Origin of the sequence: Pseudonocardia sp. McavD-2-B, assembly GCF_024124365.1 — a bacterium.
GTDB classification, from domain to species: Bacteria; Actinomycetota; Actinomycetes; order Mycobacteriales; family Pseudonocardiaceae; genus Pseudonocardia; species Pseudonocardia alni.
Genome location: NZ_JAMXSG010000003.1, coordinates 1 through 57,671 on the forward strand (window position 1 = coordinate 1; position 57,671 = coordinate 57,671).

At 69.4% G+C, this 57,671-nt stretch carries 52 protein-coding genes, 1 pseudogene and 1 other annotated feature (1 of these 54 running past the window's edge); of the genes and pseudogenes, 21 read left to right on the forward strand and 32 right to left on the reverse strand.

What is annotated here, in order from left to right:
• Positions 1 to 380: 380 nt before the first annotated feature.
• Entirely contained in the window at positions 381 to 788 is a 408-nt protein-coding gene (locus NH602_RS01050) for a GNAT family N-acetyltransferase (protein ID WP_253066741.1), read from the forward strand.
• A 980-nt stretch (positions 789 to 1,768) separates the two neighbouring features.
• On the opposite strand, the gene NH602_RS01055 is transcribed toward NH602_RS01050, so the two are convergent.
• Entirely contained in the window at positions 1,769 to 2,716 is a 948-nt protein-coding gene (locus tag NH602_RS01055) for a hypothetical protein (RefSeq protein ID WP_253066742.1), read from the reverse strand.
• Between the two features lies 1 nt (position 2,717).
• Entirely contained in the window at positions 2,718 to 3,758 is a 1,041-nt protein-coding gene (locus NH602_RS01060) for a hypothetical protein (RefSeq protein ID WP_253066743.1), read from the reverse strand.
• Between the two features lie 213 nt (positions 3,759 to 3,971).
• Here NH602_RS01060 and NH602_RS01065 point away from each other — a divergent pair, with 213 nt between their 5' ends.
• Positions 3,972 to 4,238 carry a hypothetical protein gene (locus NH602_RS01065; protein WP_253066744.1) on the forward strand — a complete coding sequence of 89 codons (267 nt, stop codon included), beginning with the start codon at positions 3,972 to 3,974 and terminating at the stop codon, positions 4,236 to 4,238.
• 319 nt (positions 4,239 to 4,557) lie between these two features.
• Here the strand turns inward: NH602_RS01065 and NH602_RS32100 are convergent, their stop codons facing one another.
• From NH602_RS32100 to NH602_RS01085, 6 genes are all read right to left on the reverse strand, one after another.
• Positions 4,558 to 4,860, reverse strand: coding sequence for an isoprenylcysteine carboxylmethyltransferase family protein (locus tag NH602_RS32100; RefSeq protein WP_374210111.1), 303 nt, complete (start codon positions 4,858 to 4,860; stop codon positions 4,558 to 4,560).
• A 304-nt stretch (positions 4,861 to 5,164) separates the two neighbouring features.
• Positions 5,165 to 5,287: a methyltransferase gene (locus NH602_RS32105; protein WP_179763282.1), complete on the reverse strand. Its 123-nt coding sequence runs from the start codon at positions 5,285 to 5,287 to the stop codon at positions 5,165 to 5,167.
• A 24-nt stretch (positions 5,288 to 5,311) separates the two neighbouring features.
• Complete coding sequence (locus NH602_RS01070) at positions 5,312 to 5,572, reverse strand: hypothetical protein (RefSeq protein ID WP_179763224.1); 261 nt, start codon at positions 5,570 to 5,572, stop codon at positions 5,312 to 5,314.
• A complete protein-coding gene (locus NH602_RS01075; protein WP_253066770.1) occupies positions 5,569 to 7,692 on the reverse strand; it encodes a heavy metal translocating P-type ATPase in 2,124 nt (707 codons plus the stop codon). Before NH602_RS01075 ends, NH602_RS01070 begins: the two co-directional genes overlap by 4 nt.
• Before the next feature lie 64 nt (positions 7,693 to 7,756).
• Positions 7,757 to 8,167, reverse strand: coding sequence for a metalloregulator ArsR/SmtB family transcription factor (locus NH602_RS01080; RefSeq protein ID WP_179763226.1), 411 nt, complete (start codon positions 8,165 to 8,167; stop codon positions 7,757 to 7,759).
• 659 nt (positions 8,168 to 8,826) lie between these two features.
• The gene (locus tag NH602_RS01085; protein ID WP_253066745.1) at positions 8,827 to 9,192 is read right to left on the reverse strand and encodes a metalloregulator ArsR/SmtB family transcription factor; all 366 of its coding nucleotides are present in this window, start codon (positions 9,190 to 9,192) and stop codon (positions 8,827 to 8,829) included.
• Positions 9,193 to 9,391: 199 nt separating this feature from the next.
• On the opposite strand from NH602_RS01085, the gene merA reads away from it, so the two are divergent.
• Together merA and merB are read left to right on the forward strand one after the other, a co-directional pair.
• On the forward strand, positions 9,392 to 10,792 hold the full coding sequence (gene merA / locus NH602_RS01090) for a mercury(II) reductase (RefSeq protein WP_308292795.1): 1,401 nt from the start codon (positions 9,392 to 9,394) through the stop codon (positions 10,790 to 10,792).
• 50 nt (positions 10,793 to 10,842) lie between these two features.
• The gene (gene merB, locus NH602_RS01095; RefSeq protein ID WP_179763229.1) at positions 10,843 to 11,370 is read left to right on the forward strand and encodes an organomercurial lyase; all 528 of its coding nucleotides are present in this window, start codon (positions 10,843 to 10,845) and stop codon (positions 11,368 to 11,370) included.
• 278 nt (positions 11,371 to 11,648) lie between these two features.
• Here the strand turns inward: merB and NH602_RS01100 are convergent, their stop codons facing one another.
• From NH602_RS01100 to NH602_RS01145, 11 genes are all read right to left on the reverse strand, one after another.
• On the reverse strand, positions 11,649 to 12,323 hold the full coding sequence (locus NH602_RS01100) for a hypothetical protein (RefSeq protein WP_179763230.1): 675 nt from the start codon (positions 12,321 to 12,323) through the stop codon (positions 11,649 to 11,651).
• Between the two features lie 453 nt (positions 12,324 to 12,776).
• Positions 12,777 to 13,304 carry a hypothetical protein gene (locus NH602_RS01105; protein ID WP_179763231.1) on the reverse strand — a complete coding sequence of 176 codons (528 nt, stop codon included), beginning with the start codon at positions 13,302 to 13,304 and terminating at the stop codon, positions 12,777 to 12,779.
• 351 nt (positions 13,305 to 13,655) lie between these two features.
• Entirely contained in the window at positions 13,656 to 14,294 is a 639-nt protein-coding gene (locus NH602_RS01110) for a DUF305 domain-containing protein (RefSeq protein WP_253066746.1), read from the reverse strand.
• 69 nt (positions 14,295 to 14,363) lie between these two features.
• Positions 14,364 to 14,798: a DUF6153 family protein gene (locus NH602_RS32110; protein ID WP_374210109.1), complete on the reverse strand. Its 435-nt coding sequence runs from the start codon at positions 14,796 to 14,798 to the stop codon at positions 14,364 to 14,366.
• A gap of 34 nt (positions 14,799 to 14,832) precedes the next feature.
• On the reverse strand, positions 14,833 to 16,236 hold the full coding sequence (locus NH602_RS01115) for an NADH-quinone oxidoreductase subunit N (RefSeq protein ID WP_253066747.1): 1,404 nt from the start codon (positions 16,234 to 16,236) through the stop codon (positions 14,833 to 14,835).
• Between the two features lie 7 nt (positions 16,237 to 16,243).
• Positions 16,244 to 17,749, reverse strand: a complete 1,506-nt coding sequence (locus tag NH602_RS01120) for a NuoM family protein (protein WP_253066748.1) — start codon at positions 17,747 to 17,749, stop codon at positions 16,244 to 16,246.
• Positions 17,750 to 17,756: 7 nt separating this feature from the next.
• Positions 17,757 to 19,559 carry a proton-conducting transporter membrane subunit gene (locus tag NH602_RS01125; protein ID WP_253066749.1) on the reverse strand — a complete coding sequence of 601 codons (1,803 nt, stop codon included), beginning with the start codon at positions 19,557 to 19,559 and terminating at the stop codon, positions 17,757 to 17,759.
• Between the two features lie 3 nt (positions 19,560 to 19,562).
• Positions 19,563 to 19,865, reverse strand: coding sequence for an NADH-quinone oxidoreductase subunit K (locus NH602_RS01130; RefSeq protein ID WP_253066750.1), 303 nt, complete (start codon positions 19,863 to 19,865; stop codon positions 19,563 to 19,565).
• The gene (locus NH602_RS01135; protein WP_179763237.1) at positions 19,862 to 20,422 is read right to left on the reverse strand and encodes an NADH-quinone oxidoreductase subunit J; all 561 of its coding nucleotides are present in this window, start codon (positions 20,420 to 20,422) and stop codon (positions 19,862 to 19,864) included. Before NH602_RS01135 ends, NH602_RS01130 begins: the two co-directional genes overlap by 4 nt.
• Positions 20,423 to 21,349: a complex I subunit 1 family protein gene (locus NH602_RS01140; RefSeq protein ID WP_253066751.1), complete on the reverse strand. Its 927-nt coding sequence runs from the start codon at positions 21,347 to 21,349 to the stop codon at positions 20,423 to 20,425.
• On the reverse strand, positions 21,346 to 21,984 hold the full coding sequence (locus tag NH602_RS01145; protein ID WP_179763168.1) for a hypothetical protein: 639 nt from the start codon (positions 21,982 to 21,984) through the stop codon (positions 21,346 to 21,348). The genes NH602_RS01140 and NH602_RS01145 overlap by 4 nt, the downstream gene beginning before the upstream one ends.
• Before the next feature lie 24 nt (positions 21,985 to 22,008).
• On the opposite strand from NH602_RS01145, the gene NH602_RS31085 reads away from it, so the two are divergent.
• Complete coding sequence (locus NH602_RS31085; RefSeq protein WP_256493484.1) at positions 22,009 to 22,140, forward strand: hypothetical protein; 132 nt, start codon at positions 22,009 to 22,011, stop codon at positions 22,138 to 22,140.
• Between the two features lie 482 nt (positions 22,141 to 22,622).
• Here NH602_RS31085 and NH602_RS01150 read toward each other — a convergent pair whose 3' ends face one another.
• On the reverse strand, positions 22,623 to 22,904 hold the full coding sequence (locus NH602_RS01150) for an NADH-quinone oxidoreductase subunit A (RefSeq protein ID WP_179763283.1): 282 nt from the start codon (positions 22,902 to 22,904) through the stop codon (positions 22,623 to 22,625).
• A gap of 321 nt (positions 22,905 to 23,225) precedes the next feature.
• On the opposite strand from NH602_RS01150, the gene NH602_RS01155 reads away from it, so the two are divergent.
• From NH602_RS01155 to NH602_RS01165, 3 genes are all read left to right on the forward strand, one after another.
• Positions 23,226 to 23,510: a metal-sensitive transcriptional regulator gene (locus tag NH602_RS01155; RefSeq protein ID WP_093357462.1), complete on the forward strand. Its 285-nt coding sequence runs from the start codon at positions 23,226 to 23,228 to the stop codon at positions 23,508 to 23,510.
• A 103-nt stretch (positions 23,511 to 23,613) separates the two neighbouring features.
• On the forward strand, positions 23,614 to 23,826 hold the full coding sequence (locus NH602_RS01160; protein WP_179763239.1) for a heavy-metal-associated domain-containing protein: 213 nt from the start codon (positions 23,614 to 23,616) through the stop codon (positions 23,824 to 23,826).
• A 370-nt stretch (positions 23,827 to 24,196) separates the two neighbouring features.
• On the forward strand, positions 24,197 to 26,428 hold the full coding sequence (locus tag NH602_RS01165) for a heavy metal translocating P-type ATPase (RefSeq protein WP_374210112.1): 2,232 nt from the start codon (positions 24,197 to 24,199) through the stop codon (positions 26,426 to 26,428).
• 620 nt (positions 26,429 to 27,048) lie between these two features.
• Here NH602_RS01165 and NH602_RS01170 read toward each other — a convergent pair.
• The gene (locus NH602_RS01170; protein WP_218913774.1) at positions 27,049 to 27,573 is read right to left on the reverse strand and encodes a TetR/AcrR family transcriptional regulator; all 525 of its coding nucleotides are present in this window, start codon (positions 27,571 to 27,573) and stop codon (positions 27,049 to 27,051) included.
• Positions 27,574 to 27,707: 134 nt separating this feature from the next.
• Here NH602_RS01170 and NH602_RS01175 point away from each other — a divergent pair, with 134 nt between their 5' ends.
• Positions 27,708 to 29,147, forward strand: a complete 1,440-nt coding sequence (locus NH602_RS01175; RefSeq protein WP_253066753.1) for an MFS transporter — start codon at positions 27,708 to 27,710, stop codon at positions 29,145 to 29,147.
• Between the two features lie 149 nt (positions 29,148 to 29,296).
• Entirely contained in the window at positions 29,297 to 29,689 is a 393-nt protein-coding gene (locus NH602_RS01180) for a BlaI/MecI/CopY family transcriptional regulator (RefSeq protein ID WP_232021794.1), read from the forward strand.
• Positions 29,690 to 29,722: 33 nt separating this feature from the next.
• On the opposite strand, the gene NH602_RS01185 is transcribed toward NH602_RS01180, so the two are convergent.
• A complete protein-coding gene (locus NH602_RS01185) occupies positions 29,723 to 30,670 on the reverse strand; it encodes a M56 family metallopeptidase (RefSeq protein WP_179763242.1) in 948 nt (315 codons plus the stop codon).
• Positions 30,671 to 30,867: 197 nt separating this feature from the next.
• Between NH602_RS01185 and NH602_RS01190 the strand changes: the two genes are divergently transcribed.
• On the forward strand, positions 30,868 to 31,944 hold the full coding sequence (locus NH602_RS01190) for a HoxN/HupN/NixA family nickel/cobalt transporter (protein ID WP_253066754.1): 1,077 nt from the start codon (positions 30,868 to 30,870) through the stop codon (positions 31,942 to 31,944).
• A 347-nt stretch (positions 31,945 to 32,291) separates the two neighbouring features.
• On the opposite strand, the gene NH602_RS01195 is transcribed toward NH602_RS01190, so the two are convergent.
• Positions 32,292 to 32,873, reverse strand: coding sequence for a L,D-transpeptidase (locus NH602_RS01195; protein ID WP_246354005.1), 582 nt, complete (start codon positions 32,871 to 32,873; stop codon positions 32,292 to 32,294).
• A gap of 164 nt (positions 32,874 to 33,037) precedes the next feature.
• Entirely contained in the window at positions 33,038 to 34,588 is a 1,551-nt protein-coding gene (locus tag NH602_RS01200) for a multicopper oxidase family protein (RefSeq protein WP_253066755.1), read from the reverse strand.
• A 539-nt stretch (positions 34,589 to 35,127) separates the two neighbouring features.
• Here NH602_RS01200 and NH602_RS01205 point away from each other — a divergent pair.
• Both NH602_RS01205 and NH602_RS01210 read left to right on the forward strand, forming a co-directional pair.
• Positions 35,128 to 36,273: a prolipoprotein diacylglyceryl transferase family protein gene (locus NH602_RS01205; RefSeq protein ID WP_253066756.1), complete on the forward strand. Its 1,146-nt coding sequence runs from the start codon at positions 35,128 to 35,130 to the stop codon at positions 36,271 to 36,273.
• A 297-nt stretch (positions 36,274 to 36,570) separates the two neighbouring features.
• Positions 36,571 to 36,972, forward strand: a complete 402-nt coding sequence (locus NH602_RS01210; protein WP_143105614.1) for a hypothetical protein — start codon at positions 36,571 to 36,573, stop codon at positions 36,970 to 36,972.
• 34 nt (positions 36,973 to 37,006) lie between these two features.
• Here NH602_RS01210 and NH602_RS01215 read toward each other — a convergent pair.
• A protein-coding gene (locus NH602_RS01215; RefSeq protein WP_253066757.1) for an IS3 family transposase occupies positions 37,007 to 38,265 on the reverse strand; the annotation gives its coding sequence in 2 pieces (ribosomal slippage) (positions 37,007 to 37,968 and positions 37,968 to 38,265; 1,260 coding nt in all).
• Positions 37,850 to 37,981: a sequence feature (AL1L pseudoknot), on the reverse strand. It overlaps the preceding gene by 132 nt.
• 126 nt (positions 38,266 to 38,391) lie before the next feature.
• Between NH602_RS01215 and NH602_RS01220 the strand changes: the two genes are divergently transcribed.
• Positions 38,392 to 39,189, forward strand: a complete 798-nt coding sequence (locus NH602_RS01220; protein WP_161152599.1) for a transposase family protein — start codon at positions 38,392 to 38,394, stop codon at positions 39,187 to 39,189.
• A 16-nt stretch (positions 39,190 to 39,205) separates the two neighbouring features.
• Here NH602_RS01220 and NH602_RS32115 read toward each other — a convergent pair whose 3' ends face one another.
• The 6 genes from NH602_RS32115 to NH602_RS01245 form a co-directional block, all read right to left on the reverse strand.
• Positions 39,206 to 39,553, reverse strand: coding sequence for a multicopper oxidase domain-containing protein (locus NH602_RS32115; RefSeq protein WP_357440709.1), 348 nt, complete (start codon positions 39,551 to 39,553; stop codon positions 39,206 to 39,208).
• Positions 39,554 to 39,577: 24 nt separating this feature from the next.
• Positions 39,578 to 39,817: an SHOCT domain-containing protein gene (locus NH602_RS01225; protein ID WP_246354034.1), complete on the reverse strand. Its 240-nt coding sequence runs from the start codon at positions 39,815 to 39,817 to the stop codon at positions 39,578 to 39,580.
• 372 nt (positions 39,818 to 40,189) lie between these two features.
• Positions 40,190 to 41,179, reverse strand: a complete 990-nt coding sequence (gene ccsB / locus NH602_RS01230) for a c-type cytochrome biogenesis protein CcsB (RefSeq protein WP_179763250.1) — start codon at positions 41,177 to 41,179, stop codon at positions 40,190 to 40,192.
• A 1-nt stretch (position 41,180) separates the two neighbouring features.
• Positions 41,181 to 42,827, reverse strand: a complete 1,647-nt coding sequence (locus NH602_RS01235; RefSeq protein WP_179763251.1) for a cytochrome c biogenesis protein ResB — start codon at positions 42,825 to 42,827, stop codon at positions 41,181 to 41,183.
• A 2-nt stretch (positions 42,828 to 42,829) separates the two neighbouring features.
• Positions 42,830 to 43,741, reverse strand: coding sequence for a cytochrome c biogenesis CcdA family protein (locus NH602_RS01240; RefSeq protein ID WP_246354006.1), 912 nt, complete (start codon positions 43,739 to 43,741; stop codon positions 42,830 to 42,832).
• Positions 43,742 to 43,780: 39 nt separating this feature from the next.
• Positions 43,781 to 44,353 carry a TlpA disulfide reductase family protein gene (locus NH602_RS01245; protein WP_179763288.1) on the reverse strand — a complete coding sequence of 191 codons (573 nt, stop codon included), beginning with the start codon at positions 44,351 to 44,353 and terminating at the stop codon, positions 43,781 to 43,783.
• 491 nt (positions 44,354 to 44,844) lie between these two features.
• Between NH602_RS01245 and NH602_RS01250 the strand changes: the two are divergent.
• The 4 genes and pseudogenes from NH602_RS01250 to NH602_RS01265 form a co-directional block, all read left to right on the forward strand.
• Positions 44,845 to 45,078 (forward strand): annotated as a pseudogene (locus NH602_RS01250) (heavy metal translocating P-type ATPase); the annotation flags it as partial.
• A 922-nt stretch (positions 45,079 to 46,000) separates the two neighbouring features.
• The gene (locus NH602_RS01255; protein ID WP_253066758.1) at positions 46,001 to 50,512 is read left to right on the forward strand and encodes a Pls/PosA family non-ribosomal peptide synthetase; all 4,512 of its coding nucleotides are present in this window, start codon (positions 46,001 to 46,003) and stop codon (positions 50,510 to 50,512) included.
• Positions 50,513 to 50,541: 29 nt separating this feature from the next.
• The gene (locus NH602_RS01260; RefSeq protein WP_179763290.1) at positions 50,542 to 51,522 is read left to right on the forward strand and encodes a TauD/TfdA family dioxygenase; all 981 of its coding nucleotides are present in this window, start codon (positions 50,542 to 50,544) and stop codon (positions 51,520 to 51,522) included.
• A gap of 145 nt (positions 51,523 to 51,667) precedes the next feature.
• Complete coding sequence (locus NH602_RS01265) at positions 51,668 to 53,068, forward strand: sensor histidine kinase KdpD (protein WP_253066759.1); 1,401 nt, start codon at positions 51,668 to 51,670, stop codon at positions 53,066 to 53,068.
• A gap of 10 nt (positions 53,069 to 53,078) precedes the next feature.
• On the opposite strand, the gene NH602_RS01270 is transcribed toward NH602_RS01265, so the two are convergent.
• Positions 53,079 to 54,491 (reverse strand): MFS transporter, encoded by a 1,413-nt coding sequence (locus NH602_RS01270; RefSeq protein WP_253066760.1) that lies wholly within the window; start codon positions 54,489 to 54,491, stop codon positions 53,079 to 53,081.
• A 97-nt stretch (positions 54,492 to 54,588) separates the two neighbouring features.
• Here NH602_RS01270 and NH602_RS01275 point away from each other — a divergent pair, with 97 nt between their 5' ends.
• The 3 genes from NH602_RS01275 to lnt form a co-directional block, all read left to right on the forward strand.
• On the forward strand, positions 54,589 to 55,173 hold the full coding sequence (locus tag NH602_RS01275; protein ID WP_256493494.1) for a TetR/AcrR family transcriptional regulator: 585 nt from the start codon (positions 54,589 to 54,591) through the stop codon (positions 55,171 to 55,173).
• A gap of 765 nt (positions 55,174 to 55,938) precedes the next feature.
• The gene (locus NH602_RS01280; RefSeq protein WP_179763254.1) at positions 55,939 to 56,409 is read left to right on the forward strand and encodes a rhodanese-like domain-containing protein; all 471 of its coding nucleotides are present in this window, start codon (positions 55,939 to 55,941) and stop codon (positions 56,407 to 56,409) included.
• Positions 56,406 to 57,671, forward strand: the 5' portion of a protein-coding gene (lnt, locus tag NH602_RS01285; protein WP_253066762.1) for an apolipoprotein N-acyltransferase. The gene runs 342 nt beyond the window's last position; the window shows 1,266 of its 1,608 coding nt (coding positions 1-1,266); it begins with the start codon at positions 56,406 to 56,408; its stop codon lies beyond the right edge, outside the window. Before NH602_RS01280 ends, lnt begins: the two co-directional genes overlap by 4 nt.

A 57,671-nucleotide genomic window follows, 5' to 3' on the forward strand; every position in this document is an offset into this window, starting at 1 on the left:
ACTCGACCTCGGCGACCATGCGCACCGCCCGCTCACGCAACTCCGGCGGATACGGCGGCTGGGAACGACGTGTCATGACTCCATCTCCTCAGAAGATCAAGTCTCCCGACACGCCGGGGCGGTTCAGCCCTGCCAGGTCTGGGTGCTGGTCCTGCAGCAGCTCGCGGACCAGGCCCTCGGTGATCTCCGGCTCGGTCTGGGACACACCTCAGACCGTAGCGGGGGGCGCCGACGGCGAACCCGGGTCAGCCGGTGCCGACACAGGAGATGGTCGCCCGGTGATCGTTACGCTCGAGGTCGTGACGACCCGGCGTGTCCGTAGGGCGAGGGCACACGACGTTGAGGCCGTTGTACGGCTTCGTGTCGAGATGTTCCGGGCGATGGGGGTCCCGCAGCATGGCTCCGCCGATTGGCAGGCCGCGGCGACGGAGTGGTTCACGCGGCGGCTGGAGGACCCACGCTTCTGCATCGTGGTCGTCGAGGTGGATGGCGCGGTCGTCGCGACCGCCTTGGGCACACTCCGAGAAGCGCCCCCATCACCGCACTCGACCGAGGGCGATGTGCTGATCAGCAACGTATGCACTGATCCTGGGGCTCGGGGTCGGGGTCACGGCCGCGCAGCCTTCGACGCCGTGCTCGCTTGGAGTCACACCGTTGATGCGGGCCGCGCGGAGTTGCTCGCCACCGATGACGGTCGTCGAATGTACGAGGAATCCGGTTTCAGCGTTTCACGCACACCGGTGATGCGCGCGCCCCTGCATCCGCGGCGCGGACGCCTCATCAGGTAGCCGCTCACCGCGGCCGATTGGGCCGGTGCCGGGTCGTGGTGCGCCTGGATGCGCACACCGAGACCCTGCACCTATGGGACGTCGCGGCCGGCGGCCTGATCGCGACCCAGGCAGGTGCTATGCGCACGCTCGGGGTCACCGCTGGCACTGGGTACGTCCCTACGACTATCGCCGGTGCTCAACGGTATGAGGTAGTCCCGTGGACCGGTGGAGATCAGGCTGTGTGGGGATGAGGGCGTGCTACCTGTTGGGGTTCTTTACTCTGCGGGAGACGGCGTCATCAAACTCTCGTCGCAGGATTGAACGTGAATCTGCGGACCCCCAAACCCGGCGACCGAGGTATCGCCACTCGGCTTTTTCGTCCTGGTTTGAATCATCTGTCTCGGTCATGTACTGCTGAAACCCCACATCGAATGCGCGTTGTCCCTTTTCGGTTCCGTCGTGCGTGAGGCCCGCTCTAGCCAACGGGAAATCCGTATCTGGAAGTAGCACTATTAGTGCGGCAGTTTCAAGTGGGTCAGCTTTTGGGTGTAGGCGACTCCCGATCTGACGCAAGATTTCTAACTCGTGAAGGTTGGTGCGTTCGCGGGTTAGATCTAGGTTCGACTTATACAGAGCGTAGAGTGCGACGATGAGGGCGACTAGGCTTAGTGCAGCTCCGACAACCTGGGACAAGTCGACAACAAAAGACCACATGAGCAGACCTTAGTGTCCCGTTCTCCACGGCTTCCGACCCGACTCCTGAGTGAACTGTCATAATTCGTTATCGGCTAGGCCGGACAGGGCACCATCCGGCCTCAGGGCGGTTGCCTGATCGCGGAGGGGCGTAGACCCACCGGTCGGCGTGCGCCGGCCGTGGCGAGCATCGACGGGATCCAGTTCGGTAAGCCACCTGAGCATCGTCGTCCGCGAGCGGATGACTGGCGCTGGGGCGGTCGATGATGCGCTCGACCGAGCCGCCTCCTCGCGGCCGTGCCCGGTCAGAGCTCTGCTGGAGAGTCGTCGAGCAGCTTGGAGAAGAAGTCGTCCAGCACAGTCCGGCCGCGCTGGGGATCAGCGAGCTCGGCGCCGCCAAAGCGATAGACCTCGTAGCCGGCCAGGCGCAGGCGGCGGTCTTCTGCAGCCATGACGGCATAGCGCCTGGGGCTCGGGCGTCCGTCGTCGGTGGCGTAGTGGTGCTGGCCGTCCACCTCGAGCACGACGCGCCGCCGTCCGGGCAGCAGCAGCAGGAAATCCATCCGCTGACGGACCACCGAGCCGGGGCGCAGCAGCGGATCCGGCCGAAGGTACGGGTCGTAGTGCAGGTACACCTGCGGCAGCAGCGCGGGGACAGACCGATCGGTGTAGCGGTGTGCGTAGGCGCGCAGCAGGAGGCTTTCCGGAGGGCTGCTGCTGGTGGCGGTCGACTGCGCGAGTCGCCGGTAGAGGTGGCGGCCGGCGACGTCGAGGTTGGTCTCGTGCAGGATCTCGGTGGCCCACCACTCCACGAGGGCTCCCCAGGTGAGCCCGTCGTCAGGCAGGGGGCGGTCGTAGACCAGGCACGTCCCGGCGCCCTTGGTGATCTCGATGGTGTTGTTCAACGCGTCCCGCAGGACGATCTCGGGTTTCGGACCGGTTGAGGCGAAGATCAGATTCTTCAGCTCACCCGCGACACCGGTCACGCCGAGCAGATCGACGGTTGCCTGCAACTGCGGGTCGTCCCACTCCGACAGCACCACGCGAGCGACCGGCAGCAGCTCCGGCAGGCCGTGGCCCTGCAGGCGGGCCTGGACGTAGAGCCGTTTGCTGCGGGACGGATCGTCATCCTTGCCCTGAGCCGCCAGCCCGAGCCGCTCGCAGAACGCGGCCACGTTGTAGGACTTCAGGTTCGCCGCGATGGAGTCCGCGATCGCCTCGCGGACGGCATTGGGCTTCGGAGCCCCAGCCACCTCAGACGCCTCCGTGGCGCTCGGTCCATGAGGCGAGGGACGCGTCATCGAGCCCTTCGCCGTCGAGTTGCCGCCGTAGTGCGTCGATCGCCGCGCTGACGCCGTCGTCGGTGAGGCGCTCCAGATCGACGCGGAAGGTCATCTCGTTGACCGGCCGTACTCCCAGGGTGTTGTCCGCCCCGTCGGGCATCGTGCCGTCCTGGTTGCGAAGATCGCTGCGATCGGCGCTGATCAGGCCCATCCGGTGCAGCCGTCGGTAGGCCTCCCGCTGCGCTCGGGGCCGCTCGAAGGCCAGTCCCCACAGGTCGTCGTTCACGCTCAGCCCGTCGTCGTTGCTCTCCTGGCTCAACTGGTTCCGGTAGAGCAGGAACAAGTACGCGACCGTCTCGTCCGGGCCGAGGGCATGAACCCACCCGCAGGTGAAGAACTCTGGAGGCACGTCGATCACCAGCTCGCGCGCCGGCGCCGGGACCTTGTAAGGCTGGATCGGAGCACCACGCAGGACGCTCTCGTCGCGCACCGTGAACTCCTCGTACCGCGGACGGGATTCCTTTAGATCGACCTTGCCGAAGTCGTGGAGCCTGTCCAGCGCGGCGCGTAGTTGGTCGAGCTGGCTGTTCGCCAGGCCGCGAGACGTGCCCGTACGGCGCCCCGGCCGGCGTTCGGTCGGGAGCGCGATCAGGTGCCGCCAGCAGGGGTCGCCGGCCACCACCGGGTACGCCAGCGGGATCGGGGTCGGTGTGCCGATGGTGTTGGTCGGCTTGCGGCACTGCTCGACGAACAGCGCGACGAGCAGCATCTGCACCGCCACCCCCTTCGATGTGGCGAGCTCCCGCAGCGGGCTGATCTCCCGGCCTCCGCGCAGTACAAGACGTGCCCGGAGGCGGACGACCGGTGGGGCCGACTGCGGGCGCTGCGCCCAGAGGCGCTGCCTGACAGCTCGGGCAACGGCGTCGGCGGAGCCCTCGCGGCCCGTCCCGTACTGCAGGCGGGCCAGGAGGTCGAGGCGCTTCGACAACCGATCGTCGACCGTCCGCGCCATGAGACCTACTATCTCAAATCCGACTTTTGAGCGATTGCCTGTACGCGATTGACTGCTCGTTTGACGCTTCGCTCCAGGTGCGATGCGCGTTAAGGGGGCAGTCTATCCCGTGTCGAGCCGGCGTTGCAGGGGGGTCGCGCTCCTCGGCACTCTTCGTCTCGTACCGGGTGTGACCAGGAGGTTCACTCGCCGGTTCGATCCGGAGGAGCGAAGATGATCATCATGTTGCCGACGGCGGCGGAGCTCGCCGCGGGGGTGCTGCACAACGTCGTCCCGATCACGGGTTTGCTGATGACCGTGCTGGTGGTGCTGGTGGTGCTGACCGCGGTGTGGTCGCGGCACCCGGAGCGGCAGTGTCGGAGTGCGCAGCTGCTCGACCGAGTGCTGACCGCCATCAGCTCGGTGGCCACTGCCGCGGTGTCGATGTTCTGCACGATCCTGGTGGTGGTGGCCGCGGGCGTGGCACGACCGGCGGCCTGAACCCGTTGACGACACGAACGGTCCCGGCGGCGCGCCGGGGCCGTTCGTGTCGCTTGTGGGGTTTAGCGGTGCGAGATCCTGCCGCCCATGTCGGACTGGTGAGCTGCCAGCCGGCGGCTCCAGCGCAAGCGGCGGATAGCAGCGTGCCGGTCACGGTCCCTGGCCCCAGCGCCGACACTAGCGCGCCGGCAACGTGAGCAGACGTTCCCGGATCATTCGGTTGGCTTTCGCGGCGGTGAGGGGTCCCAGGGCTGTAAGCGGGGTATCCAGCGCGGGACGTTGTCCCGATAGCGCGCGTGGTCGTCGCCGAACCGGTGGGCTAGCCGCGGGCTAGCCGCGGTTCCTCAACACGGGGGACCATGATGGTGACGAAGAGCGCGAACACGACAAGCCATGCCAGGAGGCTCAGGGACCGCGTTGCGATCGTCTCGCCGACGAGGATAGCCAGGACTCCACTGAACATCGGGTGGCGCACGTGTCGATAGGGCCCGTGCACTACCAGGGTGCGCGGTGGGTCCTGTGGCGACAATGTTCCCTCGCCCTCCCGGGCGAAGAGCCTGATCGTCCAGGCGAGCATCGCGACACCGCCCGCGATCAGCAGGGCGCCGGCAGTCAGGGCCAGGTAGCCGAGTACCGGACTGAGATCGACCCGGAGCGGAACCCATGATCGTTACGATCACCAGTGGAATGATGATCGTGATCGTGACCGTTACCGGACCGAGCAGTATCGCCCGTAGATGCTGTACCAGCATGGTGCTGACCCCCTGGTCACATGTTCAGAGCCCAAGGGCGGGACGCGAGACCCCGCCCCTATGACCGAACGCCGATCCAACGCGGAACCTGGCTGCACAGGCGCCCGTAGGCCGTTCCGAACTGTCGCCGGAGGTGGCTTTCCTCGACCGCTACCCAGGCGCGCATCACTACGGTCAGTTCGATGGCCAGCAGCGCGGCCGCGGTGAGCCTCGGGCGACGGCGAGCCCGGCCGTGGCGGCCACGAAGCCCGTGTACCGGGGGTTGCGGCTGTAGTGGTAGATCCCACTGGTGATCAGCTCACCGGTCTCGCCGCCGTTGAGCTACTGCGGGCTGTCGAACGGCGTCATGCCGGCTCCTGCGAGAGTCGTCCCGCGGCGGCCGGTCGGCACGTCGCGGTGGCGGGCGAGGGACTCGGTGAGCAGGACTCCGAACGTCGCGTAGGCAGCCCACATCATCATCTGGGTTCCCCGCCGCAGGGTTCCGTTGCGGTCGAGCTCGTTCTGCATCCGGTGAAGAAGCGGGATCACGGCAACCGTGAGGACGGTGTTGGCCAGCCGTGCCGCCCGGTCGGCCGTGGTCATGGGTGAGACCTCTGGTGTGCCTGTATCTCTTGTTCAGCAGCGGACGGTTCGGGGCTGCAGCATGCGCATCCGTCCGCACAACCGCTCTGGTGCGGCGGCTGTGCCGGAGCGGATCCCGGATCGGCGTCGAGCGGCGACGGTCCGGTGGCCACCGTGTGGGGTGTGGCCGGTCGGGGTGCCGGCGCGCAGCAGGGGTCGTCCGGTTCCGGCGCGGGCTCGACCGCGATGTGGTGTCGCCCCGAGGTGGCCGGAGCGGCGGTCAGACCGGGCAGGGGCCGTGTCCGCGCGGCGCGGACGGCGTTGAGGATAACCAGCACTTCGGCGGCCTCGTGGATCACGACGACGGTGGCCAGGCCCAGGACGCCGAACGCGGCGAGCGGGATCAGCGTGCCGATGATCAGCAGTGAGAAGCCGACGTTCTGCAGCATGATCGTGCGCGCGTGGCGGGCGTGGGCGAGGTTCTGCGGGAGGTGGCGCAGGTCCTCACCCATCAGCGCGACGTCGGCGGTCTCGATGGCGACGTCAGTGCCCATGGCGCCCATCGCGATGCCGACATCGGCGGTGGCCAGCGCCGGGGCGTCGTTGACGCCGTCACCGACCATCGCGATCCGGCGACCCCGGGCGATCTCGGGCAGCAGACGAGCCTTGTCCTCCGGGCGCAGTTCCGCGTGCACGACGCCGATCCCAGCCTGCTGGCCGAGCATGGCCGCGGTGCGCCGGTTGTCGCCGGTGAGCATGGCGACGTCAATCCCGAGCGCGCGCATGCGGCGAACGGCTTCGACGGCTTCGGGGCGCAGCTCGTCCCGGACGGCGACGGCGCCGAGCAGCGTGCCGCCGCGCTCGAGGAGTACGACCGTCGCCCCCTGGTCCTGCAACCGCGCGACGTCCTCGGCCAACAGGCCGGCGTCGACCCAGCCGGGCCTGCCCAGCCGCAGCTCGACCCCGTCGCGGACGCCGATCAGGCCGTGCCCGGGCACGGCGGTGACGTCGTCGGCGGGCCGTACCGCGACCGACCACGGTGCCGCCTCGGCGGCGGTGAGGACCGCCCGGGCCAGCGGGTGCTCGCTCCGGGATTCCAGCGCGGCGGCGGTGGCCAGCACGTCGGTGCGGTCCTCGCCGGGCGCGGCGAGAACCTCGACCACCTCGGGACTGTTGCGGGTCAGGGTGCCGGTCTTGTCGAGGGCGACGGCGCGGATCCGGCCGAGCTCCTCCAGCGCCGCACCACCCTTGACCAGCGCGCCGTGCCGGCTCGACGCGCCGATCGCGGCGACCACGGTCAGCGGTACCGAGATCGCCAGCGCGCACGGTGACGCAGCCACGAGCACGACCAGGGCTCGTTCGAGCCAGAGCACCGGGTCGCCGAACAGCGCGCCCAGCCCGGCGATCAGAACGGCCAGGACCATGATCGCAGGAACCAGCGGGCGAGCGATCCGGTCGGCGAGGCGCTGACCGGAGCCCTTGCGCTCCTGGGCCTGCTCGACGATGTGCACGATCCGCGCCAGCGAGCTGTCCGAGGCCGGGGCGCTGACCACGACCTCGATCGCGCCACCGCCGTTGATCGTCCCGGCGTAGAGGTCGTCACCCGGTCCCGCCTCGATCGGGACCGACTCACCGGTGATCGCGGAGGTGTCCAGGCTGGTCCGCCCGGTCCGGATGGTGCCGTCGGTCGCGGCCCGCTCGCCGGGGCGCACGATCAGGACGTCGCCGACGACGAGGTCGTCAGGGGAGACGGTGACCTCGTCGCCGTCACGCAGCACCGAGGCGGTCGGGGGGACCAGCCCGAGCAGGGCACGCAGGCCGCGGCGGGTCCGGGTCACAGCATGGTGCTCGAGCCCTTCGGCGATGGAGAACAGGATCCCGAGCAGGGCGGCCTCGGCGATCTGTCCGAGTGCGACGGCGCCGATCACGGCGATCGTCATCAGGGTGCCGACACCGATCCGGCCGTGGCGCAGATTGCGTAGCGCGTCGGGCACGAACGTCGACGCCGCGACCACGGCCGCGACCAACTCGACCCCGCCGATCAGCAGCGCCGGCCCACCGGCGACGAGATCGATCACCCAGGCGGCGGCGAGTAGCACCGCAGCGACCGCGGCGAGCTGCAGCTCACGGACCTGCCAGATACGGCCGGGCCCCTCGTCGCCCCCGGCAGCGCTGTCGTTCGCGGGTGCGGGTGCAGTGCCGGACTCAGACACGATCCGCTCCTTCCAGCACCGCGTCGCCGTCGCCATCGGTGTCGACGGCTGTGCCGTTGTCGACCTCGACCAGCACCGACAGGACGGCGCGTCCCCGGTCGGAGAGCTGGTACATCACCATCCGGCCGTCCCGGCGCGAGGTCACAACCCCGACCGTGCGCAGCTGGCGCAGGTGATGTGACACCAGGGCCTGCGACGCACCGACGACCCAGGCGGTGTCGCACACGCACAGCTCGGCACCCTGGAGAAGGGCGGCCGCGATCCGCAGCCGGGTGGAATCCCCGAGCCCGCGGGCCATACCGGCCGCCGGTTCGACACGAGTGCTGTCCGGCAGTGCGGCACGGATCCGTTCGGCGTGCGGAAGATCGAGACAGAGCAGGTCACATGCGTCATCCATGGCCATACAAACATTCTAACGGCCATCGATATGTTTGGGTAGTGCTGCCCGAAGGTCCGGCGCACTCGATATCCTCGACCCGCAACGACTGGACCGGCGATAAATTGAGGGCCAGGCCGTCCTCGCGGTCGGTGAGGACGCGTTCCCGGGAGCGGCACGCGGTGCGGCGCGCGCGTTTCGTCTCCGCAGGGGCTGGAGGACAACCTGGCCCGGCCGTGGCAACTCATTGACCTGGCCGACCCCGGCAACGGCTGACCGCGGGGTCGCGGGGTCACCGCATCCGACACCGCAAGGCCCGTCGACTTCCCGAGAGTCAGACATCCCATGGTCGCGGCCGTCACGACTGCGGCGGTCGATCCGGCAGGGCCCGGTCTAGCGCAACCAGCAGTAGCACGACGCCAGCGCCGATCAGCCAGGGATTGGCGAGCTCGGAGCCGGCCGCTCCTAGCGCCCCGGCGGCGAGCAACGCCGGCCCCGCGCAGCAACATCACCAGCCGCACGAGCAGGGCGGCGACACCCAAACGCCGCGGGCCCCGCCAGCGCGCTCGACCTCGGTGTGTTCGGTGTCGGCGCGTTCGGTGTCGGAGCCGCTGGTGGGGCCGCGGTCGGGTCGGTCGGCAGGTATGAAGGATCCTGGTCCCCAGCGAGGTCAGGGCGGGATCGAGTCAGGGGCGGGGGTCGATGCGCGCGCACGCCGAGAGCGCGGAGCAGTTGTCCGCGGCCAGCGAGCGGGCCAGCACCACCAGGTCGGCCACTCGCGGGTCGGCCACCCGGTAGTGGGAGAACCGGCCCTCGCGGCGCACCGCGACGTAGCCACAGTCGGCCAGACACGCCAGGTGCGTCGACACCCGCCCCTGGGCCAGCCCGACGTGCGCGACGCACTCGCTGACGGTGTGCTCGCCGGCGAGCAGGAACTCCAACAGCCGCAGCCGGGTCGGGTCACCCAACGCGCGGAAGAACTTCGCCACCACCCCCGCCTGCTCGCCGGCCTGCCCGAGCAGCGGGGGCGCCGACACCTCGGCGCCCGCCACCGGTGCTGGGACCTCGCCGCCTGTCTGCGCGGCCGGCTCGGTCGGCGGGCCTGGTGCCGTCCTCGAGCTGGTGACCATCCGCTGCGCTCCCTCCATCGTGTCATGCATCCGCCTTGACGGATGCCACTACGCTAGCATGTATTCGTCTAGCCGGATTGGACGGTTCAGACGAGTTCAACGGAGGTCAGGAGGCCCCGACGTGGACGACGACGTGGAGGACACCGCAGCGCTGGACCTGGTGGTGATCGGCTCGGGTGGGGCGGCGATGGCCGCCGCGATTGCCGCCCGCGGCGCCGGCAAGACCGTGGTGCTGGTCGAGCACGCAACCCTGGGCGGGACCTGCGTCAACGTGGGGTGTGTGCCGTCGAAGACGTTGCTGGCCGCGGCCGGGGCGCGGCACGGCGCGCTGGGCAACCCGTTTCCCGGTGCCCCGACCTCGTCCGGGCCGGTGGACCTGGGGGCGTTGGTGGAGCAGAAGGACGAGCTGACCGGACGGCTGCGCCAGGCCAAGTACGCCGACGTAGCCGCCGCCCACGGCTTCGAGGTCCGCCCCGGGCACGCCCGCTTCGCCGACCCCGACACCCTGCTCGTGGACGATGAACCGCTGGCTGCGCACGCCTACCTGATCGCCACCGGGTCCGAGCCCTCCCGCCCGCCGCTGCCCGGCCTAGACGAGGTGGACTGGTTGAGCTCGACCACGGCGATGGAGCAGACCGAGCTGCCCGAGTCGCTGGTGGTCATCGGCGGAGGCTATGTGGGGATGGAGCAGGCCCAGCTGTTCGCCCACCTCGGCGCCCAGGTCACCCTCGTGGGACGCCTCGCGCCGACGGCTGAGCCCGAACTCGCTGACACGCTGCGCCGGGTGTTCGCCGACGACTCGATCACCGTCATCGAGGACCGGGCGGTGCAGGTCGACGTCGGTACCGGCGAGGCGACGGTGGTGACCGGAGGCAGGCAGCGCGCCAGCGGGGCCCGGCTGCTGGTCGCGACCGGGCGCACCCCGCGCACCAACGGGCTGGGCCTGGACGCGGCGGGGGTGCAGACCGACGAGCGGGGTTTCGTCGCCGTCGACGAGGCCCAGCGCAGCTCCAACCCGCGGGTGTTCGCCGCCGGGGACGTGTCCGGGGCGCCGCAGTACGTCTACGTTGCCGCCGCCACCGGACGCGTGGCGGCGCTCAACGCCACTGACGCCGCCGGGCCCCGCCCGGCCATCGTCGACTACACCGGGCTGCCCGCGGTCGTGTTCACTCGTCCCCAGCTGGCCTCCGCCGGGCTCAGCGAGACCCAGGCGCTGGCCGCCGGGTACCGCTGCGACTGCCGGGTGCTGGACCTGGCCGATGTGCCCCGGGCGCTGGCCAACCGCGACACCCGCGGGGTGATCAAGGTGGTGGCCGACGCCGAGAGCGGGCGGATGCTTGGGGTGCACGCGGCCGCCGAGGCGGCCGGGGAGATCATGCTCGCCGCCACCTACGCGATCACCGCCGGCATGACCGTCGACGACGTCGCCGACACCTGGGCGCCGTACCTGACCATGGCCGAGGGCCTGCGCATCGCCGCCGGACAGTTCCGCAACCAGATGCCCACCTCCTGCTGCGCCTGACCCCCAGCCCACCCCTCCCCGATCCCCTCGTCGGAAGGGACGTTTCTGTCATGAGCATCGACGCCGAGCATCTCGCCACCCGGCTCAGCGAGACCATCTGCTCCACTCCCGGCGCCGCCGGGGACGCGATGGGCTGGCTGTGGCCGGCGCTGCTGCGTGAGCTGGCCCGCGGGCATCCGGTCACCGTCGACGACCTCGCCCACACCACCGGGCGCGGCGCCGGGGAGGTCCGCGACGGACTGGCCGGGCTCTCGGACACCGAGTACGACGAGCACGGCGCGGTGGTCGGGCACGGCATCACCCTGCGCGAGACCCCGCACCAGTTCACCGTCGCTGGCCAGGCGCTCTACACCTGGTGCGCCCTGGACACCCTGATCTTCCCCACCGTGCTGGGCCGCCCCGCGCAGGTCGTCTCCCCCACTCCGGGCAGCGGCGAGCTCGTGGCGCTCAGCGTCGATCCCGACAGCGGGGTCACCGCACTGCAGCTGATCGAGACACAGTCCTATCTCCAAGGAGATACGGCAGGACCCCAAAGTGTCATACCCCCTCAGGGTATTGAACAGGCGTGGTGTCGCTGATGCTGTGCCCGCGGCGCGGGTCGAAGCCCGATCCTCCGCCGGACAAGGGGTGCGGTGGTCCGATCACGGGTATTGCCGAGACCCGTTGGCTCCAGACTTGTCGGCTCCGCGCAGAACCTGGTAGTACGTGTCGCCGCGGAATCGGACGGGCCGCACGATGCGGCCGTCTGCGCGCCTGCGAACCTGGAGTCGCGATCGTTGCTGCTGGGTGCGTGCCGTAGCCCGTCGCCATCGGCCGAGCGCGTCTCCGCACAGGGCCGGGAGTCGCTGTGTTCCGGTCACGATGTACCTCGCGGATCGTGTGCGTTGGTAGAGCCGATACGCCGCCGCAGCAGCCGCGCCGCGCGATGCTCAGACCCAGCTCGTCCAGTTGTGCTGCTCGACACCGACGGCGCAACGGGCTCGCGTGGCGTGACCTCGTCCCTGACCGGTGCGGACTGGTCAGCCGAGCGGAGATGGGCCGGCTCGGTTCCAGTACTGGCAGTCGAGCCTGGCGTGGCAGGGACGCCTCTCTCGGCTGGCAGCCGGCCGTCGAGTTCCGCGCGCGGCACTCGAGCGTCGAACGCGACGAGCTCGAGGCCGTGCTCGACGACGGCGGACTGCTCCAGCCAGCGGCCCGTGCGAACCACGGAGAAGGTGATGCCGTTGTCCGCGGTGAGCGCCGCGCCGCGGAGGACGGCGGTGGCGTGGTCGAGGACATGTCGGGACCCGAGGGAGCCGGTTGGCATGCCGGTGTCGTGGAGGCTGAGGAGGAACCGGTCGAGAAGCATGTCGGGACTGAAGCCGGGAGCACCGGTCCAGGTCACCAGCAGTGACGTCGTCTGGGGCGTCGATGTGCGACCTGCCCGGCTGAGAACCTGCCGGCGACCTTGTCCGTTCAGCAGTGAATCGCTCCGCAGGACCGAGAGCACGGTGTCTCGTATCCAGCGGAAGCGGTCAGAGTCGTCGTGCATGAATGCTGCTCCATGTTGTCGATACCCGCGAGCGGCCGCCGGATCCGAGGAGGATGGGGCAGCAGCGGGCGAAGGTTGAGAGGCAGGCGGTGATCCGCGACGGCCTCGTGGCTGCCGATACCGGCGACCGTTGCGACGTGGCCCGTGATCTCAGGTGGGGTCGTGGCTGTCCGGCCTAGCCATTTGCGAGTCGGTCGGACGACAGCGACGTGTGCGATGGGCTGGGGCGAGGCAGTCAGCGATGGCGTCGAGGTGTGCCTCAGCCTCGGCTGCGGGGTGCGGGTCGCGACCCGTTCGACTCTGGCGAAGGATGATGCCGGCCGGTAGCCGCGGTTCTGAGCGGCGTTACCCGGTTCCCGCGTGGTCGCTGCTCAGAGGGTGTCGAAGGCGCAGTCGGTGCAGAGCCCGTCCGGCCACTGAGCCCCGGGCGGCGACCGAGCGTCGCGAGAGCACTCAGCAGCCGGGAGCCCCAGCGCCCGGGGGCCCCCGACGAGCTGACTGCAACCTCCAACCGCACCAACGCAGCATCGATCCGTGTCGGCGCACCCGGGGCAGGCGCACGCCGGGGCGTCGCACCGATCGGCTGCGCTGGGCCAGGCGGGGAAATCGCGCTCGCAAGTAGCCGACCACCAGGTCCGCGGCAGCGCCGCAGATCAGGACCATCGCGACGATCAGCACAGTGGCGGCGAGCTGGGTTCCGGTCACCCCATCCGGAACGAGGCCGTGCCAGACACCAGCCGGTGCCGGCCACTCAAGCCCAGATCCTTCAGCCGAGCGCCCCAGCCACTTGCCCGCGAGATGCAGGGCGGGCTGGGCGACGATGGTCGCGTTGAGAAGGCTCAACAGACCGCGGAATCGCGGCGCGATCCACCGGCGCAGCCCGGTGACGGCCCCGACCAGTACCACGAGGGCAAGGGTGTGGATCGGGTGTTCGCCGGCGAGCACATCAACCACCAGTGCCGCCCCGACCGTGGCGATCACACCACAGGTCATGGCGCCTCGCGACTGCGGTACGCCGCCGACGCACGCGGTCCTCGTTCGGGACTGCGCGACCGCTGCCATGCCCACCACTCTCCCTCTGGGCCCTGTGACAACGCTGAGAGACCGTGCCGGGAAGTCGACGCGAACAACCTGAGGTGGTGTTCCGGCCGTGCCGTTCCCGGCTACGGCGCGGGACGAGGGCCCGCGCCGCTGAGCGGCCCCAGTGGGCACCACAGAACGTACGGCGACGCACCGAGCCACACCGGCCCCATCACGCCGTCGCACGTGCGCATGGGTCGGGCGGTGGGCGGCCGTCGCCGATGACGGACGCACCGCCGCCGAGTCGCGCTGTTAGCCGAGCATCTCCTGCATCCGAGTGATCTCGGTCTGCTGGGCATCGATGATCGTCTGGGCGAGCGCCTTCGCCTCCGGGTTGCGCCCGTCGCGCAGCTCCGTCTGCGCCATCTGCACGGCACCCTCGTGGTGAGCGATCATCATCTGCAGCCACATCCGGTCGAACTCGACACCGGATGCCTGCTCGAGCTGCTGCATCTGCTGATCACTCATCATGCCCGACATCCCGGACATGCCGTTCTGCTCCATCCCGGGCATGTTGTGTTCCTGGCTCATGTTCGGCATGCCGCCGGACTCGGGCGCGCCCCATGCGGCGAGGAAGCCCTGCAGCTGCTGGATCTCGGGACCCTGCGCCTGCTGGATCGCGGTGGCGAGCTGCTTGACCTGGTCGCTCTCGGCACGGTCGGCCGCCAGATTGGCCATGTCGACCGCCTGCCGGTGGTGCGGGATCATGCCCTGGGCGAAAGCGATGTCGGCCTCGTTGTGATCGGCGGAAACCTGCTGGCCCGCCGCGGACGAGGTCGGCGCGGGCGGTGCCTGGCCGGCCGAGCCGGTGGCCTCCCCACCGCCGCACGCGGACAGGGCGAGGGCCGCGGTGACCGCCGTCGTGGCGAGCGCCATCTTCTTGATCTTCATGGTGGACTCCCTTGCATGTGACCGGTCGTGAGCTGGTGGAATCCAGCGCTCTTCCGCGCTGGGGGCCGATCAGCTCCGCATCACGCACAGCTGGGCAAGACGACGAGACATAGGTGGCGGTCTGGCAACAGACCACCGTCGAAGTGAGCTCCGGACGGGTGCGACCAGCGAACCGAGCATGGGGCCACCGAGGCGGAGCCCGGCAGCGAGAAGGAGCACACCGAGGGAGGTCAGGATGGCCAGGCACAAGTGCAAGGCGTGCTCCGGATCCGACCGGGCGCCATGGTCGCCGGGCACGTCAGCCGGGTCGTGGCCGGGTAACGTCAGGTCGGAGATCGCAGGGATCCCGGCAGCACCATCCGACGGGACGGCGGCCGTGGTCGCGGCGTGCCCGGTCTCGCCCGGCGGGGCGGCCACGAACGCGTGCATGCCCAGCAGCGCGAGCAACACGGGCACGATGAGCAGCAACCGCAGCTCAACCCGTTGATTACTCACCCCGGCCACGGTACCGACGGTGAAGCATGTCGACTTCGGGGGCTCACACAACGGTGTTCAACACCACCCCACCGCCGAGGCCGAGCAGCAGCGACAGCGCGGCGGCACCGAGCGCGGTCCCACGCGCCCAGCCACGAGCCCGGGTCACCGGCCGCTCGTGGTCGGGGCCCGGTTCGCCGAAGGCGGGCGCGATCCAGCGCAGGTAGTAGAACAGCGACGCGACGGTGTTGACCACGGCGAGCGCGACCAACCAGACCAGCCCCCCGTCCACGGTCGCGGTGAACACGACGAGCTTGCCGAGGAACACCGCGGTCGGCGGAGTCCCGACCAACCCCAGCAGCGCGACCACCAGCGCGATCGCGAGTGGCGGGTCCCGGCGGAACAGTCCCCGGTGGCCGGCGAGGGTGCGCTGCCCGGTGGCGGCGACGACGGCGAACGCGGCGATGTTGGTGATGGCGTAAGCGGCCAGGTAGAACAGCAGCGCCGGCTGCGCCAGCGGGGCGCGTCCGGCGACGGCGAGGGCCATGAGCATGTAGCCGACCTGCGAGATGGTCGAGTAGCCGAGCAGCCGCAGCACCGAGGTCTGGGCGAACGCGGCGAGGTTGCCGAGTGTCATGCTCACCGCAGCCAGGATCGCGATGATCAGAGGCCAGTCGACGACGTCGGCCGGGACCGCGGTGTCGAGCAGCCGGTAGGTGGCGACCAGGGCGCCGATCTTCGGCAGCGTGGTGATCACAGCGGCGACCGCCGGCGGTGTGCCGTCGGCGACGTCAGGCACCCAGAAGTGGGCGGGAACCGCTCCAGCCTTGAACGCCAGCCCGACCAGCACGGCGATCAGTCCGACCGCAGCGGCGCCGCCCGGTCCGGAGGCGATCCCGTCGGCAACCGCGTCGTAGCCGGTTGCTCCCGCTGTGCCGAACAGCAGGGTCACCCCGGCCACGGTGGTGACCCCGGCGAGCGCGCCGGCGAGGTAGTACTTGAGCGCCGCTTCGGGTGCGGTGCCCTGCTTGGCCCAGCCGGCCAGGGCGTAGAGCGGGACGCTGGCGAGCAGGAACGCAGCGAACAGCAAAATCAGATCGGCGGCGCCGCCGAGCAGGATCGAACCCAGCGCCCCGAGCTGCACGAGGACGACGAACTCGGTCTCGCGGCGGTGCCCGGCCACGGTGTCGCCGCACAGGGCGAGCAGCAGCAGCGTCGCGACGAGCACGATCGCCCGGGTGGCGTGGGTCGCGGTGTCGAGGACGTAGGTCCCGAACACCACGTCGACCGGTCGGGTCGCGGCGACGGCGGTCGCGGCCAGGCCGACGGTGCAGGCCAGTGCGGCCAGTACCCGGATCGTCCACTGGCGTCGGCGTGGGGTCCAGGCACCGAGCAGCAGCCCGGCGACCGCGCCGAGCAGCAACGCGATCTCCGGGATCAGAGCGGACGGGTCACTGTGGACTGTCACGGCCGAATCACCGCGTCACCAGGTCGCCCAGGGTGCGGGCGGCGGGTTCGATCACGTCGAGCAGGACCCGCGGCAGCAGCCCGAGCACGGTCGCCAGGACCAGTAGCGCGCCGATGGCCAGCAGCTCCCGGGCGTCGAGGTCGGGGAACGGGCGCGGGGTGCCGGGGGCGTCCGGGACGCGGACATCGCCGGAGAGCATCCGCCCCATGGCGACCAGGAACAACGCGGCGGTGAGCAGGACACCGGTCACCGCGACGACGGTCGCGACCGGGACGGCGCCCAGCGCTCCGGCGAAGATCTGGAACTCGGCGATGAACCCGGAGAACCCGGGAAGGCCGAGTGAGGCGAACGCGGCGACGGCGAACAGCCCGGCGAAGCGCGGTGTGCGGGTCGCGAGCCCACCGTAGGCGCTCATCTCGTAGGTGTGGCCGCGCTCGTGCAGCGACCCGGCGAGCAGGAACAGCGCCGCGGTGATCAGGCCGTGGCTGACCATCTGGTAGGTCGCGCCCGAGGTGGCGAGCTGGCGGGCCTGCTCGTCGTCGGCGGTGATCAGGCCGGCTGCGCCGAGGCCGAGCAGGACGTAGCCCATGTGGTTGACCGAGGTGTAGGCGATCATGCGTTTGAGGTCGGTCTGGGCGAGCGCGACCAGGGCACCCCAGAGCACCGAGACCACCCCGGCCACGACGGCGACCAGCGCGAACTGGCGCCAGCTCGCGGGCAGCAGCGGCATCGCGATCCGGACGAAGCCGTAGGTGCCCATCTTGAGCAGGATCGCGGCCAGGATCGCCGACCCGGCCGCGGGCGCCTCGGTGTGCGCGGGCGGCAGCCAGGTGTGGAACGGGAACAGCGGGGTCTTGACCGCCAGCCCGATCCCGATCACCAGCAGGGTCAGCCCGGCGTACCCGCCGCCGCCGGCGAGGGGGTTCTGCGCTGCCAGGGTCGGGATGTCGAAGGTGACCTGCGGTCCGGCCAGGGCGAGCAGGATGAACCCGAGCAGCAGCGCGAGTGAGCCCAGGAAGGTGTAGAGGAAGAACGTCAGCGCCGCCCGCCGCGCCGGCGCGCCGGTGCCCCACCCGGCGATCACGAAGTACATGAACACGATCGACAGGTCGAAGAACAGGAAGAACAGGATCAGGTCGAGCGCGACGAACAGGCCCGCGCTGACCGCCTGCAACGCCAGGAACAGGAGCACGAAGCCCTTCGGGCGGGCGATGCCGCGCAGCGTGTAGACCGCGGTCGCGGTGAACAGCACCGCGGTCAGCGCCAGCAGCGGCAGCGACAGCCCGTCCACGCCGACGTGGTAGGAGATCCCGGCGCTGGGGATCCACGCGTAGCGCTCGACGAAGCCGTACCCCGACGCGGGCAGGCCCGCCCAGACCACGGCGATCAGCCCGAGCTGCGCGAGCCCCCCCGCGAGCCACGCACTGGCGAACACCGTCGTGCCCGCCCGCGCCGGAACCGCGCACAGCGCGACCGCGACCAGCGCGGGCAGGAAGACGATCAGCGAGAGCATTCCGGGGTCACCTCACGACGATCACGAGGACGGCCAGCGCCGCGAGCAGGGCGAACCCGACCGAGGCCTGCGCGTAGTACTGGTGGATCTGCCCGGTCTGCGGACGACGGGCGGCTCGGCCCAGCGCGCGGGCGCCGTCGGCGAGCCCGGCTACGGCCCGGTCGACGCCGCGCTCACCGTGCCCGGCCACGACCGCGGCCAGCCGCGAGGTGGCACTCGCCGCGCCCGCCGGGACACGGGCGAGCACGCGGTCGTCGACCACGGCCAGAGCTGCTCCCAAGGTCACGACCGGGCCGACGACGTAGCGGAGCGCGAACGCCTCGAGGCCGAGCCACCGGTCCAGCAGGCCTGGCGTCGGGACGCGCTCGGCGAACCGCCACACCAGCAGCACGCCGGCACCGGCCAGGACGCCGGAAAGCACGAGCTCCCAGACCTGCGGAGCCGGGTCCGGCCGCACAGGGCCCAGTGCCAGGATTCCGGCCCCCGCGGCGGCGAGGGCGAGCACGACAGTCGTGGTCACCGCCGGGAGCGGTATCCGGACCGGAGCAGCACCGGTGGCCGGGCGGTCGGCGGGTTGCCAGGCGAACCACAGTGCGCGTCCGCTGTAGAACGCCGCGGTCCACCCGGCGACCAGTCCGACCAGGTACAGCGCGGGCGAGGAGCCCAGGGCGGCGGCCAGCACGGCGTCCTTGCCGACCCAGAGCCCGAACGGCGGCAGCCCGGCCAGCGTGAGCGCACCGACGGTGAATGCGGCCCCGACCACGGGGTGCCGCCGCGCGGCCCCGCGCAGACCGCCGGTCAGGCTGCGGGTGCCGAGTGTGGCCAGCCACAGGCCGGCGACCAGGAACAACAGGCTCTTCGCCGCGGCGTGCGCCACGGTCTGCAGCGCCCCGGCCGACACACCGGCCGTCCCGGCCGCGAGCACGATGAACCCGATCTGTGAGCAGGTGGAGGCGGCGAGCAGCTGCTTGAGATCGTCCTGGACCGCGGCGACCAGGCCGAGCAGCAGCGCGGTCGCCACCCCGATCCACGCCACGAGCGGGGCCGCCCAGCCGGCGGCTTCCAGGGATGGGGCGATCCGCAGCAGCAGGTAGCCACCGGCCGCGACCATCGTCGCGGAGTGCAGCAGCGCCGAGGTCGGGCTGGGTCCGTGCATCGCCCCGGACAGCCAGAAACTGAACGGCAGCTGCGCGGATTTCCCCAGCGCGGCGACGACGACACCGGCGACCGCGACGTCGCCCCAGACGCCGTCGAGACCGGCCAGATCCGTCAGCGCCATCGCGCCCGCGCCGCCGGCGAGCATCGCCCCGGCCGCGACGTAGAGGCCCAGGTCGGCGGCCCGTGTGGTCAGGAACGCGACCGTGCCGGCGCGGGCGGCCACCCGGTCGTCGAGCCGGTAGCCGATCAGCGCCCAGCTCGTCGCGCCCATCACCTCCCAGGCCATCAGCAGCGCCGGCAATGTCGTGGCGGTGACGGTGACCAGCATCGCGGCCGCGAAGACCAGCATCAGGCCGTGGAACCGGCCGGTCCGCAGGCCCGGCTCGGCAGCAGCGACGACCAGCGCGGCCAGCAGCACCGCGGCGACCAGGACGACCAGTACCGCCGAGAGCCCGTCGACGGCAAACCCGGCCCGAATACCGGCCAGCAACGACACCTCGGACGCAGGCCGCGTCGCCGCGGCGGCCACGGCGAGCGCCAGGGTGGCCGCCGCCGTGGCGACACCGGCCGCGGTCGCGCCGCGGGCCGGGTGGGCCAGCAGCAGCACCGCGCCGGCGACAGCCGGGAGGCCGATGAGCACCGCGAGCAGCACCGCTCAGCCCTCCAGCTCGGTGGCCGAGTCGGTCATGTCGATCCGCTGGGCACGGTAGATGGCGGTGACCACGGCGAACCCCATCGCCATCTCGATCGCCATCGCGGTCACCACCGCCACCACGATCACCTGGCCGTCGGAGGCCGGGGCGAGGAAGTACCAGAACGCGGCCGCGGCCAGGATGATCCCGTTGATCATCAGCTCCAGGCCCATCATCAGCATCACGATCGACTGCTGGGTCAGTGCGCCGAACAGCCCGATACACAACAGTGCGGCGGCCACGAGCAGGAACGCCTCGAGGATCATCGACCGACACCCCCACCGGCCGGGTCATCGGCTCGCTCGGCGTCGAGGTCGTCGCCGAGCCGGTCGTAGCGGCCACGCCCGGTGGACAGGACCACGGTGGCCACGATGGTGGCGAACAGCGTCACGCCGAGGGTCATCATGGTCAGCATGTGGCCGCCCATCAGGGCCTCGCCCAGCGCGACGGTCGGATCCGGCGCAGGCACACCACGGCGCTGCGGCCAGTCCACGACGAGGATCCCCGCGGCCAGTCCGGTGAACACCAGGCCCGAGATGACGGCCGCGCCGCGGGTGTTGTGAAACATCGACATCGGCATCAGCCCGGCCGGGTTCATCATGAACATGACCATGAACACGGCCATGATCACCATCTCGATGATCATCATCAGGATGATGACGACACCGAGGTAGGCCAGCCCGGTCATCAGCACCATCGCGGCGACCGCGAGGAACGACACCAGCAGGCAGAACGTTGCGCGCGCCATCGAGTCGACGACGAACACCAGCACACCGGAGGAGATCGCCAGGAGGCTCAGCACGCAGAACACGGCGAGAACCATCTACATCCCTCCCCTGGCCAGCACGACAAGTGCGACCACGAGCGCCTGCACGATCGTCAGCGGTACGAGCACGATCCAGGAGATCTCGGCCCAGCGGTCCATCCGGATCGTCGGGAGCCGGTGGCGCAGCCAGACCAGCACGACCAGCACCGCGGCGGTCTTGAGTAGCACCCACGCCCACGCAGGTAGCCACGGCCCGTGACCGCCGCCGAGGAACAGCGGGACCGCCATCGCCGCCGCGGCCACGAGCAGCAGCCGGCGCCCCCCGGCGAACAGCAGCCGGTCCACACCCGCGAGCTCCGAGCCCGCGCCCCCCGCGGTGTCGCGGGCGACCGGGGCATCGAACGGCCCCCAGAACGCCATCGCGGCCGCGCTGAGCAGATAGGCGACGAACGCCGCCGGCATCAGGACGACGAACCACAGGCCGGCCTGGGCGTCGACGATGTCGGTGATCCGCAGGCTGCCCGCGGCCAGGGCTGCGGTGATGATCGCGAACATGTGCGGGAGCTCGTAGGACAGGCCCTGGGCGACGAACCGGTACCCGCCGACCAGCGACAACGCCCCGTTGGGCCCCCACCCGACCAGCCACACCGCCGCCCACGCGACGACCTCCATCGCGTTGAACCACACGACGCCGACCGACAGGTCGACCAGCGGACGTTCACCGAGCGGGACGACCGCTGCCGCCAGCACCGCGGCGACGATCAACGACACGATCCCTGCCCACCGCAGCAGACCATCGGCGGCGAGCGTGCTGCGCCGCTGGCCGACCAGCAGCCGCACCGTGGCGCGGACCGGTTCGACGGCGGCCGCGGCGGGCCCGACGGGTCGCCCGGCGGCCCGGCCCGCCAGGGCGCCGTCGAGTGCGGCGAGGAACCAGACGGCGGCGATCATCAGGGCCGGGAGCAGCAGGGTCGTGGCACTCATCGTTCGCCCGGCTCCCGGTCGCGGAGGCCGGCGGGGGTCGCTGCGCCGTCGACGTCGGGATCGAGTGCCGCGACCAGCAGCCGGGCGGCGGTGAACTCCGCTCCCGCGAGACGCCCGCCGAGCTCGGCGAGGACCGGACGCTCCGGCTCCCCGACCGTCCGCCCCGCGGCGTGCGCCTCGATCCGGGCGAGGCGACGCTCGAGCAGCTCGGCCACGTCCACGCCGTCACCGAACTCCACCCTGCGCAGCATCAGCCGCAGTACGCGGGACCGCCGGACCAGGCGCAGCAGCCCAGAGAGGCCGTCGGCCGGTTCACCGGCCCGGGCACGGTCACGGAGGTCGCGTGCCCGGGCGGCCGGGCCCGGCCAACCGGCGACGGCGAGGACGCGGGCGACCACATCGAGGTCACGTACCGCCGCAGCGACCGGCGCCGAGGGTCGCAGCTCGGCGACGTCGAGGACGCGGGCCTCGGCCGAGGAGATCACGTCGCCCTGCAACTCGACGTCGATGACCAGGCCGGCCGGCCAGTCCGGGAGCACCGGACCGAGCGGCAGATGGAGCACGTCGAGTGCCAGACCGTCCCGATCCTCCGCGACGTCGGCCATGGCCAGGCCCCCGGGCAGCGGCATGTCCATGTGGTGATGCTGGTGGTCGCCGGCGTGACCCGAGTCGTCCTCGTGGCCGGAGCCGCTGTCCGCGTGCTCGGCGTGATCGCGTTCGTGGTGCTCGTGCCGGCCATGAGCGGTATCCCCGCCCTGGTCGGGCGGCTCACCGTCGCCGGCATGGCCTGAGTGCTCGTTGAGGTGGGCTTCGTGACCAGCTGCGTGCGTATCCTCGCCGTGCTCGCCGTGCTCGCCGTGCTCGCCGTGCTCGCCGTGCTCGCCGTGCTGCGCGGGGGCGGCGTGTGATTCGTCCGCCACGTCGGAGACGGCAGCGGCAGCTATGGCTTCCTCGCGAGCAAGTCGAACATCCGCCAGCCGTGTGGGGAGCCGATCGAGCAGCCGCTCGAGGTGCGCGGTCGTAGCGTCGTCGCCGAGGTCGAGCCGAACCCGTGGCGCGGGGATCCCCCGCCAGAGGCTCTCGACGACCTCACCCAGCTCAGGTCCCGGATGCCCGGCGACGAGCAGCACATCGGCCTCAGCTGGGCTCGTCGCCTCCGGCCACCCACGCCGCCTGATCAGGAGTTCGGTATCCATGCGCAGCCCGGGGCGACCGGGCACCGCAACGAGCAGGACGTGCGGCACCCCAGCCGCGAACCTCAGCAGGACGGCAGTCAGGTCCATCGCAGGGCCCCTTCGCGCCACGCGTAGACGACGCCGGCGAGCAGGATCGCGAGAAACAGGAACATTTCGACGACCGCCGCCGTCCCCATCGTCGCGACGACGACGGCCCACGGGTACATGAAGATCATCTCCATGTCGAAGGCCAGGAAGATCATCGTCACCGCGTACCAGCGGACGTGAAAGCGCGAGACCGCATGCTCCACCGGCGGCAGGCCCCCCAGATGTGGCAGGCGCCCCTTCAGGACGGGCCCGACCGAGACCAGTTGAGACATTCCAACGACTACTGACACGACCAGGACGACTGCGCCCGCAAGGACCGCCAGCGGCACAAATGACTCCACCTCGCACCCCCTGATCAGCGGCAACAGGCGCGTACCCTACCCGGGCACAGCATCTGTGCAAGTCACACTGTCGTGGTCCTTACCCGTTGGCGTTGCCGGTACTCGCGGCGTGGGGACCAGGGGGTGGGGGGCCACCCGCGCCGTGCCCGAGGCCACGCTGACCGTAACCCGACACAGCTGGGCCGGGCACTCGACCACCTTGATGCGGGTACCCCCTAGGGGTACAGTGCAAATGAAACGAGGAGGTAGGCGATGCAGCACGGTTACGCCGACAACAAGGAAGCGCACGTCAAGCGGATGCGCCGGATCGAGGGCCAGGTCCGCGGGATCAGCAAGATGATCGAGTCGGACAAGTACTGCATCGACATCCTCACCCAGGTCTCCGCGGTCAACAAGGCACTCGAGGCCGTCGCGCTCGGCCTGCTCGACGAGCACCTCAAGCACTGCGTCACCGATGCCGCCGCCGAGGGCGGGGCGGTCGCCGAGGAGAAGATCGAGGAGGCCAGCGCGGCCATCGCGCGCCTGGTCCGGTCCTGACCGGCCCTTCACAGCCCCGGCGCAGGGTGTGGCATCACCGCCCCGGGCGCCGAAGCCAACCGCGGCCCGCGCCGCGGGCCGTCACGAGAGAGGTATCCGAGCCATGAGTACCGCCACCTACACCGTCACCGGCATGACCTGCGGCCACTGCATCGCCTCGGTCACCGAGGAGATCAGTGAGATCGTCGGCGTGACCGATGTGGCCGTGGATCTGCCGACCGGCGCGGTCACCGTCACCGGCGAGGGCGAGGTCTCCCCTGACTCCGTGCGCGCCGCAGTCACCGAGGCCGGCTACCAGGTCGTATCCGACTCCTGATCACGACCTGACCACCTACCCGGTACGGGTCACCGAGGCACGCGCTGCCCCAGCGGCGCCACCGACGTCCACCCGGATCGGGTCCGACAAGAGGGAACGATCCCATGAATACCGTCGCGCGACTTTCTGCCTACGGTGCGGTCGCTGTCCTGCTCGGCGCAGGAGCCTTTGCGACCGGATCCGCTGTCGATGTCCCGACCGCACACCTGCAGCCCGCTCCCAGCGGCGCCGCCGGTCACGCGGGCGGCTACAGCGCTCCTGCCATCGCGGACATCAACTCACCCGCGCACAGTGAGGGGGGACACCAGTGACCGCGACACTGCCGCAGCCCGGCCAGGACGTCCAGGAGATCGAGTTCGCGATCGGTGGCATGACGTGTGCCTCCTGCGCGAACCGGGTCGAGCGCAAGCTCAACAAGCTCGACGGCGTCACCGCCACCGTCAACTACGCCACCGAGAAGGCCAAGGTCTCGGCCCCGACCGGGGTCGACGCCGACCGGCTGGTCGCGGCCGTCGCCTCCGCCGGCTACACGGCCACGCTGCCGACTGATCCGGCCGCCGATGCCGATGCCGGTGGCGATGCCGGTGGCGGGGAGAACGAGGCGCTGCGCAGCCTGCGGCACCGGCTGGTGGTCTCCGCCGTGCTCGCGGTGCCGGTCATCGCCATGGCGATGGCGCCAGCACTGCAGTTCGTGAACTGGCAGTGGTTGTCGCTGGTTCTCACCGTCCCGGTCTGGGCCTGGGCGGGTGCGATGTTCCACCGGGCGGCCTGGACGAACCTGCGCCACGGCGCCGCCACCATGGACACGCTGATCTCCATGGGGACCACCGCGGCGATGGCCTGGTCGGTCTACGCCCTGTTCTTCGGCACCGCCGGGATCCCTGGCATGACCCACCCCTTCACCTTGTCGGTCTCCCCGACCGACGGCGCCGGGAATATCTACCTCGAGGTCGTGGCCGGCGTCATCACCTTCGTCCTGGCCGGGCGCTACTTCGAGATGCGCTCCAAGCGCCGCGCCGGCGCCGCGCTGCGCGCGCTTCTCGAACTCGGCGCGAAGGACGTCACGGTCCTGCGCGACGAGGACGGGCGCACCATCGAGAAGCGCATCCCCACCTCCGAGCTCGCGGTCGGTGACCGGTTCGTCGTCCGCCCCGGCGAGAAGATCGCCACCGACGGCGAGGTCGTCGAAGGCCGCTCCGCGGTCGACGCGTCCATGCTGACCGGCGAGTCCGTGCCGGTCGAGGTCGCCGTCGGCGACACCGTCGTCGGCGCCTGCGTCAACGCCGGGGGCCGGCTGGTCGTGCGGGCCACCCGGGTCGGCTCCGACACCCAGCTCGCGCAGATGGCGAAGCTGGTCGAGGACGCCCAGAACGGCAAGGCCGCCGTGCAGCGCCTCGCCGACCGCATCTCCGGGGTGTTCGTGCCGATCGTGATCGCCGTCGCCGTGGTGACGCTGGGCTTCTGGCTCGGCGCCGGTGTCGGCGCGACGGCCGCGTTCACCGCCGCCGTCGCCGTCCTGATCATCGCCTGCCCGTGCGCGCTGGGCCTGGCCACACCCACCGCGTTGCTGGTGGGCACCGGTCGCGGCGCCCAGATGGGCATCCTGATCAAGGGTCCGGAGGTGCTGGAGTCCACCCGACGGGTGGACACCGTCGTGCTGGACAAGACCGGCACTGTGACCACCGGCAAGATGGCACTGGCCGGAGTCCACACCGCCGACGGGGTCGACGAGGCCACCGCGCTGCGGCTGGCCGGGGCTCTGGAGAAGGCCTCCGAGCACCCCATCGCCGCGGCGATCGCCGACGGCGCGACCGAGCGCACCGGGGACCTGCCGGGCGTCGAGGACTTCACCAACCACGAAGGCCTCGGCGTGCAGGGCGTGGTCGACGGCCACGCCGTGCTCGTCGGCCGGCCCCGGCTACTCGAGCAGTGGTCGACCCCGCTGTCCGGCGCACTCGCCCACGCCGCCGCGACCGAGGCCGCGCAGGGACGGACCGCGGTCGCCGTCGCCTGGGACGGTCAGCCCCGCGCCGTGCTCGTCGTCGCCGACACGATCAAGGACACCTCCGCCGAGGCGATCGCCGAGTTCCGCCGCCTCGGGCTGACGCCGGTGCTACTGACCGGCGACAACCAGGCCGTCGCCGAGTCGGTGGCCGCCGAGGTCGGGATCGCGGCCGGCCCGAACACGGTGATCGCCGACGTCATGCCGGCCGACAAGCTGGCGGTCATCGAGCGGCTGCAGAGCCAGGGCAAGGTCGTGGCCATGGTCGGCGACGGCGTCAACGACGCCGCCGCACTCGCCCGGGCCGATCTCGGTCTGGCCATGGGCACCGGTACCGACGTCGCCATCGAGGCCTCCGACATCACCCTGGTCCGCGGCGACCTCCGCGCCGCCGCCGACGCGGTCCGGCTCTCCCGCCGGACACTGACCACGATCAAGACCAACCTGTTCTGGGCCTTCGCCTACAACACGGCCGCCATCCCGCTGGCCGCCGTCGGCCTGCTCAACCCGATGATCGCCGGCGCGGCCATGGCGTTCAGCTCCGTCTTCGTCGTCGGCAACAGCCTGCGACTGCGCCGCTTCCGAGCACGCGCTACCTGATCACAGCACTCCCGACAGAGGTGGTGCGGCCGGCCCGGCTGCACCACCTCCTCGTGTCGAGGGCCCGCCGCCGATCGCTCACAGGCCTGGAAAATGCGTTCCGCGACCGGGCGAGACGTGCGGATTCACGTGTCCGGTGAGCTGATGCGGGCAGGGCCGTACCCGGTGACGAGGAGTTTCCACCCGGCCGCTCCGCAACGCAGGCGCGCCGTGCAGCCACCAAGCGCCCAGCAACGAGGTCTTACCCGCGACCGCCATCGCGGCGGCCGGCGATCACCCCCGCGGCAAAGCCGATGATCAGCGGACCGAGGACGAAGGCGACCTCGGCAACAGGCCGGTCAGCGCGAGCAGGCTGCGCCGGCTGTCGAGGCCGTCCACGCCGAGGCCATCGACGTCCGTGATGATGTAAGGGCGTCAACTGGCCCCGACTGCCCAGCAGCGCGAGGCTGACAATTCCGGCAGCCAGATAGCAGAACAGCGCCGTCACCACCCGCTGCACGCCCCGGTGGGCGAGAGCCCGCCGCATAGCGCATCAGCACGGTGTCCGCTGCGATCGATCGGCCTTCATCGACGGCGTCCCGCGCCGATCGAATGGACTTGTGTCCCTTCGTCAGCACGATTCATGTCGGCTCGACGAGCCGCTCGAGGGCGGGCCGCAGGACGCGCTCCAGGTCGGCAGCCGTGGCATCCGCCACCGCCGGAACCCCCACCAGGTAGCGGCTGATCGTCAGTCCCAGCACGCACGCATTCAGCAGAGCCGCGCGCAGGGCAGCATCCGGCCCGCCGATCGTGGAGGCAACCCGTTCCTGCGCGGCGCCCATCACCTCATCGCGCAGTACCGCCTGCGCCGCAGGGTGAGTGAGGCAGCTCCGCAGCAGCGCCTCCGCCGCCGCACGCCGCTCAGGATCCTCGAAGGCAACGAGTACGTGGTCCAGCGCAGCCTGCGGCAGCTCGGTACGAGTTGCGCCGACGAGCTCGTCGACCGGCGTGCTCCACCGCGCGGCCGCGGCGAACAAGGCCTCCTTACTGCCGAAGTTCTGCATGACCAGCGCGGGATCCACGCCCGCCCGATCCGCCACCGCGCGGATGGTCGTGCGCTCGTAGCCGTGCTCGGCGAACAACGCCCTGGCCGCATCGCGGATCACCGTCTCGCTGCGTCGTCGTCGCTCGGCCCTCGTCGCAGGCCCCGCATCTCCACTCACGGCTCTCACTCTACAGACGTTGACCGAAGGAGGAAGTTCACTCTACGGTCGTTGAGTCGAGCTCGTGAAGGAGACTGATGACCCCGCCCCTTGCGGCCTCAGGTAGGAGCGCTCGGCGCTGGTTCGCGCTCGCGGTGCTCGCCGGAAGCCAGCTGCTCATCGTGCTGGACGCGACGATCGTCAACGTCGCGCTCACCGACATGCAGGACGACCTCGACCTCGCCCCCACCGCCCTGCACTGGGTGGTCACCGGGTACGTGCTGGCCTTCGGAGGCTTCCTGCTGCTGGGCGGGCGGCTCGCCGACCGCGTCGGCCGCCGCCGCATGTTCATCGTCGGTGCCACGGTGTTCGGCACCGGATCGCTACTCGCCGGACTGGCCGAGACCGCCGTCGTGCTGTTCGGCGGCCGGGTGATACAGGGTCTCGCCGCGGCCGTGCTGGCGCCCGCCGCCCTCTCCCTGCTGATGACCGTGTTCCCGCCCGGCCGCGACCGGAACCTGGCACTGGGCGTGTGGGGAGGAGTGTCCGCCAGCGGCACCGCCGTCGGGCTGATCCTCGGCGGGGTCCTGACCGAGGCGCTGTCGTGGGAGTGGGTGTTCTGGGTCAACGTTCCGATCGCCGCGATCGCCGTCGCCGGTGCCAGGGTCGTCCTGCCCGACAGTCCTCCCGAGCAGACCGAGCGGTTCGACCTCGCGGGCGGCGTGCTCGCCACCGCCGGGCTCGCCGGACTCGTCTACGGCCTCGTACAGGCTGCCGAGTCGGGTTGGACGTCGGTGCCGGCGCTGCTCGTTCTGGTCCTGTCGGTCCTGGCTCTGCTCGCGTTCGCGCGGGTGCAGGCCGTGCGCCCGCACGCGCTGGTTCCCCTGCGACTGATCCGCAACCCGACGGTGCTCGGCGGAAACCTCGTCGGGCTCATCCTCGGCGCCGCGATCTACGCACTGTTCTACTTCCTCAGCCTGTTCATGGGCGGCACCCTCGGCTACGGGCCGGTCGCCGTGGGGCTGGCCTTCCTACCGATGACGGCCGCCATCGCGGTCGCCTCGACCGCCGCGGGCAAGCTGCTCGCCCGCACCGGCGCGCGATCGCTGCTCGTCGCCTCGGCGCTGCTCGTCACCGCCGCGCTCGCGAGCCTGTCCCGCATCGCGCCCGACAGCACCTACCTGAGCACACTGCTGCCCGCCTTCGTCCTCGCCGGATGCGGCCTCGGCCTCGCCTTCGTGGCACTCACCACCGCGGCCGTCGGCTCTGCCACGCCGGGGGACAGTGGCGTCGCCGCGGCCTTGTTCAACGCAGGGCAGCAGGTCGGCGGGGCGATCGGACTTGCAGTCCTCACCGCCGTCAGCACCGCCCGCACCGCGAGCCTGACGCCCGAGGACGCGGGTCCGTCCCGCAGTGCAATCACGCAAGGCTGGTCACTCGGATTCCTTGTCTCGGCCGGCATCATGTCGGCCGGCCTACTGATCACGTTGGTGATGATCAAGGATCGGAGCCCCAACCCAGTGACAGGACAGCGGTGACCGACTGGACGGCGGCCCTCTCTCCGGGAAGCCCATCGCGCGTGGCGATCGAGCCCACGCTGTGGGCGGCTATCCTGAACCGTCGTCACCAGGACGGTCAGCACGTGCTGCGGCAGTGGTAGGCAGGCGATGGGGAGAGGCGGGGCCGAGTGAACACTGATCCTGCAGCGGCGCACGTCTCCATCGGACTCGGCAACTTGGAGCGCGCCGTTCTCGACGCCCTCTGGGACGCCGAATCCCCGCAACTCGTGCGGGACGTGCTGGCGACCCTCAGCGACGCCGATCGGCCGTTGGCCTACACCACGGTGCAAACGGTGCTCGAGAAGCTGGTCCGTAAGGGATGGGCCCGCCGCCAGCGGTCGGGTCGTGGTTTCGCCTACATCGCCTCGACCAGCAGGGAGCAGACCGCGGCACGGCTACTGCATTCGCTGCTGCGCTCAGCCGACGAGGTCGACGCGGCGCTGCTTCATTTCGTGGGGCTGTCCTCGGACCGAGAACAGGAGGTCCTGCGGCAAGCACTCACCGACGACGACCACACCTGATCGGCACGGCGCATCCGGCTCCATAGGCCACCGCTAGACGCCCCACACACAGGCGAGAAGCAGCGCCACCGTGGTAACGCCAGCAGCGACCGTCGATGACGCCACGCCACCGACGGCCACGGTGACCCGACCTGCTGTTCGTAGCACCCAACTGCGCTGCCGAGGATTCGACGACAGGCGTCGCAATCGAGCTTCCACGGCCGTCTCCGACGCGTACAGCGCTCGTGGCGGTGCTGCCATCGCCGATGCGGCGGCGACCTTCAGCAGCGCGCCCCGCAGGACGGACCGCCCGCTGACCCGGGCGGCCTCCTCGTCTGCGACCAACTCGACCAGACGCCTGACCGCGACGGGTAGTTGCCGATACAGCGGCACGAATCGGGCGACGGCTCCCACGGCGTCGGCGAGAACGACGTGCAGGTGGTGGCGGCCCGCCAGGTGCGCCCGCTCGTGTTCCAGTACCGCATCGACCTCAGCCACTGTCAACCTGGTGCGTAGCCCCGTGGTCGCAACAATCGCATTGGCCCGACCACCCACGCTGAAAGCAACCGCGCCGGCATGTTTCACCCACAACACATCATGCTCACGATGTCCGAGCAGATCGAGCGTCTGCATGGTCGTGGTCGAGCGATCGCGGCTGGCCACGGTCCCGCGCCGGACGCGCTGCCCAAAGCGGAAGGTGAGAAGTGTCAGCGCCCCCAGCAGGCCGATCCCCACGCCCGTGTCCTGGTGTGCACTGGTCAGGCGCAAGATCATGCGGCACTGCTCGACCAACCACATCACCGGTGCGGGCCCGGCATGGCCCGGTATGAGCAGCACGGCGACTGCGAGACCGGCGCTGGTGAGGTTGCCGAGGACCATCGACCACCACAGCCACAGCAAGCACAGCGGGTCGCTGTTGGTCGACTCCAGACGCGTCAGAACACGTGGTGCGAACGTGGCGGTCAGCAGGGCTCCGGCGACCAGCAGAATCGACGTCGTCACACCACGCTCCCTGCCCTGGATCGTCGGCGACTGGGCCGACTGACCCCCACATGCTAGCGACCACCACCGCACCGACTCCGAAGGGACGTCGGCGAGCGGGTGGTGCGATTCGTCCTCACGCCTGCGGCCCCTCCGGACGCCCAGGCCGCAGACGCATGTGCCTTGCAATAGCCCAATGATGGCTCATGCTTGCAGGCATGACCGACACGCAGGGTGGCCGGTGGGCCGTTGCAGCACCGCGCCGGGCGCGGGGTTCACTTCTCGGTTCCGTCTACGTGGTGGGAGGTCTCCACCTGGTGGGGTGGGGGGTGCTGATCGTCGCGGTGGTTCCGCAGAACCTCAGCCTCGGATCGGAGGGAGTGTTCGATATCGGGGTGGGACTCACCGCCTACTTGCTCGGCGTTCGACATGCCTTCGACGCCGATCACATCGCGGTGATCGACAACACCACACGCAAACTCGTTGGGGACGGTCGGCGCGCCGAGACCGCCGGGTTCTGGTTCGCGCTGGGCCACTCGAGCGTCGTGTTCGGCTTGAGCATTGCGCTTGCCTTCGGCCTGCGTGGGATCGGCGGTGCCGTTCAGGACGGCGGCTCCAGCACGATCGCGACCTTCGAGTTCATCGGCACGGTCGCCGCTGCGGTCTTTCTGATTCTCCTCGGCGTGACCAACCTCAGCGCAGCGATCCGCATCGCCCGCATGTACAGGGCTGCGCGCCGGGGCCGGCTCGAAGACAACCGACTGGAGGAGCACCTCCGTCACCGGGGCCTCGTAGCTCCCTTGCTCGGCGGCGTGATCGATCGGATCCGCTCGCCACGGCAGCTTTATCCAGTCGGACTACTCATGGGGCTGGGATTCGATACCGCATCCCAGGTTGCGCTCTTGGTGCTCGCCGCTGGCACCGCAGCCTGGACGGTGCCGTGGTACGCGATTCTGGTGCTACCTGTCCTATTCGCCGCTGGTATGACTCTGTGCGACACCGCGGACGGCACATTCATGGCTCGGGCCTACGGCTGGTCGTTCACAGATCCGATGCGGAAACTCGCCTACAATTTGACCGTGACGGTGCTCTCGGTCGTCGTGGCTCTTGTCGTGGGAACCATCGTACTGGCCGGCCTGCTTCGTGACCAGCTTGACGCTTCCACCGAAACTCTCACCTTCCTGGCTGATATTGATCTACGTGGAGCCGGGATTGCTGTGGTGGTTCTATTCGGAGCAATCTGGTCGGTAGCCGTGTTGAGGCGCCGTTCTCGGCGCTCCCGTGCGCACCGTTAACGCAGCCGCCTTTTATCGATTGCTGGGCTGAAGTGTCATGAGCACCCGACGATCGCGCAGGCGGGATCGCTGACCCGACAATGCGTTGGAACAGGCACGGGCCCGGGGTCCGGGTGACTCCCCTCGAACCAGATAGACACGCGTATGGACCGGTACTGCCCGGTCAGCACGGTGTCTGACCGGACAGCACTGATCGAGCCGTCATAGCTGACGTAACACGTGTCGGACGGCCGCGGGGCGTACGGTTTATACGGGCACGACCGTCGGCTGTCCGTTTCGGGCAGCCGACGATTTGTCCGTCCTACGGACGTGGAAGGCGCTCCCCAGGAATGGTGCGGCTACTCTGGTCAGACTCCTGCGGTTTGGCGCGCCCGTGCACGCTCCTTGTTCTCCTCGGACGCGTTGACCACTTGCACCTTGTCCCCGGTCTGCAACTCATTGAACCAGGCCTCGGCGTCCCCGAGCTCGAGTTTGATGCATCCCGCAGATGACCGGGAACGGTCTCCACCGTGGAAGGCGACGCCACCGTCTGCGAAGAACACCGAGAACGGCATCGGTGCAGGACGGCCGTCCGGACCGTTGAACTCGCCGCTTACGTGGTCCTTTTCCTTGCGGTACACCCGGAACGAGTGCCCGATTGGCGATTCCTGTCCAGCACCACCGGTAGCGATGCGTACCGGCCCGCGGATCACCTTCCCGTCACCGATGAGCCAGGCCTGTTGTGATTCGAGATCGACGCAGGCGCGGGTCGAGACCGAACACGGCGTACCAGGGGCGGCAGGCTCTTGATGTGCCTGGGCAGCCGCGGTGTTCGAGTCGGGCGCCGCATCGGCGCCGGCGCTACCTGCAGTCACCACCACCGCGAGCGCAGCCGCGGCAGTGGCGGCGAGCGCCATCAACTTGGTGCCGTTACGAAAGTGGCGCGTCATGGATCCCTCTTTTCTGAGACCAGGAGTAGGGGCTCAGTTGCTATGACGCTCGGCAACCCATGGTGGTTGCTCGGCGAGCAGTACCCGGAACCAAGTTTTTTTCCTTGATGAACGAATGGGCAGGCTGGAACTTGCACGTGCCTGCCGAGGTACTCACGGTCCAGTCAGGCGACGTAAGAGACGACGGTCATCATGCCTGCTTCTCCGTGGTAGATATTGTGGCAGTGCGTCAGCCACTGACCGGGATTGTCCGCATCGAAGTCCACCTCGACAGTCTGGTTGGGTAGCACCAACACAGTGTCTTTTCGGGGACCCCGGCCGTCGGGGCCGACCACTTGGAAGGTGTGTCCATGCAGATGCATCGGATGGAACATCGTGGTCGTGTTGACCATGCGAAGGCGCACACGTTGGCCACTTGAGATCGGCAGGCCGCGAGCCGGATCGTATCGCTCTCCGTTGATCGTCCAATCGTAGAGGTCCCCGGGGCCGGCCAACACCAGATCGTGCACCACATCGGGCGAGCGCCGCTGTAGCGTCACCGGCTCGGCGGAAGCGAAGGTCTGTGACAGAACCGCTGACCGGGACATCAGTGCGGAGGCCGCAGCTTCGGTGTCCACCGGCGATTTCTGCGGAGTCGACAGCCTCACCGCAGCATGGTCGTTCTTGCCTTCGGCGATCCCGATCAGCACAGCCGGGGCCTCGGGAATGGTGACGACAGCGTCGATTCGCTCGCCCATTCCGATCACCACTGCCTCGACGTCGGTAGGGGCAACGGGAAATCCGTCGGTGTGGGTCACCGTCATTGGAGCGCCAGGGACACCGACACGGAAAGCCGTGTCGCCGCCCATATTGATCATCCGGAAGCGCACACGTTGACCGGGACGGACGTCGAGGGTGGTCGGCGCGGAACGTGTGCGGCCGTTGGCGACGTAGTGCGGATAGGTGGTGTCGCCGGCATCCCCGCCGAGGACGGACGACGTCGGCATCTGCATCCCACCATGGTCCCCACCCATTCCCCCCATCCCGCCCATGCCGTTGCGGAGCAGCCCGGCCAGAACCTGGTCAGGATCTTGTCCCGTGCCGTCAATCCAATCGTCGAAGATCACGACGTGCTCGAGGTCATAGTCCCCGGGCTCAGCCGGGTCGTCGATGATGAGTGGCGCATACAACCCACGGTCGAGCTGGGTACCGACGTGCGGGTGGAACATGTAGGTACCCGCATGAGGCAGCGTGAAGAGATACTCGAACGAGCCGCCGGGGGGAATCTCGGGCTGGGTCAACACGGGGACGCCATCCATGTCATTGCGCAGGGCAATACCGTGCCAGTGGACGGTTGTCGGCTGGGGCAGCTGGTTCTCCAGGCGCACCTTCAGCGTATCTCCCACCCGAGCACGGATCTCCGGGCCGGGCAGAGCGCCGTTGTAGGTCCACGTCGACACCGTGCGTCCGCCGATGTCGACCGTGCTGGGCTGCGCCTGAAGGGTGCGTGCCAGAGTTCGGCCAGCCGTGGCTCGCCGCGCCTGCTCGGTAGCCTCGACCTCTAGACCGCCCGGGCCGATGCGATCGGTCAGCGCGACGGTTCGGGGGCTCGCCACCGACTCGCCACAGCCGGTCAGTAGCAGGCCCGCTCCAACACCGCCGGTGGTGCCCAAGAATCGCCGGCGACTCCAGGTGGTAGCACTGCGCCGACCGTTGCTCCCGGCGTCGTGGTTCATCGCCGAGCCCCCTGGCCTGGCTGTCTCCGTGGACAGTCCGCAGGATCCTTCGACGGCATGTCGGCCGCGTCCATCGCCGAGTACTCCTCTGTGTGCACTGTGGTCGGTGCCGGCAACGCGGGCAGCACCGCCCCTCGGCAGCGCATCGAAATGGTGTGCCCATGCCAGCGTATCCTACGGAGCGTAGTAGATCGCGTCGCGGCGCCCTGCAGGCGGGTCGGCCCGAACGATGCAGTCTTCGAGCAGGTACTCGGCGCCACGCCCTGGTCAACGCCCTCGACTTCTCCGCTCTCACGCCCAAGTGCACCTCCAACTACTATGGTGCGTAGGAGTTGGGGCTTGGAGGCATGATCAGCATGGGACGTAAACAGAAGCGTCGTGCCGCTCGGCGGGCGAAGCAGTCCGGTCGCGCTGGGGCGACGGCGGTCGACCTGGCTCCTGGCTTCCAATCTGGCAGCGTTGCTCCGTCGTCGGAGCTGATCAGCTCGGCCCGACCGTCGACAGGTGGCCCGCGCCGCCGTCCAGTAGCAGCGCCGAAGGTGACCGACGGCAGTGGTGTCGAGGCCGCCAGCGCGTCAGGAGCGGCCGCACTCGACGTCGACGACGGCAGTCCGAGCCGCGGGCCCAGCGCGCTCGAGGTCACGAGAGTCGGGTGCGAAGAACTGCATGACACAGACCCTCAGTCGTTGGGCCTGAGCTACACCTTCCGCGCCCCGTCCAGCGGTGCGCCCGGACCGGTCACGGTCCAGTTCGACGGTGTTCACCGCTCCTCGACCGCCGGGGCGCCAGACACCTTCACCACACACGACGTCATCGACCCGGTCCTGCCCAGCGCCGGGCCCATCACGCTCACCCGCCGTGTCGAGAACATCCCTTCCGGTGAATGGGACGTGACAGCCTCCATCGTCGCGGGGCCCGCAGACCTGCGACGGGCCTCGTCCGCCACAGCGTCCGGCCGCACGGGCTACGCCCCGGTCGTCTCGGCGAAGGCGCCCGGGACACGCTTGGGCTCCTGGCCGGGGCTGGTTGGGCTCGGTGCGGTCGTGGCCCTGGGGCTGCAGTCGGCGTTGGTGCTGCGCAGCGGTTTGCCGATGGTGGCGGTGCTGAGCACGTCGTTGCTCGCCTGCTTCGTCGGGCTCGTCGGCGCCAAGGTCTACTATCTGGTCGAACACCGAGATCGGCCACGCACAGGGCCGGCTCGATGGACGGGCATGTGCCTGCAGGGGTTCGTGCTCGCCGCGATGGCAACGATGATCATCGGTAGTGTCGTCGGCGAAGTGCCGGTCCTCGCTGTCCTCGATCTGAGCGCTCCCGCCCTCGTCATCGGTGCAGGCATCGGCCGGCTCGGATGCTGGTTCGGGGGCTGCTGCGCTGGGCGACCGACAGCGTCGCGCTGGGGTCTGTGGTCCTCTGATCGCCGCCTCGGGATGCGGCGAGTCCCTGCGCAGTTGATCGAAGCAAGCGCCGCTGCCGGGATCGGACTGGCGGCCGCAACAGTGGCTTGGTCAGCACGACCGGCGCCGGTCGGCGCCCTGTTCGTCGCCACACTTGCGGCCTACCTACTCGCACGCCAGCTCGTGTTTCCCCTGCGATCACTACCGCGGAACACCCGATACGGCCGTGCCATCATTGTCGTGGCAAGCGCCGTGGCGGTCACCGTCGCGGGCGGCCTGCTGGTCGTCTGATCCATGCCGAGCCGTAGGAGCAGGCGAGGCGCAACCCGTCCCGGCGTCATCGCCCCCGAGCTAACAAATTGTCGAACGCCGACGGTCCCCGCCAGCCACGCTATCGACCGCGGCAGTCGTCAGCACGCAGATGTCGAACGCGCCCGATTCGACGATCCGCGATTGGGGGGCTACCGCCCAACGTCGGCGACCGGGTGCCGAACCGCTGGATGTGGTACCCCCGTCCGTGCAGTCGCTCGTTTGAGTATCCGAGGCGGTATCAAATGATTGTGGCCCGCTGATCCTGTTGTTTCGGAGGTGTCTGTGCTCGAGGATGCGGACTCGTTGCCACGTCGACCGGGAAATGTACCTGCGGACCTGTGGCATTGGATCGTCGCCGAAGTTGGCATCGACGTAGCACAGCATGTCGATCCACAGGTCGCGGTCGTCCTCGCCGCGCGCCTGGCCATTCGACGAGGGCCACCCGGAACGGAATCGGCTGAAGCGCTACGCCTGTGGCCGTGGTTCATCGACAGCTCGCGTCGTCTGGCTCAACAGCAGGAGATGATGTTTATCGAGTGCGCACTCGCCGCAGGCTGGACTCACGATCAGGTACGCACTGCCGTGCTGCTCGACACAACGGTTGAGCTAACCGAGCACCTAACAGAGCTGGAGCATCAGATCTTTCGTGAAGCTCGACCGCCCCAACCCTACCGCTGAGGTGAACCGTCCTGGGTTCGCGAGAGGCTGAGGTTCAGGCCGCCACGCCCCGTTGGGCGATCGTGTCAGCGTACAGCATTTCACGTTCGATAGGCGAATCGTAATCGATGGATGAGTGAAGTCGCTCATGGTTGTACCATCGAACCCACTCGGCTGTCTCGCGTTCGAGCTCGCGCAGTCCGTCCCAGTTCCGGTCGACCGCGTACGGTCCGACCAGCTCGGTCTTGTACAGACCGATCGTCGACTCCATCAACGCGTTGTCGAGCGCATCACCGACCGTCCCGATCGAGCCGGCGATACCCGCCTCGCGAAGTTCCTCGGTAAACGCCAGTGCAGTATATTGCGATCCCGCATCCGAATGATGAATCAAGCCGTCAGCGGTGAACTCGGCCGACTCGCGACGTCGGGTCGCCAATGCCTGACCGAGCGCGCCCTGCACCAGTGGTGTCGTCTTCGCCGTCGACACCTTCCATCCGAGAATTCGACGCGAGTACACGTCAGTCACGAACGACACATAACAGAAACCGGCCGCGGTCCACACATACGTGAAATCCGCGACCCAGATCGCATCCGGCCGCGTCGGCGTGCTCCAGCCGCGTCCGACCAGATCAGGGTGTCGCGGTGCCCGCGGGTCTCGGGTCGTGGTTGCCACCCGGTGCGACCCGCGCCGCACCCCTTGAACGCCCGCGATCCGCATCAGTCGGCCGACCTGGTCCCGTCCGACGTCCAAGCCGGCGCGGCGGGCGGCACGCCACAACTTCCGTACCCCGTACACTCGCTTGTTCTTCCGGAACAGATCGACGATCGCGTTCACCAGGTACGCTTCCTCGAGTTCAGTCGGCCGCACCGGACACACCCGCCACTTGTAGTAGGTACTCGGAGCGATCTGCACCCCGTACTCGCTCAGGACGGCGCAAATCGGCTCGACTCCGAAACGGTCACGGTGACCGCCAACGTACTCACAGATCAGCGAAGTTTGCGGTCGAGCTCCGCCTGGGCGAAAAACGCGCTCGCCGTCTTCAGGATCTCGTTCGCCCGCCGCAACTCCGCATTCTCCTGCCGCAGCCGCCGCACTTCCTCAGCATCGACGCCCGCACCCACCGGTGCCGCCGTCACTGACGGGCCCTCTTCGGCCTCGACCCAATTCCGGATCGTCGCCGGATTGATCCCCAACAACTCACCCACGTGCCGGCGCGCAGCCAGCTTGGACTCACCGTGATCACGCAGACGGTCGGCGTACAGGCGCACAGCGCGCTCACGCGTCTCCGCATCGAACTTTCGAGGTGCAGGCACTGAGCCTTTGCCAACCTGACGGACGGGCAGGTCAGAGCGTGTGCGGCGTGGCGTGACCTCGAAGGGGTGAAGCTCCTGGTAGACGAGCGGTTGCTGAGACCAATCCGTCCGACCAGGAGCTTCAAGGTGCTGTCCTACCCGTCCGGGATGACCGTGTCCACCCACACGCTGAAGATGGTCAGCACGCTGTTGCGTCGTCACCGCCGCGAACGCGCGACCCGCTGGCGCAGGCTCACCCCGGGCCGTCAAGCCCTGCTGGTCGTGGCGCACCTGCGCACCGGTGACACCTACGCCCAGCTGGCCTGCGGATTCAAGGTCGGGACCTCCACGGTGTACCGCTACCTGCGCGAGGCCATCGACCTGCTCGCTGCGATGGCCCCGACCCTGGAGCAAGCGATGCAGGTCGCGGCGCGCAAAGCGTTCGTGATCATCGACGGGACCCTGCTGCGCATCGACCGGGTCGGCATGGCGAGCGGCTATGACCGGGGGTTCTACTCGGGCAAGCACAAATGCCACGGGCTGAACGTGCAGGTCATCGCCGACCCGGTCGGCCGGTTGGTGTGGATCTCCCCGCCGCTGCCCGGGGCCCGTCACGACATGGGCGCAGCCCGCGAGCACGGCATCATCGACGCGCTCACCGAGTACGCGATCCCGGCCGCCGGCGACACCGCCTACCAGGGTGCCGGGCCTACGGTCGCGGTCCCGCAGCGCCGTCGGCGCCTCGACCCCGACACCGGTCGTTACCGACCCTTGTCGGTGAACCAGAAGGCGGTCAACGCCGCGCACGCCCGCCGTCGCGGGCCGGGCGAGCGGGTCAACGCCGAGCTGAAGACCTGGAAGGTCCTGCGCAAGATCCGCTCCAGCCCGAACCAGGCCGCAGCGCTCATCGCCGCAGTTCAGACCCTCATGATCGCCAACACTTGATCAGGTTGGCAAAGGCTCACTGGTCCAGTCTCCTTGCCAGATCAGAGCCTCTCCACTCCCCAGGACGATTCAGATCGGCAGGAATCCGATAGAGGGTAGGCGAACGAGGAACGGGCTCGACCCGCACGAAGGGATTACCCCAGTTGGCCTGCGGAGACACACGCAGCCCGTGCGTGTGCAGATCGGTGAGCTGATCGAGATGGTTAATGGGCCGTACGGCGAGCTCGTCGCCCGGCCGTAACCGCAGAGTCGGGCCGGCGACGAGCCGTTGTAGCCCAGCGCTGCGGTGGGTTGTCCACCCAGGGTCGCGGCCAGCCGCGGTAGTCAACTCCACGGCCAGCCTGCCGTTGCGGCTGGCGACCACACCCGGGTTGCGCCCTGCCTGCGTTCATGTCAGCTCATCCCGGCGACGCCGATACTCCTCGTCATCGATCTCGCCGCGCGCGTAGCGCTCGTCGAGGATCTGCCGGGCCGTGACCCCAGCCTCGAGGGAAGCACCGGGACCGACCACGGATCCGGAGGAGCCGCGCCCGCGAGCCAGCTGTGCCGTTCCATAAACCAGCAGTGACACCCCGAGCAGCAGGAGGATCGGCCAGATCCAGCCCCAGCCCATCATTGATTCACCCATCACAGTCGTGGCCTCCTCGTGTTGACCTCACATCGCTGGCAGTTGTGAGCACCGCCGCGCCGACGGCGGGGCTCAGCGCATAACGGCGATACTCCACCGCACGCACGTTGGTATACCCCGCGGGGGTACGTTGCTGTGGTTGGCGCGACCCCTGGCACGCTCGAGCGCTTCGGCGAGGAGGCCCCGCCACAGACGCTGGCGCACGCCTGCGCGCAGCCCTCGAATCCTTGACCGAGTGAGTTCGCGGTCGTCACTCCGGCCCTGGCCGACCAGGCGGCGGGATTGGCCCGCCTCGAGGAGAGCCCATCCAGCACCGGACGAGGACGTGGCTTGCGGTGCAGCTTGAGGTGTGAATCTTCGCCCGATAGTCGCTCACACTCCCGCATAGGAGTGCAGCCCGGCGACCACCATGTTGATGAAGAACAGGTTGAACACGATTGTGGCGAAGCCCGCGGTGTTGATCCAGGCCGCGCGCGTGGTCCGCCACCCGGCCGTGGCGCGGGCGTGCAGATAGGCGGCGTAGAGCACCCAGGCGACGAAGGACACGACTTCCTTGGGGTCCCAGCCCCAGAACCGGCCCCAGGCGGCCTCGGCCCACGCGGCGCCGGCGATGATGGCGAAGGTGTAGAGCGGGAAGGCGAGTACCGTCACCCGGTAGGCGAGCCGGTCGAGCGTCTCGGCCGACGGCAGCTTCGCGGCCAGCACGGCGGGCTTCCCGCTGCGCTTCATCAGGAACAGCAGGCTCGCGACGCCGGATACCAGCAGCATGCCGGAGGCCAGCGTGATCGTGGTGACGTGGATGATGATCCAGTACGACTGCAACGCCGGCACCACGGGCGCAGCGTCGAGATAGAGCACCGTCCCCGCGAGGAACATCAGCAGAACGACCGGCGTCAGCACGAACACCCCGGCCGGACGGATCGCGGGATGCCGGTAGACCAGCACCAGCCACGCGGCGACGGCCAACATGCACAGTGCCGAGACGAACTCGTACATGTTGCCGAGCGGCCAGCGGTAGGCCGCGAGGCCGCGAAGTGCGATCGACCCGAGGTGCAGCAGCGCCGCGAGGATCATCAACGAAACGCCGATGCGGCCGTAGCGGTCGACGCGGGCCCGACCCGGTTTGCCGCCGTCGGGCGTGAGGCCCGCTGGGGACGGCTCGGCGACCGCGACCTCAGTCTCCCCGTCGGCCTCCGCCGCAGGGGCGCCGACCGCCACAGGTGCTTCCGACGTGCGCCTGCTGCGGGCGATCCGGCGCGACGCGTACTCCAGCGATGTGAATACCATCGCCAGTAGCAGCACGACGAGCGTCGCCTGGAACAGGCGGTCACTCCACATCGCGGTGATCGGGTCCACGAGCATGTCAACCGTCCTTGTTCTGCGTCGGTGCGAGCAGCTCGGTCGAGAGCCGGTCGAACTCCTCGCCGTAGCCCGCTCGGTCGGTGCGAGCCAGGCCGCCGAGCTCGACCCGGCTGCCCGTGGGGTCACCGTCGGTGGCCTGCACGCGCACCCAGAAGCGGCGCCGCTTGATCAACAGCGACAGAGACAGACCGCCCACCATCAACATCGAGAACATGAGCACCCAGACCTGCCCCGGGTCGTAGCCGACCTGCAGGTTCACCCACGGGGTGACGCCATCGAACCGGACGACGGTGCCATCCGGCAGCCGCACGGTGTCCCCGATACCGAGCCGGTCCTGCGCGACCGATCGCAGCTCACCGTCGTCGATCTGCTGCTGGTCCACGGCGAAGATCGACTGGCCGCGACCGTCGTCGATGCCGAGATCACCGAGCAGCACGTTGACGTCGGCGGTCGGTGCGCGCAGGTCGGGGTGCACCGAGGCCAGGCGGCCCTGCTGGTCGATCGCCCCGGTCGGGGCGAAGGTGCCGGTCACCGCGAGCTGGGTGGTGCGCCGGGCTTCCGGGTCGGTGACGCCGGGGCGCTCGAACTTGGTCGCGCCCTCGGAGAGCTGGGTGCCGCTCAGGTCGACCGGGCGCCACTGGATCTCCCCGGTTCGGCTCTGCCCGTCCGGCCAGGTGACGGTGAATTCCGGCGCGTAGCCGTAGCCGGTGAGGTAGATGCGGTCGCCGTCGGTGCGCAGCGGCTGGTTGATCGAGATGTCGGTCGGGCGCCAGCTGGTTCTGCCGTTGCGGAGGTCTTCTCCGGTCTGGTACGCGACGTCTGCGCCGAAGGTGGCCGGTTGGCCGTTCGGCAGCCAGCTGCCGTTGAAGCGGTCGACCCGCACGCAGAACTGGTTGAGGTCAGTGCCGTCGACGCGCAGCCCGGCCCGGAACGTGTCGTAGCCGAGGACGGAGGAGTTGCAGAACTCGGTGCCGTCCGCGCGGATGATGACGTCACCCTCGTAGCCGTACATCTTGCCCCCGGCCAGACCGAGCAGGATCCCGATCAGGCTGAGGTGGAAGACCAGGTTGCCGGTCTCACGCAGGTAGCCCTTCTCGGCGGACACCGTCCGGCTACCGTCGACCTCGCTGCGTTCGACTGTTCGCCAGCCACGCAGGAGTGTGCGGGCGCGCCCGAGCACCGTTTCGGGAGCCTCGACAGAGGCGCCCGAAACGTGGTGCGGCAGCCGAGACAGGTTCCGCGGTATCGCTACGGGTGGCTGGCGCATCCCGCGCCAGTACTCCCGCGAGCGGGGCAGCACGCACCCCACCAGCGAGATCATCAGCAGCAGGTAGATCGCGGCGAACCACGGGCTGGCGAACACCTCGAATCCGCCCAGTGCTTCGACGATCGGCGCCGCGGCGGGGTAGTCGGCGTAGAAGTCGTCGACGAGGAACGCGTTGAGTGAGCGCTGCGGGAACAGAGCGCCCGGCAGCGCGGCGACGGCGAGCAGGAACAGCAGCACCAGCGCGGTGCGCATGCTCGTCAGGCCGCGCCAGGTGTTGCGCAGCAGGGCCGCCCCGGCCCGGAAGGGCCCGGGGCGCGACGGGGGCTCGCCGCCGGAGCTGGTCTGCGGCGGCGTCGGGGGCGCGGTAGGTGGTGAGCTCATCTCTAGATGGGCGGGGTGAACCCGGCGATCGAGACCTGCAGCTTCACCAGCCACTGTGCCCACAACCCGGACACCAGCAGCACACCGACCGTGACCAGCAGCACACCCCCGGCGACCTGGACCGCTCGGGTGTGCCGGCGCAGCCAACCCAGCGCGCCAACGGCGCGGGTGGCACCGAGCGCGATGAGCACGAACGGGATCCCCAGCCCGGCACAGTAGGCGAGGATCAGGACGATCCCGCGCAACGAGCCGCCCCCGGTCCCGGCGGCGACGGCAACGACCCCGGCCAGGGTCGGGCCGATGCAGGGCACCCAGCCGAGTCCGAACACCGCACCGAGCAGCGGCGCACCGGCCAGCCCGGCCCGTGGCGCCCAGTGCGCGCGGTACTCGCGCTGCAGTGCCGGGATCAGCCCGGCGAACGCCAGCCCCATCACGATCATCACGACACCGCCGATGCGCTGCAGCACGGCCTCGTTGTCGATCAGTACATCGGACAGCCAGACCACACCGACCATGACGATGGTGAACACGGTGGTGAAGCCCGCGATGAACAGTGCGACCGCGCCGACAACACGCCAGCGGCCGTCGACCGGTCGTGTTCTAGGCGAGCCCGCCGTGTCCTCCGCCGCCGGCCAGGGCGGGTCGCCGGCAGCGGCGCGGGGAGCGCCCGGGTCGGCGAGCGCCAGTACGGTATCGGCGTCGGTACCTGTGCGCCGGGCGGCTGCGCGGGCACGAGCCTCGGCCGAGGTCACCGGCGGTGATTGCGCGCCCACCAACCCGGCCAGATAGGCGAGATAGCCGGGAACCAGCGGCACGACGCACGGCGACGCGAAGCTCACCAGCCCCGCCGCCACCGAGACCAGGACCGCGAGTACCAACGGCCCCGACATCGCGAGAGTTGTGGTCGCACCCATCAGTCACGCGCTCCACAAGTGCGCGGGAGCGGTCGAGATTCAGCGTTCACGGCCTGTCCCCGCTTCGTCGGTCAGCTTGGCGATCAGCGGCAGCAAGTCCGAGCTCGACACCGGGGTCAGGAACACCGCCGCCACCCGAGCCTCGCGGTCCAGCACGATCGTCGAGGGCACCACGTTGCGCGGATACCCGTCGAGCCGTGCCAGGCTGCGGCCCGAGAAGTCATAGATCGAGTCGTAGGTCAGCCCACGGTCGGTTTTGAAGTCCAGCGCAGCCTGCCGGTCGTCGCGAACATCGATGCCGAGCACAACGGCATCGCCACGCGTGGCGTCCTGCACCGCCTGCAGCTCGGGCGCCTCCACCCGGCACGGGCCACACCACGAACCCCAAATATTGATCACGCGGACCTTGCCGGGGAAGTCCCCGATACCGACTTCGGTCCCCGGGTTCATCAGGCTCTCGCCGCGTAGGTCGGTGATCCGCTGACGGCTCTCTGGCGGGTCGTAGGCGATCCGCGTCTGTCCGCCGGGTGCCACGAACTGAAACTCCTGTCCCGGCCCCGACCCGGCCGCGTCCCGGCCAACTCCACAACCGGTCGACAGCAGAACCACCATGACCGCAATCGCTGCAAGAGCGGGGCGCACCTGGCGCCTGTGCGCGCTCACAACACCGCGCTGGTGGGAAAACCTGCGGTACGCCGCCACCCCGGCCTCCTTCCCCTCCGCAGTCCGAACTCCTACGCTCCGTAGAAGCTAGCTCATCGGTCAACACGCCGGGGATCGGGACCCGGGTCTGCGACGACCCAGGTCTGCCGAGGGCCGCAGACGCTCGCGCCCAACGACGCCGACTCGACCTCCCAGCGACGCCGACTCGACCTACCGATCCACGCGCCCCATTCCTCGACGTCGACACAGGGGACCAGGTGGGCTGTTCGCCGGCACCGAAGCCGGTCAGGCACTTGCGGCTATTTCGAACTCTGCACCCAGCAGTCCTGATGCTGGACAGCGTGGTTGAGAAGCGTCGGAATGTTTGCGTGAGGGCCGGAGGTCGGCCTGGTCCACGGTAGGCGGACGGCTCGCCGGAGGCAGCGGTATCCCTCGGACACCTGGCCCGCGGCGACCTCCGCGCCACCGCCGACGCGGTCCGGCTCTCCCGCAGGACCCTGACCACGATCAAGACCAACCTGTTCTGGGCCTTCGCCTACAACACGGCCGCCATCCCGCTGGCCGCGGTCGGCCTGCTCAACCCGATGATCGCCGGCGCGGCCATGGCGTCCGACTCCGTCTTCGTCGTCGGCAACAGCCTGCGACTGCGCCGCTTCCGAGGACACGCGGACTAATCGGGTCCATCACGACGAGGTGGTGCAGCCGAGTGGCTGCACCACCTCGCGCGCATCGCACCTGCCCAGGATGCGGCTCCCGGGACCAAGCCGGTCGACGCAGCTCGCACTATGGCGGTGTGTCGGCAACACGACAGTCAGCCCCACCCCACGACGCGGGTCGGCGATCGGAAGAGGCGGGGCCTCGGGTGGCGACGAGGCCGCAGCGGCGTGTCCGTCGGACGGCACGTCGGACAGCCATCTGCCGCCTCCGCCGAGCAGTCTGCCGGGCACGCCTGGACGAGACAGGACCAATTGGCCGAATGTGATCGCCTTTCGTTAACCCTCCTCTTGCTTTTCCAGGCGATCATTTTACCTTCCTCTTGCTCGGCCAACAGTAGAATGGTGACCTTCGCGATGCAGCGGGAAGCGCGAGCAAGTCCGGCGCCACTTTTCGTGAAGCTGCACGGAAACGCCACCGGCCTGTTGGGGGAGTTCTCGTCGTGCGCACAGGGAGACAACCGGAGATCACCCAGCCGCTGGCGACCCTTGCGGGGTACCGCACGCGCCTTAGTGGCCGGCCGGGCCGTCATCGATGCGACTCGCGAGGACGCGCGAGCGGTGTTAACGCAGTGTGCTCGTTCATCGAGGCGCGGGGAATCGGCACGGCGGACCCGGCGCAGGTGGTTGGAGGTAGCGGTTGCGCTGCTCCGGTCATAGATCGTTTCGGCTCTTCCAGGCTCGCCGGTCCGAGCGGAGGGATCTTGCGGCAGCGAGTGAGAGCCATCGATCCGATCACCGGCCGCCCGAGAATCGTAGTGGAATCGGACACGAGGATCGGAATGCCCAGCGGCGTGCAAAGCGTACGGATCGGGCCGTGCATCCGACGTCCGGTCGCTCAATCTGATGGCGCGGTGCCGCGGGACAGCACCGGAGAAACGCAATGACCCGCTGGGACCAACTCATTCGGACACCCGACGATGATGTTCGGACGGGCTTGCGCAGCGGTCCCGGCACGTCGGGATCCACCGGGCTGGAAGCGGGCAGCCCTGAACCCGGACGGATCCTGATCGACCAGGACGAGCCACAGGGCAGGCGTGCGCACCCGACCGAGCGACTTGAGGCTCTGTTTGAGGCGCAGTGCGAGTGGTTGGTCCGATTCGGTTGCGCCGACCGCTCGGCCGTGGATGCCCCGGAGGGTGTCCTCTCGTATCTGGAGCTGGACGACGAGGCAAACCGCTTGGCCCGCTACCTGCGACTGCACCACATCGGCCGGGGGGACAGAGTCGCGCTGCTACTCGGCGGCTCAGCTGATTTCTGTGTCGCGATGCTCGCCGTGGCCAAGGTCGGTGCCGCCTACGTTCCACTGGACGTGCGACTCGATGGCGACCACGTGGTCGCCATCATCGCTGATGCAGGCGCGCAGTTGGTGCTCACGACCTCGACAGTCGCGGCCGGGATCCCTGAACTCGATGCGCGGACGGCGACGACCGTGGTCGAGCTCGACCTCGCCGGGCGCTTCATCGCCGAACAGAGTTCACGACGCTTGCTCGACGTTGAACGCGGCGTGCCGGGCGGGCCGGTCGCCTACATCGTCTACAGCTTCGACACCGACGGACGTCCGCACGGAGTGGCGATCGACCACAGCAGCGTATGCAACTTCGTGCGTGTGGCAGCCGAGGTGTATGGCATCGTGCCCGGTGACCGGGTGTTCCAGGGGCAGTCACCGGCGTCGGACCTGGTGGTGGAGGAAACCTGGGTGCCGTGGGTCGCCGGAGCCACGGTGGTCGCTCCGCCGGCCGGGTCGAACCTGCAGGGAGAGCCGTTGTGGCGCTTCCTCGGTGAGCGATGTGTGACGGTGCTGCGCAGCGACGCCGCGACACTGGCTGCACTCGACGAGCGTCTGCTCGCTCTGCGGCTGGTGCTGTCGAGCGCGTCGTGCCCACCGGAGGTGATCAGGCGCTGGCGCCGTCCCGGACGTCGGCTGATCGGCACCTACGGTCCGCCCGAAGCAACCGTGACCACCACCTGGACCGAGCTGGAGCCGGGCCGGCCCCCTTCGCTCGGCGTTCCGTTGCCGACCTACAGCGTTGTCGTGCTGGACGTCGAGGATCCGCGCTCGGCGCTACCGCGCGGTGCGATCGGTGAGATCGGGATCGCCGGGGTCGGGCTGGCCCGCGGCTACGTCAACCGTGACGACCTGGCACAGGCAGCGTTCGTTGCCGACTCGCTGGATGTGCCCGGCAATCCGTCGCAGCGGATCTTTCGCACCGGCGACCTGGGCCGCATCACCGCCGACGGTCGTATCGAGTACCGAGCCCGACTCGAGGAAGGGCCATCCGCACGTGGCCGTCGCTTCGAGCCGGCACCCCCGAACCTGGAGGCCCTCGCCCCGGAGGCACCCACGACGCAGTCAATGGCGGTAGAACACGCCGCACCGATGCCCCCCGTCCCCGCACCGGGTGCCGGCACCGCCCCCACCGCCCCCACCGGCGCTGAGGCGCTTCTGGGCGAGGTGCTTGCCGGGGTGCTGGACCGCGAACGGGTCCCCGTCGACGCGAACTTCTTCGACGACCTGGGGGCCGACTCGTTGCTGATGACAAAGTTCTGCGCCCGGGTACGCACACACCCGGACCTACCGTCGGTGTCGATCCAGTACATCTACGAGCACCCGACACTGCGACGCCTCGCCACCGCTCTCGCACTACCGGCCACCGCTCTCGCACCGGCTGAGGCACCGGCGCCGCCGTCGCCGGTCGTGGTGGAGGAACAGTTGGCCGAGATCCTGGCGGAGGTACTCGACCGTGACGAGGTTCCTCCGCAGGCGAACTTCTTCGAGCTCGGCGCGGACTCGTTGGACATGGCCAAGTTCTGCGCCCGCGTCCGCAAGGACCCCGAGTTGCCGACGCTGTCGATACAGGACGTCTACAGCCATCCGACCCTGACCGACCTGGCGGCGGCCGTGGCCCCCGCCGCCGACGGGACCGCACAAGCGGCGCAGGAACTGGCGGTGCAGCTCGGCGAGGTCCTCGCCGCGGTGGTGGAACGGGAGGTGCCGGACGAGGCGAACTTCTTCGACGACCTGGGCGCCGACTCCCTGATGATGGCGAAGTTCTGCGCCCGCGTCCGCAAGGACCCCCGGCTGCCGACGCTGTCGATGGAGAACGTCTACGCCACTCCGACGCTCGTCGGCCTGGCCGCCTCGCTCGCCCCGGCCGCACGAGGTGATCTCACCGCGTCGACTCCGCCGGAGGAGCCGGCCGTCGTGCTCGACCGGTGGGCCTCGGTCCGCCGGGTCGGCACCGCGGGATATGTCCTGTGCGGCGCGCTCCAGGTCGCGTTCGCCGTGGGCTGGTCCTATCTCATGGCGTTGGTGTTGTTCCTGGGTTACGAGTGGTTTGTCGTGTCGCCGACCCTGCTCGATCTCTACACGCGGGCGGTCGTCGTCGGCGCAGCGAGCTTCGCGTTCCTGTGCCTGTTCCCGATCGTGGTCAAGTGGGTACTGATCGGTCGGTGGAAGCCCCGCTCGATCCGAATCTGGAGCCTAGGCTACGTCCGATTCTGGATCGTCAAGACGCTGGTGCGCATGAACCCGCTGGTTCTGTTCCGCGGCTCACCGCTCTACGCGCTGTATCTCCGCTCGCTCGGCGCCCGGATCGGCCGCGACGTGGCACTGTTCGCCCAATCCATGCCGGTGTGCACCGACCTGCTGTCCATCGGTGACCGCACGGTGATCCGCAAGGACGCGATGTTCTCTGGCTACCGCGCCCGCGATGGTCTGATCGAGATCGGGTCGGTCACCCTGGGCGCCGATGCGTTCGTCGGCGAAGCCACGGTCCTCGAGCTCGGCTCACGCATCGACGACGGCGGCCAGCTCGGACACACCTCCGCATTGCTGAGCGGTCAGCTGGTCCCCGCCGGCGAGCGTTGGCACGGATCACCGGCCCGCCCGGCCGGCGTGAACTACTGCACCGTCCCGCCCGCCAGGTCCGGGCTGACCCGCAAGATCGTCTATTCGCTGGTGCAGTTGACCATCATCCTGGGCCTGGCCCTCCCGCTCGCCCTCGGCGGCATCGCGCTACTGCTGCGCGAGGTTCCGCAGCTGACGGCGCTGCTGTTCCCCGGGCCGGAGGCGTTCGTCCACTGGTACTTCTACCTCGAGATCCTCGCTCTGAGCTTCGTGCTGTTCTTCGGCGTCCTGCTCGTGGCGTTCCTGGTGATGATCACCGTTCCACGCCTGCTGGCTCGCGCGGTGCGGCCGGACCGTGTCTACCCGCTCTACGGAGTGCACTACTTCCTGCACCAGACCGTTGCGTTGCTGACCAACAGCGTCACGTTCACGATGCTGCTCGGGGACAGCTCCGCGATCCCGCACTACCTCCGGGCCGTGGGCTACAAGCTCCGGCCACTGGTGCAGACCGGCAACAACTTCGGGATGCTGATCAAGCACGAGTCGCCCTATCTGACCAGGATCGGCACCGGCACCGTCGTCGCCGACGACCTCTCGATCGTCAACGCGGAGTACTCGCACACGTCCTTCCGCCTGTCGCAGACCACGATCGGTACGAACAGCTTCTTCGGCAACCGGATCGTCTACCCGTCGCAGGGCAGGGTCGGGAACAACTGCCTGCTCGGCACCAAGGTCATGATCCCCGTCGACGGCCCGGTCCGAGAGGACGTCGGCCTGCTCGGTTCTCCGAGCTTCGAGATTCCGCGCACGGTCGCCCGGGACGCACAACTCGAGCTCGGCGAGCAGGGACTGCGGCGCGCGCTCCGTGGCAAGAATCGGCACAACGCCGTCACGATCGCGCTGCACCTGATCGTGCGCTGGCTCTACTTCTTCGGGATCGCACTGCTGGTCCCCGGGATCGCGATCTGGGAGGTCACGCTCGGCGCTGCCGAAATCCTGGTCGCGCAGGTGCTGATCACCGTGCTCACCGTCGGGTGGTTCACCGCGGTCGACCGGTCGGTGCGGCGACTGCTCCTGCGGGCGCCGAAGGGGTGCTCGATCTACGAGCCGATCTTCTGGGGGCACGAACGGTTCTGGAAGGTACCCGCTCCGAGCTACCTGCTGTTGTTCAACGGCACCCCGTTCAAGGGGCTGCTGTTGCGCATGCTCGGCATGCGGGTCGGCGCGCGCCTGTTCGACGACGGCGCCGCGTTCGTCGAGCGACCATTCATCAGGTTCGGTGACGACTGCACGCTCAATGAGCGCAGCATCGTCCAGAACCACTCGCAGGAAGACGGTGCGTTCAAGTCCGACTACACCGTCATCGGGTCGCGGGTCACGCTCGGGATCGGCGCCTTCGTGCACTACGGCATCACCATCGGCGATGACGCCGTGATCGAGGCCGATTCGTTCCTCATGAAGGGCGAGGAAGTCCCCGCGGGCGAGACCTGGGGCGCCAACCCGGCCCGCGAGCTGCCCACCAGATCCATTCCGACGTCGGCATGAGCGCCGACCGCGCACCATGGGGAGTCGACATGTCCTTCTCGTCCCGGCCTCCCCAGAACGTGGAGCTCCAGGTCGAATGCCGCCCCGGCACGCCTGCTCTCCTGCAGGTCGACCCGGACGACCCGTTGCAGTGGGCATTCGAAACGAGGCGAGCGCTCCGTGCGGCCGTGGTCGACCACGGCGCAGTGCTGGTCCGCGGTCTGGGCCTGTATGACCCGATCCTGGCCGGCGACGTGGTACGGATGCTCGCCGACGACCTGATGGCCGAGCGTGAGGCCTTCGCACCGCGGGTGCCCTACACCGACCGCGTCTACTCGACGACGCGATGGCCACACGGGATCCCGATGTGCCCGCACCACGAGCTGTCGTACCGCGACTGGTTCCCCGCTTCGATGATGTTCGTCTGCCTGTCCCCGCCCGTCCTCGGCGGGGCCACAGTCCTCGTCGACTCCTCCACCGTGCTCGCAGCCTTGCCCGCGAGTCTGGTGAAGCGTTGTGAGCGTGAGGGATGGATGCTGGTGCGCACCTACAACGGCGACGTCGGTCCGTCCTGGTCTCAGGCCTTCGGCATCGGTGACCGACACGGCGTCGAGGACTACTGCCGAGCACACTCCATCGACTTCGAGTGGCGCCGCGGCGGACAGCTCCGCACCCGGCAACGCCGCCCGGCCGTCGTCCGGCACCCGATCACGGGAGTGCGCTGCTGGTTCAACGAGATCGCCTACTACAGCGAGTGGGTCTTCGGCCCCGAAACAGCCCACGAGTTGCGCGACCTGCTCGGGCCCGACGGGCTACCGGCCACCACCTGCTTCGGGGACGGCACCCCCATCGGCTGGGACCTCATATCCCACATCATGCAGGCCTACTCCGCCAACGCCGTCCGCGAGCCCTGGCAGAGCGGTGACCTCCTGGTCGTCGACAACATCCGCACTGCCCACGGCCGTGATCCCTACACGGGGCCGCGGGAGGTGCTCGCTGCGATGGCTGACCAGTGCACACTAGCCGAGTAATTCAACGGTCAGGTCGGGGTCCTGCGCAGGATTCGCGCCTTCCCGCCCTATCGGGCTCCGCCATCACAGGACCGCGCGGGCACGGCTATCGCCTGGCGATGCCGCTGCCCGACAGCGGAGGGTCCGATCGATGAGGTCGCGGATCGTGGCACTCGCTGTCATCGCTGCGGCCTTCGCGGTGGCGCTGTTCGGGATACCGCTTGTCATCGGACTGGCCGAGTTTTCGGTGGCGGAGGAGCGCTCCTCACTGCAGCGTCTCGCGGGGTTCGCCGCTCGCACGGTGCAGGAGGACATGACCGACGATCTCGTGCCGAGACGCCTGCCGGACGGCCCCGGCGATGCCGCGATCGCCCTCTACGACGACGAGGGGACGCGGCTGCTCGGTGACGGTCCCGCGCACGGCGACGCGCCGGTCGAGTACGTCCTCGGCAGCCGCACCGGTCCACCGCCGGTCGAGGACCTGACCGTCGCGGTCCCGGTCAGCGACACGGGCGACATCATCGGTGTGGTTCGTACGTCCACACCGCCGTCTCAAGTCTACGGCGCCCTGGTCCCCATCTGGCTGGGAATGGCGGGCCTCGCCGCTGTCGTGCTGGTGTCAGCGTGGCTACTCGCGCGACGGCTGGCGATCCGTCTGTCCCGTCCGCTCGAGCGCCTGGTCGACGACGCGGACCGGCTGGGAGACGGGGATTTCGGTATCACCCCGGATTCGACCGGTATCGCGGAGACCGACCGGGCGAGCGCCGCCCTCAGCCGAACCGCGCGGCGGCTCGACGACCTCGTCGCGCGCGAGAGAGCGTTCTCAGCGGAAGCCTCTCATCAACTACGCACGCCCCTGGCAGGCCTGCGGCTCCGATTGGAGTCCGCACTCGACCGGCCCGAGCGCATGACGATCGCAGAGATCGCGGACGGTCTGGGTTCGATCGACCGGCTCGAGCGCACGATCGACGAGCTCCTGGTACTGGCACGCGAACGTCAGACGACCTCAGCACCGGCCGATCTCTCCGCGCTGCTCGCCGAGTTCGACGAGGAGTGGCGTTCTCGCCTCGCCCGGGAGAGCCGAAGGTTCTCGATCCGGCTGCCGGATTCTCTTCCGCGGCCGGACGCGTCGTCGGCCGCCGTCCGCCAGATCGTCGGTGTCCTCCTCGACAACGCCTACTTCCACGGTGCAGGGGCGGTGTCGGTCTCCGTCCACGAGCTGGGAGAGAGCGCGATCGCGGTCGAGATCAGCGACGAAGGGTCCGGTGTCCCGACGGCCGCTCTCACGGACGGACACATCGGGAACGGTATGGGCTTACCGCTGGCTCGTCGACTCGCCGAGAGCGAAGGCGGACGACTCACCGTCGGTACCGTCCCGTCGACGATGACGCTGCTGCTCCCGGTCGCGACCGAGACCCGCTCTCCGGCGCACCGCGAGAACGAGCCGGTGGACCGACTGAGCTTCCCCCAGGTTCGCGGAGAAGCGGCGGAACCTCAGCATCATCCTGATTCCGGCCGGGGCGAGCCATCCACGGAGCCCGCGGTGCCGTCGCGGCACCAGGGCTGATCCGGCCGCCTCAATCAGTCGTCCTGCTCGTGCGAACGCGTGCCGGGATCCAGCATGTCGCGAGGAGGCCGGCGCCCAGTGCGATCACGGCCGCTACGCCGAAGGCTCTGCCGAACCCCTCGCCCGAGCCGGTCATGAGACTTGCTGCCGCGATGCTCGAGACCACGGCGGTGCCGATAGACGCTCCGAACTCGTGAAAGGTGCTGACGATGCCGGACGCGACGCCCGACTTCTCCGGCTCGACCTGCCCCAGTGCCGTCGCCGAGGCGACGAGGAACAGCGAGCCGATCCCCGCAGCGGCTGCGCTCAGCCCGAGCACCATGCTGAGCGTCCCCGCCCACAGCGCGGGGACGGCCAGTCCGAGTGCGGCGAGGAGCAACCCGCCGAGCGCCAGTGCTCGGCCGCCGACGCGCGCCATGACCCATCCTGCGAGATTGGCGCCGAGCATCGTCGCACCGGCGACCGGCAGGAACAGGAGGCCGGTCGTGAGCGCGCTGTGGCCCATCGCGTCCTGCAGGTAGAAGGAGCCGAGGAAGAAGATGGCGACCATGAGGGCCGTGGCCATCAGGATCACGAAGGTCCCCGACCCCACCGAGCGGCGGGTCATCAGCTCGACATCCATGAGCGGGGATCGAACTCGTCGTTGCCAGACGACGAAGGCCGCATACAGTGCTGCGCCCGCGACGACGAGGCCGACCGTGACGGGGGCGAGCCAGCCCCGATCACCGGCCCCGATCAGAGCGTAGATGACCAGGCCGGTCCCACCGGTGATCAGCACGGCGCCCAGAACGTCGACTCCCTGGCGCTCCTGCACCGGGACCCCGGGCAACGCCGGGAGCATGCGGATCAGAAGGACGAGGATCACCGCGCCGACGGGGATGTTCACAAAGAAGATCCACGGCCATCCCGGCCCGCCGGTCAGGACTCCTCCGAGCAGCACTCCGACCGCGCCGCCGGCACCGCCCATGGCAGACCAGATACCGAGGGCCTTGTTCCGCTCCTCGCCGTCGAACAGTCGCACGACCGAAGACAGCGCCGCCGGCGAAAGCATGGCGGCGCCGACGCCCTGCGCGATCCGACTGACAATCAACATCGCCGCCCCATCGGCGATACCGGCGGTCAGCGACGCGATCGTGAACACCGCAAGGCCGGCGAGGACGAGCCGGCGTGGTCCGATGAGGTCCGCAACGCGTCCTCCGAGCACCATCAGACCGCCGAACGTAAGCGTGTAGGCGCTCGTCACCCATGTCAGCGCGTCGCGGGACAGGCCCAGGTCGGCACCCATGTGGGGTAGCGCGATCGCCACGACGGTGACATCGACGATCAGCATGAACTGAGCAACGCCGAGCAACGCCAGCGTCCGCCAGCGTCCGGTGTGTGCGACCACTCTGGAATCCGGCGGCGTGCCGGTCGAGTCGGGCATGGCAACTCCTTAACTCGTACAGTGCTGTCAGAGTTACCTAATTGCCGTTCTAAGTCAAACAGGTATGTTCGAGCTCATGGGAGCTGGCTCAGAGCAGATGGCCTCGGGTGGACCCCGGCGAGCGGACGCTCGCCGCAACATCGATGCGATCGTCGAGGCAGCGGCGGACTGCCTAGGGCGACGCCCGGAGGCGAGCGTGGCCGACGTCGCGAAGGAGGCCGGGGTCGGCCGGGTGACCGTCTACGGGCACTTCCCTTCGCGGGCGGAACTCGTCGATGCCGCTGTCGTGCACGTACTCGAGCAGGTGGATGTCGCCCTGAAGTCGGTCGATCTTCAAGGTCCACCGCGGGAAGCACTGGCGCGCTACATCCGCGCCAGTTGGGAGCACACCGGTCGCTCCCTCAGTCTTGTCGCCGCCGCAGAGAAGGAACTGGCCTCAGAGCGGATCCATCAGCTCCATGAGAGGTTGGCCGAGCGTCCTGTACGCGTGCTCGAACGAGGACAAGCTGACGGTGTGTTCAGCGATGACCTCCCCATCTCCTGGATGGTCGCGGTTCTGCATCGGCTCATCCACGGTGCTGCCGACGAGGTCGGAAGGGCGAAAATCCACCCTTCCGATGCTGCGGAGCTGATCGTGACGACTGTGCTCCGGGCCTTCGCGCCGGGGCGCGTCGAGGTGTGATCGCGACTGACTGGGTCATCGTGTGTCGCGTGGGTAAGCGAGGTCGGACGGCCGGCCACCGGGTCATCGGTATCGACCCCGTCCGCGACGAGACCCTCGCCGAGACTGGAAGAGCATCGAGCCCAGGTGTGGGGCCGCTTCGTTGAGAGAGACGCCGCCCGCTGTCCTGCCTCATCGAAGGTGGTCCCGGAGCAGGCAGGCGCTGTCGCGTGTTGGGCACCAGAGAATGGGAACAACGGGTTCTGGCCCGATGGGGATGTCCTTCACGATCGACGGACAGAACTTGAGGCTCGACGGCGACGGTCAGCTCGTCGATCTCGACGCCGTCGAGGGGTGGACGATCAGGCCCTGGCCCCCTTCCACCTGCACGTCTGGCTGCCGAGTGAGACCGCAAGCGCCGCCACCTGCTCCAACGCGACGAACCAGTGAACAAGCCGGGTTGCCTCGTCTCCCCCGGTGGCAACGACGCCGCGAGCGCGTCGAACCGCGCCAGCAGCGCAGCGGGTGCCGCTGGTGCCTCGTACGGCACGGTTCGCCGTGCGACCACGTCCGCAACCGGTGAGACATCGCGGGCCAGCGGGAACGGACCAGTGGGCCGATGCCCACCGGTCCGCCCGCCGCACCGGGCGGTGCCGATGTGCGCTACCGCGGAGGGGGGTGCAGTGCGCGGCATCGCCATCACGGCATCTCCTACGATACATAGGACCACAAGAGGGTCTCGTTTCCCTCGACCGAGCCGACGCGCCCACTGGAGCCAGCACCGCGATGACCTGTCGACCCGGCCTCGGCCTCGTGCGTCCCGCAACGATCGCTCTCGCCGCGCTTGTCCTGCTTGCCGCCTGCGCCAGCACCCCGACAGCCCGTGAGGCCGCAGCACCGAGCGCTGCCACCGTCTCCACCGGCGCTGCGGCGTCCCCGGTGCGGCTCGTCGATGCCGCGCAGTTCGCCGAACTGGTGGACAGAGACGGCGTCGTGGTCGTCAACGTGCACACGCCCGACGACGGCTCCATCGCCGGCACCGACGCCTCGATCCCGTTCGACCAGATCGGCGAGCGGGTCGCGGAGCTGCCGGCAGATCGAGCCGCTGCGCTGGCCGTGTACTGCCGGACCGGAACGATGAGCGCGGCCGCTGCGACGACACTGGCCAAGCTCGGCTACCGCAATCTCACCGACCTGGCCGGCGGGATGCAAGCCTGGCAGGACGCAGGCCACCCACTCCTGGCAGCCGGCTCGTGACGAACCGAGACCGGTTTCCACGACAGCGTGCGCCGCACTCTCCGGCGTCAGGACACGAGAGGGCATCAGGCACAGAAACGACGTCACGGCGCGGGCGGGGCCGGCTCGGTCTCCGGGCAAGCTTCGTCTTGGCGGTCGCGGCAGGCGCCGCCTTCGCGGCAGCAGCTCCACCTCGAGGCTGGTGGCCACTGGTACCACTCGGTGTCGCGATGTGGGTTCTGGCGCTTCGAGGTCGCACGCTTCGCCAGCGCGCCGGCATCGGCGCGGCGACCGGTCTGGTGTGGTTCAGTTCGTCGCTGTACTGGTTGTCCGACTTCGCCGTGGCCGGCTATCTGGCCGTCACGGTTGTCGAGACGGCGTTGCTCGTCGCGGTGGCCTGCGCCGTGCCGGGATCGACGCCGGGACGCCCATGGCACGGGTGGTGGGCGGTGCCGGCGTTGCTGATGTTGCTCGACGCCGCTCAGACTGCGTTCCCCTTCAGCGGATTCCCGCTCCCCGCGCTGGTGCTCAGCCAGCTCGACGGCCCCTTTGCCGATGCGGCCCCCGTGGGTGGGTCACTACTGGTCACCGGGCTCGCCGCCGCTGCAGGGGCCGGGCTCGCGGCCACAATCACGGCCACCGGTCGACAGCGGGTCGTCGTTCTCGCCGCGACCCTCGCCGGAAGTGTCGCCATCCCACCGGTCGGGGCCGCCGTCGCCGCCGCCACGACCACCGCCACAGGCCGGCTGGACACCGCGATCGTGCAGGGCGGGGGCCCGCGGGGGCTGCGGGCGGTCTTCACCGATCCGCAGGACACCACCGACCGGCACCTGGCTGTTGCCCGCGACATCACCGCATCTCCCGACCTCGTGTTGTTCCCGGAGAACGTGATCACCTCCCGCGGGCCGGTGATCGGCGGACCGAACGACCGAGCCGTCGCCGAACTGGCTCGGCGGCTCGCCGCCCCGGTCATCGCCGGTGTGACCGAGACGCAGGGCAGCGGGTTCCGCAATGCCGCGCTGCTGTGGGACGCCCGCGGCCAGCAGACCGGGCGCTACGAGAAGGAACATCGTGTGCCGTTCGGCGAGTACATCCCCGGTCGGGCCTTGCTGGAGAAGGTCACCGATCTGACGGCGTTGGTCCCCCGCGACGCCATCGTGGGCGACGGCACGGCGGCTCTCGACGTCGCCGGCCGCAGGCTCGGAGTCGTCATCTCCTACGAGGTGCTGTTCGCCGACCGGGTGCGGGAAGCGGTCCGTGCCGGTGGCGAACTCGTCCTGGTC

Bases quoted from the DNA above. Each gene is read 5' to 3' on its own strand.
- NH602_RS01200 (WP_253066755.1), bottom strand. From the start codon at position 34,588: ATGAACCACGACGCCGGGAGCAACGGTCGGCGCAGTGCTACCACCTGG.
- NH602_RS01150 (WP_179763283.1), bottom strand. From the start codon at position 22,904: ATGTCTCAACTGGTCTCGGTCGGGCCCGTCCTGAAGGGGCGCCTGCCA.
- NH602_RS01165 (WP_374210112.1), top strand. From the start codon at position 24,197: ATGACGTGTGCCTCCTGCGCGAACCGGGTCGAGCGCAAGCTCAACAAG.
- NH602_RS01140 (WP_253066751.1), bottom strand. From the start codon at position 21,349: ATGAGTGCCACGACCCTGCTGCTCCCGGCCCTGATGATCGCCGCCGTC.
- NH602_RS01245 (WP_179763288.1), bottom strand. From the start codon at position 44,353: ATGGTGGTTCTGCTGTCGACCGGTTGTGGAGTTGGCCGGGACGCGGCC.
- NH602_RS01130 (WP_253066750.1), bottom strand. From the start codon at position 19,865: ATGATCCTCGAGGCGTTCCTGCTCGTGGCCGCCGCACTGTTGTGTATC.
- ccsB (WP_179763250.1), bottom strand. From the start codon at position 41,179: ATGCTCGTGGACCCGATCACCGCGATGTGGAGTGACCGCCTGTTCCAG.
- NH602_RS01190 (WP_253066754.1), top strand. From the start codon at position 30,868: ATGACCGACACGCAGGGTGGCCGGTGGGCCGTTGCAGCACCGCGCCGG.
- NH602_RS01235 (WP_179763251.1), bottom strand. From the start codon at position 42,827: ATGAGCTCACCACCTACCGCGCCCCCGACGCCGCCGCAGACCAGCTCC.
- NH602_RS01260 (WP_179763290.1), top strand. From the start codon at position 50,542: ATGTCCTTCTCGTCCCGGCCTCCCCAGAACGTGGAGCTCCAGGTCGAA.
- NH602_RS01070 (WP_179763224.1), bottom strand. From the start codon at position 5,572: ATGACCACGGCCGACCGGGCGGCACGGCTGGCCAACACCGTCCTCACG.
- NH602_RS01050 (WP_253066741.1), top strand. From the start codon at position 381: ATGGGGGTCCCGCAGCATGGCTCCGCCGATTGGCAGGCCGCGGCGACG.
- NH602_RS01135 (WP_179763237.1), bottom strand. From the start codon at position 20,422: ATGGTTCTCGCCGTGTTCTGCGTGCTGAGCCTCCTGGCGATCTCCTCC.
- NH602_RS01060 (WP_253066743.1), bottom strand. From the start codon at position 3,758: ATGGCGCGGACGGTCGACGATCGGTTGTCGAAGCGCCTCGACCTCCTG.
- NH602_RS01175 (WP_253066753.1), top strand. From the start codon at position 27,708: ATGACCCCGCCCCTTGCGGCCTCAGGTAGGAGCGCTCGGCGCTGGTTC.
- NH602_RS01270 (WP_253066760.1), bottom strand. From the start codon at position 54,491: ATGCCCGACTCGACCGGCACGCCGCCGGATTCCAGAGTGGTCGCACAC.
- NH602_RS01065 (WP_253066744.1), top strand. From the start codon at position 3,972: ATGATCATCATGTTGCCGACGGCGGCGGAGCTCGCCGCGGGGGTGCTG.
- NH602_RS01145 (WP_179763168.1), bottom strand. From the start codon at position 21,984: ATGGACATGCCGCTGCCCGGGGGCCTGGCCATGGCCGACGTCGCGGAG.
- NH602_RS01225 (WP_246354034.1), bottom strand. From the start codon at position 39,817: ATGGGTGAATCAATGATGGGCTGGGGCTGGATCTGGCCGATCCTCCTG.
- NH602_RS01110 (WP_253066746.1), bottom strand. From the start codon at position 14,294: ATGAAGATCAAGAAGATGGCGCTCGCCACGACGGCGGTCACCGCGGCC.
- NH602_RS01080 (WP_179763226.1), bottom strand. From the start codon at position 8,167: ATGGCCATGGATGACGCATGTGACCTGCTCTGTCTCGATCTTCCGCAC.
- merB (WP_179763229.1), top strand. From the start codon at position 10,843: ATGAGCATCGACGCCGAGCATCTCGCCACCCGGCTCAGCGAGACCATC.
- NH602_RS01100 (WP_179763230.1), bottom strand. From the start codon at position 12,323: ATGCACGACGACTCTGACCGCTTCCGCTGGATACGAGACACCGTGCTC.
- NH602_RS01240 (WP_246354006.1), bottom strand. From the start codon at position 43,741: ATGGGTGCGACCACAACTCTCGCGATGTCGGGGCCGTTGGTACTCGCG.
- NH602_RS01120 (WP_253066748.1), bottom strand. From the start codon at position 17,749: ATGCTCTCGCTGATCGTCTTCCTGCCCGCGCTGGTCGCGGTCGCGCTG.
- NH602_RS01280 (WP_179763254.1), top strand. From the start codon at position 55,939: ATGACCTGTCGACCCGGCCTCGGCCTCGTGCGTCCCGCAACGATCGCT.
- NH602_RS01255 (WP_253066758.1), top strand. From the start codon at position 46,001: ATGACCCGCTGGGACCAACTCATTCGGACACCCGACGATGATGTTCGG.
- NH602_RS01155 (WP_093357462.1), top strand. From the start codon at position 23,226: ATGCAGCACGGTTACGCCGACAACAAGGAAGCGCACGTCAAGCGGATG.
- NH602_RS01195 (WP_246354005.1), bottom strand. From the start codon at position 32,873: ATGACGCGCCACTTTCGTAACGGCACCAAGTTGATGGCGCTCGCCGCC.
- NH602_RS01275 (WP_256493494.1), top strand. From the start codon at position 54,589: ATGGCCTCGGGTGGACCCCGGCGAGCGGACGCTCGCCGCAACATCGAT.
- NH602_RS01160 (WP_179763239.1), top strand. From the start codon at position 23,614: ATGAGTACCGCCACCTACACCGTCACCGGCATGACCTGCGGCCACTGC.